47 protein-coding genes and 1 pseudogene (2 of these 48 cut by a window edge) are annotated in these 57,671 nt (G+C 63.9%); 15 read left to right on the plus strand and 33 right to left on the minus strand.

Annotation, left to right across the window (positions count from 1 at the left end):
- The 3 genes in view from glxR to gcl are tightly spaced (at most 45 nt apart) and all read right to left on the minus strand, a layout consistent with a single transcriptional unit that may run on beyond the window.
- Nucleotides 1-762, minus strand: partial view of a 2-hydroxy-3-oxopropionate reductase gene (gene glxR, locus ACIPHN_RS06495; RefSeq protein WP_400434402.1) — the 5' portion only. It extends 126 nt beyond the left edge of the window; only the first 762 of its 888 coding nucleotides appear in the window; its start codon is at nt 760-762; its stop codon lies beyond the left edge, outside the window.
- A gap of 45 nt (nt 763-807) precedes the next feature.
- Nucleotides 808-1,593, minus strand: coding sequence for a hydroxypyruvate isomerase (gene hyi, locus ACIPHN_RS06500; protein WP_400434405.1), 786 nt, complete (start codon nt 1,591-1,593; stop codon nt 808-810).
- A gap of 11 nt (nt 1,594-1,604) precedes the next feature.
- A complete protein-coding gene (gene gcl, locus ACIPHN_RS06505; RefSeq protein ID WP_400434408.1) occupies nt 1,605-3,380 on the minus strand; it encodes a glyoxylate carboligase in 1,776 nt (591 codons plus the stop codon).
- Between the two features lie 157 nt (nt 3,381-3,537).
- On the opposite strand from gcl, the gene ACIPHN_RS06510 reads away from it, so the two are divergent.
- The 6 genes from ACIPHN_RS06510 (at nt 3,538) to guaD (ending at nt 13,276) form a co-directional block, all read left to right on the plus strand.
- Nucleotides 3,538-4,455 (plus strand): LysR substrate-binding domain-containing protein, encoded by a 918-nt coding sequence (locus tag ACIPHN_RS06510; protein ID WP_400434411.1) that lies wholly within the window; start codon nt 3,538-3,540, stop codon nt 4,453-4,455.
- 699 nt (nt 4,456-5,154) lie between these two features.
- Complete coding sequence (locus ACIPHN_RS06515; protein WP_400434414.1) at nt 5,155-6,456, plus strand: NCS2 family permease; 1,302 nt, start codon at nt 5,155-5,157, stop codon at nt 6,454-6,456.
- Nucleotides 6,457-6,772: 316 nt separating this feature from the next.
- Nucleotides 6,773-8,257: a xanthine dehydrogenase small subunit gene (xdhA, locus tag ACIPHN_RS06520; protein WP_400434417.1), complete on the plus strand. Its 1,485-nt coding sequence runs from the start codon at nt 6,773-6,775 to the stop codon at nt 8,255-8,257.
- Between the two features lie 32 nt (nt 8,258-8,289).
- A complete protein-coding gene (xdhB, locus tag ACIPHN_RS06525) occupies nt 8,290-10,659 on the plus strand; it encodes a xanthine dehydrogenase molybdopterin binding subunit (RefSeq protein WP_400434420.1) in 2,370 nt (789 codons plus the stop codon).
- 30 nt (nt 10,660-10,689) lie between these two features.
- A complete protein-coding gene (xdhC, locus tag ACIPHN_RS06530; protein WP_400434423.1) occupies nt 10,690-11,778 on the plus strand; it encodes a xanthine dehydrogenase accessory protein XdhC in 1,089 nt (362 codons plus the stop codon).
- A 199-nt stretch (nt 11,779-11,977) separates the two neighbouring features.
- A complete protein-coding gene (gene guaD / locus ACIPHN_RS06535; protein ID WP_400434425.1) occupies nt 11,978-13,276 on the plus strand; it encodes a guanine deaminase in 1,299 nt (432 codons plus the stop codon).
- Nucleotides 13,277-13,417: 141 nt separating this feature from the next.
- On the opposite strand, the gene ACIPHN_RS06540 is transcribed toward guaD, so the two are convergent.
- Nucleotides 13,418-14,020, minus strand: coding sequence for a TetR/AcrR family transcriptional regulator C-terminal domain-containing protein (locus ACIPHN_RS06540; RefSeq protein WP_400434428.1), 603 nt, complete (start codon nt 14,018-14,020; stop codon nt 13,418-13,420).
- Between the two features lie 285 nt (nt 14,021-14,305).
- Here ACIPHN_RS06540 and ACIPHN_RS06545 point away from each other — a divergent pair, with 285 nt between their 5' ends.
- The 6 genes from ACIPHN_RS06545 (at nt 14,306) to ACIPHN_RS06570 (ending at nt 23,750) form a co-directional block, all read left to right on the plus strand.
- Complete coding sequence (locus ACIPHN_RS06545) at nt 14,306-15,808, plus strand: efflux transporter outer membrane subunit (protein WP_400434672.1); 1,503 nt, start codon at nt 14,306-14,308, stop codon at nt 15,806-15,808.
- A gap of 5 nt (nt 15,809-15,813) precedes the next feature.
- Nucleotides 15,814-17,052, plus strand: coding sequence for an HlyD family efflux transporter periplasmic adaptor subunit (locus ACIPHN_RS06550; protein WP_400434431.1), 1,239 nt, complete (start codon nt 15,814-15,816; stop codon nt 17,050-17,052).
- A 29-nt stretch (nt 17,053-17,081) separates the two neighbouring features.
- On the plus strand, nt 17,082-18,659 hold the full coding sequence (locus ACIPHN_RS06555; RefSeq protein ID WP_400434434.1) for a DHA2 family efflux MFS transporter permease subunit: 1,578 nt from the start codon (nt 17,082-17,084) through the stop codon (nt 18,657-18,659).
- A 153-nt stretch (nt 18,660-18,812) separates the two neighbouring features.
- A complete protein-coding gene (locus ACIPHN_RS06560; RefSeq protein WP_400434437.1) occupies nt 18,813-19,820 on the plus strand; it encodes an NAD(P)-dependent alcohol dehydrogenase in 1,008 nt (335 codons plus the stop codon).
- Nucleotides 19,821-20,057: 237 nt separating this feature from the next.
- On the plus strand, nt 20,058-22,763 hold the full coding sequence (mutS, locus tag ACIPHN_RS06565; protein WP_400434440.1) for a DNA mismatch repair protein MutS: 2,706 nt from the start codon (nt 20,058-20,060) through the stop codon (nt 22,761-22,763).
- A gap of 99 nt (nt 22,764-22,862) precedes the next feature.
- A complete protein-coding gene (locus tag ACIPHN_RS06570) occupies nt 22,863-23,750 on the plus strand; it encodes a hypothetical protein (protein ID WP_400434674.1) in 888 nt (295 codons plus the stop codon).
- A 78-nt stretch (nt 23,751-23,828) separates the two neighbouring features.
- Here the strand turns inward: ACIPHN_RS06570 and ACIPHN_RS06575 are convergent, their stop codons facing one another.
- On the minus strand, nt 23,829-24,368 hold the full coding sequence (locus tag ACIPHN_RS06575) for a peptidylprolyl isomerase (protein WP_400434442.1): 540 nt from the start codon (nt 24,366-24,368) through the stop codon (nt 23,829-23,831).
- A gap of 239 nt (nt 24,369-24,607) precedes the next feature.
- Here ACIPHN_RS06575 and ACIPHN_RS06580 point away from each other — a divergent pair, with 239 nt between their 5' ends.
- Together ACIPHN_RS06580 and ACIPHN_RS06585 are read left to right on the plus strand one after the other, a co-directional pair.
- Nucleotides 24,608-25,729: a JmjC domain-containing protein gene (locus ACIPHN_RS06580; protein WP_400434444.1), complete on the plus strand. Its 1,122-nt coding sequence runs from the start codon at nt 24,608-24,610 to the stop codon at nt 25,727-25,729.
- 327 nt (nt 25,730-26,056) lie between these two features.
- Complete coding sequence (locus tag ACIPHN_RS06585; protein ID WP_400434446.1) at nt 26,057-26,329, plus strand: hypothetical protein; 273 nt, start codon at nt 26,057-26,059, stop codon at nt 26,327-26,329.
- Nucleotides 26,330-26,640: 311 nt separating this feature from the next.
- Here ACIPHN_RS06585 and ACIPHN_RS06590 read toward each other — a convergent pair whose 3' ends face one another.
- From ACIPHN_RS06590 to ACIPHN_RS06635, 10 genes are all read right to left on the minus strand, one after another.
- A complete protein-coding gene (locus ACIPHN_RS06590; protein ID WP_400434448.1) occupies nt 26,641-27,426 on the minus strand; it encodes an MBL fold metallo-hydrolase in 786 nt (261 codons plus the stop codon).
- A gap of 18 nt (nt 27,427-27,444) precedes the next feature.
- Complete coding sequence (bamC, locus tag ACIPHN_RS06595) at nt 27,445-28,626, minus strand: outer membrane protein assembly factor BamC (protein WP_400434450.1); 1,182 nt, start codon at nt 28,624-28,626, stop codon at nt 27,445-27,447.
- A gap of 61 nt (nt 28,627-28,687) precedes the next feature.
- A complete protein-coding gene (gene dapA, locus ACIPHN_RS06600) occupies nt 28,688-29,566 on the minus strand; it encodes a 4-hydroxy-tetrahydrodipicolinate synthase (protein WP_400434452.1) in 879 nt (292 codons plus the stop codon).
- A gap of 158 nt (nt 29,567-29,724) precedes the next feature.
- A complete protein-coding gene (locus ACIPHN_RS06605) occupies nt 29,725-30,924 on the minus strand; it encodes a tryptophan--tRNA ligase (protein WP_400434454.1) in 1,200 nt (399 codons plus the stop codon).
- Between the two features lie 51 nt (nt 30,925-30,975).
- Nucleotides 30,976-31,638, minus strand: coding sequence for a site-2 protease family protein (locus ACIPHN_RS06610; protein ID WP_400434456.1), 663 nt, complete (start codon nt 31,636-31,638; stop codon nt 30,976-30,978).
- Nucleotides 31,639-31,717: 79 nt separating this feature from the next.
- Entirely contained in the window at nt 31,718-32,353 is a 636-nt protein-coding gene (locus ACIPHN_RS06615) for an L-threonylcarbamoyladenylate synthase (RefSeq protein WP_400434458.1), read from the minus strand.
- Between the two features lie 82 nt (nt 32,354-32,435).
- Entirely contained in the window at nt 32,436-33,311 is an 876-nt protein-coding gene (gene htpX, locus ACIPHN_RS06620) for a protease HtpX (protein WP_400434460.1), read from the minus strand.
- A 103-nt stretch (nt 33,312-33,414) separates the two neighbouring features.
- Nucleotides 33,415-34,257 (minus strand): 3',5'-nucleoside bisphosphate phosphatase, encoded by an 843-nt coding sequence (locus ACIPHN_RS06625; protein WP_400434462.1) that lies wholly within the window; start codon nt 34,255-34,257, stop codon nt 33,415-33,417.
- A 138-nt stretch (nt 34,258-34,395) separates the two neighbouring features.
- Nucleotides 34,396-35,298 carry an alpha/beta fold hydrolase gene (locus tag ACIPHN_RS06630; protein WP_400434464.1) on the minus strand — a complete coding sequence of 301 codons (903 nt, stop codon included), beginning with the start codon at nt 35,296-35,298 and terminating at the stop codon, nt 34,396-34,398.
- 139 nt (nt 35,299-35,437) lie between these two features.
- Nucleotides 35,438-36,460, minus strand: a complete 1,023-nt coding sequence (locus tag ACIPHN_RS06635) for a patatin-like phospholipase family protein (RefSeq protein WP_400434466.1) — start codon at nt 36,458-36,460, stop codon at nt 35,438-35,440.
- 216 nt (nt 36,461-36,676) lie between these two features.
- On the opposite strand from ACIPHN_RS06635, the gene ACIPHN_RS06640 reads away from it, so the two are divergent.
- The gene (locus tag ACIPHN_RS06640) at nt 36,677-37,273 is read left to right on the plus strand and encodes a TIGR00730 family Rossman fold protein (protein ID WP_198984465.1); all 597 of its coding nucleotides are present in this window, start codon (nt 36,677-36,679) and stop codon (nt 37,271-37,273) included.
- 87 nt (nt 37,274-37,360) lie between these two features.
- Here the strand turns inward: ACIPHN_RS06640 and ACIPHN_RS06645 are convergent, their stop codons facing one another.
- From ACIPHN_RS06645 to aroC, 18 genes and pseudogenes are all read right to left on the minus strand, one after another.
- Complete coding sequence (locus tag ACIPHN_RS06645) at nt 37,361-38,602, minus strand: cystathionine gamma-synthase family protein (protein WP_400434468.1); 1,242 nt, start codon at nt 38,600-38,602, stop codon at nt 37,361-37,363.
- Between the two features lie 155 nt (nt 38,603-38,757).
- Nucleotides 38,758-40,277: pseudogene (purF, locus tag ACIPHN_RS06650) on the minus strand (amidophosphoribosyltransferase).
- Nucleotides 40,278-40,358: 81 nt separating this feature from the next.
- The gene (locus tag ACIPHN_RS06655; protein WP_400434470.1) at nt 40,359-40,859 is read right to left on the minus strand and encodes a CvpA family protein; all 501 of its coding nucleotides are present in this window, start codon (nt 40,857-40,859) and stop codon (nt 40,359-40,361) included.
- A gap of 34 nt (nt 40,860-40,893) precedes the next feature.
- Entirely contained in the window at nt 40,894-41,856 is a 963-nt protein-coding gene (locus ACIPHN_RS06660) for an SPOR domain-containing protein (protein WP_400434472.1), read from the minus strand.
- Nucleotides 41,857-41,961: 105 nt separating this feature from the next.
- A complete protein-coding gene (folC, locus tag ACIPHN_RS06665; RefSeq protein ID WP_400434474.1) occupies nt 41,962-43,275 on the minus strand; it encodes a bifunctional tetrahydrofolate synthase/dihydrofolate synthase in 1,314 nt (437 codons plus the stop codon).
- Between the two features lie 116 nt (nt 43,276-43,391).
- The gene (gene accD, locus ACIPHN_RS06670; protein ID WP_400434476.1) at nt 43,392-44,261 is read right to left on the minus strand and encodes an acetyl-CoA carboxylase, carboxyltransferase subunit beta; all 870 of its coding nucleotides are present in this window, start codon (nt 44,259-44,261) and stop codon (nt 43,392-43,394) included.
- A gap of 186 nt (nt 44,262-44,447) precedes the next feature.
- Entirely contained in the window at nt 44,448-45,245 is a 798-nt protein-coding gene (gene trpA, locus ACIPHN_RS06675; protein WP_400434478.1) for a tryptophan synthase subunit alpha, read from the minus strand.
- A 75-nt stretch (nt 45,246-45,320) separates the two neighbouring features.
- A complete protein-coding gene (trpB, locus tag ACIPHN_RS06680; RefSeq protein ID WP_400434480.1) occupies nt 45,321-46,580 on the minus strand; it encodes a tryptophan synthase subunit beta in 1,260 nt (419 codons plus the stop codon).
- A 42-nt stretch (nt 46,581-46,622) separates the two neighbouring features.
- On the minus strand, nt 46,623-47,291 hold the full coding sequence (locus ACIPHN_RS06685) for a phosphoribosylanthranilate isomerase (protein WP_400434482.1): 669 nt from the start codon (nt 47,289-47,291) through the stop codon (nt 46,623-46,625).
- A gap of 28 nt (nt 47,292-47,319) precedes the next feature.
- The gene (locus ACIPHN_RS06690; RefSeq protein WP_400434484.1) at nt 47,320-48,222 is read right to left on the minus strand and encodes a tRNA pseudouridine synthase A; all 903 of its coding nucleotides are present in this window, start codon (nt 48,220-48,222) and stop codon (nt 47,320-47,322) included.
- Between the two features lie 148 nt (nt 48,223-48,370).
- Nucleotides 48,371-51,181, minus strand: a complete 2,811-nt coding sequence (locus ACIPHN_RS06695) for a FimV/HubP family polar landmark protein (protein WP_400434486.1) — start codon at nt 51,179-51,181, stop codon at nt 48,371-48,373.
- A gap of 460 nt (nt 51,182-51,641) precedes the next feature.
- On the minus strand, nt 51,642-52,754 hold the full coding sequence (gene asd / locus ACIPHN_RS06700; protein ID WP_400434488.1) for an aspartate-semialdehyde dehydrogenase: 1,113 nt from the start codon (nt 52,752-52,754) through the stop codon (nt 51,642-51,644).
- A 112-nt stretch (nt 52,755-52,866) separates the two neighbouring features.
- Nucleotides 52,867-53,937, minus strand: coding sequence for a 3-isopropylmalate dehydrogenase (gene leuB, locus ACIPHN_RS06705; protein ID WP_400434490.1), 1,071 nt, complete (start codon nt 53,935-53,937; stop codon nt 52,867-52,869).
- A gap of 92 nt (nt 53,938-54,029) precedes the next feature.
- Entirely contained in the window at nt 54,030-54,677 is a 648-nt protein-coding gene (gene leuD, locus ACIPHN_RS06710; RefSeq protein WP_400434492.1) for a 3-isopropylmalate dehydratase small subunit, read from the minus strand.
- 112 nt (nt 54,678-54,789) lie between these two features.
- Complete coding sequence (locus ACIPHN_RS06715; RefSeq protein WP_198981763.1) at nt 54,790-54,921, minus strand: entericidin A/B family lipoprotein; 132 nt, start codon at nt 54,919-54,921, stop codon at nt 54,790-54,792.
- A 36-nt stretch (nt 54,922-54,957) separates the two neighbouring features.
- Nucleotides 54,958-56,358 carry a 3-isopropylmalate dehydratase large subunit gene (gene leuC, locus ACIPHN_RS06720; protein WP_400434494.1) on the minus strand — a complete coding sequence of 467 codons (1,401 nt, stop codon included), beginning with the start codon at nt 56,356-56,358 and terminating at the stop codon, nt 54,958-54,960.
- A 231-nt stretch (nt 56,359-56,589) separates the two neighbouring features.
- Nucleotides 56,590-57,414 carry a M48 family metallopeptidase gene (locus ACIPHN_RS06725; RefSeq protein WP_400434496.1) on the minus strand — a complete coding sequence of 275 codons (825 nt, stop codon included), beginning with the start codon at nt 57,412-57,414 and terminating at the stop codon, nt 56,590-56,592.
- Nucleotides 57,415-57,592: 178 nt separating this feature from the next.
- Nucleotides 57,593-57,671 carry the end of a chorismate synthase gene (aroC, locus tag ACIPHN_RS06730; protein WP_400434498.1) on the minus strand. The gene runs 1,010 nt beyond the window's last position, so only the last 79 of its 1,089 coding nucleotides appear in the window; its start codon lies off the right edge, out of view; its stop codon occupies nt 57,593-57,595.

A 57,671-nucleotide genomic window follows, 5' to 3' on the forward strand; every position in this document is an offset into this window, starting at 1 on the left:
CAGGCTGATGCCCAGTGCCTTGGCGCCCTGCAGGGCCAGGTTCAGATCCTTCTGGTGCAGCTCGATGCGGAAGCCCGGATTGAAGGTGCGCTTGACCATGCGCTCACCATGCACCTCCAGGATGCGCGAGGCGGCAAAGCCGCCCATCAGTGCCTGACGCACCCGCGCCGGATCGGCACCGGCCTTGGAGGCAAACAGCAGCGCCTCGGCCACAGCCTGGATGTTCAGGGCCACGATGATCTGGTTGGCGACCTTGGTGGTCTGGCCATCGCCGTTGCCACCGACCAGGGTGATGTTCTTGCCCATCAACTCGAACAGCGGCTTGACGTCATTGAAGGCCGATTCCGAACCGCCCACCATGATGGTCAGCGAGGCCGCCTTGGCGCCCACTTCGCCGCCCGAGACCGGGGCATCCAGGTACTGGCAGCCCAGGGCATTGATCTTCTGCGCGAACTCCTTGGTGGCGATGGGCGAGATCGAGCTCATGTCCACCACGATCTTGCCGGCCGACAGGCCCTCGGCCACGCCCTTCTCGCCGAACAGCACCGCCTGCACGTGCGGCGTATCGGGCACCATCACGATGATGATGTCGGCGCGCTTGGCCACCTCGGTGCCGGAGGTGCACACCGTCGCGCCCCCTTCCAGCAGTGCCGCCGGCGGGTTCTTCTGGTCGTGCAGGTAGAGCTTGTGACCACCCTTTTGCAGGTTTTCCGCCATGGGCGCACCCATGATGCCCAGGCCGATGAATCCAACTTTTGCCATGCTGTGTCTCCTCAAGAAAATGAAAAATCCGTTGTCCGTCCAGGCTCAGGCCCGCAGGCCGTGCTGTTCGATCCAGCCCAGGCCGGCACTGGTGCCGGCCCGGGGCTTGTATTCGCAACCGATCCAGCCGGCGTAGCCAATGTCATCCAGGCAGCCGAACAGGTAGCGGTAGTTGATCTCGCCGGTACCGGGTTCACCCCGTCCCGGGTTGTCGGCCAGTTGCACGTGACCGATCAGCGAGAAGTTGGCCTTGACCGTATTGGCCAGCTCGCCCTCCATGCGCTGCATGTGATAGATGTCGTACTGGATGAAGAGATTGTCCGAGCCCGTGGCCAGGATCAGCTCCACCGCCTGGCGTGTGGTGTTGAGGAAGAAGCCCGGGATATCGAAGCTGTTGATCGGCTCGATCAACAGGCGGATGCCCTGCTCCTTGAGCTTGCCGGCGGCATACTTGAGATTGCCCACCAGTACCTCGCGGGCGGCTTCGCGCGAGACACCCGGCGGCAGGATGCCGACCAGGCAGTTCAGTTGCGGCACTTCCAGTGCCCTGGCATAGCGAATCGCCTCATCGACACCGGCGCGGAACTCGGCCACCCGGTCCGGATGGCAGGCAATGCCCCGCTCACCCGCCTCCCAGTTGCCAGCCGGCAGGTTGTGCAACACCAGTTGCAGGCGATGGGTGCGTAGCTGGTCGGCGATCTGCTCCGGCGTGAAGGCATACGGGAACAGGAATTCCACGCCCTTGAAACCGGCATCGGCCGCAGCCTTGAAGCGATCCAGGAAAGGCTGTTCGGTGAATAGCATGGTGAGATTGGCGGCAAGTTTGGTCATGGTGTCTCCTCTTAGTCCAGCAGGCTGATGGCGGTCGGCGCGTCGGCGGCGCTCTTGGCCAGTTCCTCGAATTCATTGATGGCATCGATCTCGGTGCCCATGGCGATGTTGGTAACGCGCTCCAGGATGATCTCCACCACCACCGGCACGCGGTACTCGGCCATCCAGCGCTGCGCCTGGGCCAGTGCATCCTGGATACCGTTGGGGTCGGTCACGCGGATGGCCTTGCAACCCAGCCCCTCGATGACGGCCACGTGGTCCACGCCATAGCCCTTGAGCTCGGGGGCATTGATGTTCTCGAAGGCCAGCTGCACGCAGTAATCCATCTCGAAGCCGCGCTGCGCCTGGCGGATCAGGCCCAGGTAGGAGTTGTTGACCAGCACATGCAGGTAAGGCAGGTTGAACTGCGCCCCCACGGCCAGCTCCTCGATCATGAACTGGAAGTCGTAGTCGCCCGAGATGGCCACCACCTTCTTATTCGGATCGGCCGCCACCACGCCCAGCGCGGCGGGGATGGTCCAGCCCAGCGGACCGGCCTGGCCGCAATTGATCCAGTGGCGGTCCTTGTAGACATGCAGGAATTGCGCGGCGGCGATCTGCGACAGGCCGATGGTGGCGACGTAGCAGGTATCGCGACCGAAGGCGCGGTTCATCTCCTCGTAGACACGCTGCGGCTTGACCGGCGTCTCATCGAAATGGGTACGGCGCTGCAGGGTCTTCTTGCGCTGCTGGCACTCGGCCAGCCAGGCCGAACGGTCCGGTAGGCGGCCCGCCGCCTTGAGCTCGCGCGCCACCTCGACGAACAGCTTCAGCGCCGCGCCGGCATCGCTGACGATGCCATAGTCGGGGCCGAAGACGCGGCCGATCTGGGTCGGCTCGATATCGACGTGGACGAACTTGCGGCCCTTGGTAAAGACATCGATGGAACCGGTATGGCGATTGGCCCAGCGGTTGCCCACACCGAGCACGAAGTCCGAGGCCAGCATCGTGGCATTGCCATAGCGATGGCTGGTCTGCAGGCCGACCATGCCGGCCATCTGCGGATGGTCATCGGGAATGGCACCCCAGGCCATGAGGGTGGGGATCACCGGCACCCCGGTCAGCTCGGCGAACTCCACCGCCAGCGCCGCCGCATCGGCATTGACCACGCCCCCGCCGATGGTCAGCAGCGGACGTTCGGAGGCGTTGAGCATCTCCATGGCCTTCTCGATCTGGGCGCGGGTCGCGGAGGGCCGATAGACCGGCAGCGGCGAGTAGGTATCGGGATCGAAATCGATCTCGGCCATCTGCACATCGAAAGGCAGGTCGATCAGCACCGGCCCCGGACGACCCGAGCGCATCAGGTGGAAAGCCTGCTGGAACACGCGCGGCACCAGCGCCGGCTCACGCACGGTGACGGCCCACTTGGTGACCGGCTTGGCGATGGACTCGATATCGACGGCCTGGAAATCCTCCTTGTAGAGGCGGGCACGCGGCGCCTGGCCGGTGATGCACAGGATAGGGATGGAATCGGCCTGGGCCGAATAGAGGCCGGTGATCATATCGGTCCCCGCCGGACCGGACGTGCCGATGCACACCCCGATATTGCCGGCCTTGGCGCGGGTATACCCCTCCGCCATGTGGGAAGCGCCCTCGACGTGACGCGCCAGGATATGCTGGATGCCGCCATGGCGCTTCATGGCCGAATAGAAGGGATTGATCGCCGCGCCCGGCACACCGAAGGCCTGCAGGCAGCCCTCCTTCTCCAATACCAGCACTGCCGCGTCGACTGCTCTCATCTTTGCCATGTTCGTTCTCCAGGATGTCCGTTGTGGTGGATGTTGATCTCTGATCTCTGGAGGCCATCCTAGTCATTACAAATCAGAATGATAAGTAGCAATAAAATCTGTTTATTACTTATCCAAAGTATGGAAATATAGAAAAAGTACTGAATTGGGGAGATTGATGGACAAACTCAAACAAATTGAAGCCTTTGTGACGGTCGTCGACAAAGGCAGCCTGGCCGCCGCCGCCCTGGAAGAGAACGTGACCCCGGTGATGATGGGACGCCGCATTGACGCGCTGGAAAAGCGGCTAGGCACCAAGCTGATGCACCGGACCACCCGGCACCTGACGCTGACCGAGCAAGGCAGCGTATTCCTGGACCACTGCCGCAAGTTGCTGGAGCAGATGGACGTGGCCGAGAAGAGCATTGCCGAAGGTCGCCACAAGGCCACCGGCCACCTGGTCGTCTCGACCCCGGCCGCGTACGGACGGCTGCATGTCGCCCCGCACGCCCCGGCCTTCCTGGCCGCGCATCCCGAGGTACAGATCTCCTTCAACCTGACCGACCGCGTGGTAGACCTGGTCCGGGAAGGCTACGACCTGGGCATCCGCATCGGCGGCGCCATCGAACCCAGCTTCGTCGCCGTACGCCTGGCCAGCAACCGCCGCGTGGTCTGCGCCGCCCCCGAATACCTGCACCGGCACGGCCTGCCCCGCACACTGGACGACCTGTCGCAGCACAACTGCCTGGCCTTCAACCTGCAGGGAGGCCAACAGCGCGGCTGGTACTTCCAGCAGAATGGCAAGCCGGTGATCGTCAAGGTACAAGGCAACCTGGACTGCAACGATGGTGAGTTGCTGCATCGCTGGGCCAGTGAAGGGCTGGGACTGGCCTGGCGCTCGACCTGGGAGATCCAGGCCCAGCTGGCCTCGGGAGAGCTGGTGACGGTACTGGACGACTACGCGCTACCGCACTACGACATCATGGCGGTGTACCCACAGCAGCGGCATTTGCCGGCAAAGACAAGGTTCTTCATCGACTACCTGAAGGAAGTCTATGCACAAGCCGACTACTGGAACCGCGAAAGAAAGCTGTAAAGAAAAAGAAAGACCCAAAGCCGAAGGCGAGTAAGAGACCCGGCAAAGCCGAAGGCGAGTAAGAGGAAGCGCGAGGCCGAAGGCGAGCCGGCCGCCTGTCCGCTTCTGCCCCGCCGCGTCGGTGCGTACCAAGACGGATCAGGAAAATAGTTTGAGCGAAGCGAATCTATTTTCCCCGTCTTGGTAGGCACCGACGCGGGGACCCTCCGAAGGAGGGCGGAGGCAGCAGCGGTCGCCTTCTTTTGCTTACTTTTCTTGGCGAGACAAGAAAAGTGAGCGGCTGCCGGGCCGCCCCCGGCGCTCCGCTGTGACCGGAGAGAGATCAGCATTAAGCCAGAGCGCACACAAGCACTCCGTGCAGACTCCCCGATCTCCCAAAAAACGCCTCAGAAAAGAAACGTTCCAGCAAAAGTGGCAAAATCTCGCACCTGAAAGAGATTCCATACAATCCCGCCAACAATGCACCGCAACAAAGCACCGATCCAATACTGAAACAACAGCAAAACCACCCGATATACCGCCTGGTTAATAATGGCTATGCCAACACCCATACATCCCCACCATGAAATTGAACGACATTACGAACGCTGCCAAAACAACGCCACCAGCAACGCCCATTTTTTGTCTGACCCAGCCCCAGGCTTGGTCGCAGGCAAGTTTTCCGGCGTATAAAAACGGACCAAACGGAGACAACCCACAATGAACGCCCTGAACCAATTCTTCCGACTGGAAGAGAACGGCACGACCGTCCGCACGGAACTGCTAGCCGGCCTGACCACCTTCCTGACGATGGCCTACATCATCTTCGTCAACCCCAGCATCCTGGGCGACGCCGGCATGCCCAAGGACTCGGTCTTCGTCGCCACCTGCGTCGCCGCCGCGGTCGGCACCCTGATCATGGGCCTGTACGCCAACTACCCGATTGGCCTGGCCCCCGGCATGGGCCTGAACGCCTACTTCGCCTACGCCGTCGTCAAGGGCATGGGCTTCCCCTGGCAGGCTGCGCTGGGCGCGGTGCTGATCTCGGGCTGCCTGTTCCTGGTGGTGAGCGTGCTGCGCATCCGCGAAGTGATCATCAAGAGCATCCCATCCTCGCTGCGCACGGCCATCCCGGCCGGCATCGGCCTGTTCCTGGCGATCATTTCCTTGAAGAGCGCCGGCATCGTCGCCGCCAACCCCGCCACCTTCGTGACCCTGGGTGACCTGCACCAGCCGGCCCCGGTGATGGCCATCATCGGCTTCCTGGTCATCGTCGCCCTGGACCGCCTGAAGGTACGCGGCGCCCTGCTGATCGGCATCCTGCTGGTCACGGTGCTGTCCTTCATCTTCGGCGGCAACCACTTCTCCGGCATCTTCGCCGCCCCGCCCTCGATTGCACCGACCTTCCTGCAACTGGACATCAAGGGCGCTATCTCCATGGGCCTGCTCAACGTGGTGCTGGTGTTCTTCCTGGTGGAACTGTTCGACGCCACCGGCACCCTGATGGGTGTGGCCACCCGCGCCGGCCTGATGAAGGAAGGCAAGATGGCACGCCTGAACAAGGCCCTGATGGCCGACAGCACCGCCATCGTCGCCGGCTCCCTGCTGGGCACCTCCTCCACCACGGCCTATATTGAAAGTGCCGCCGGCGTGCAGGCAGGCGGCCGCACTGGCCTCACCGCCGTGGCCATTGCCGTGCTGTTCCTGCTGTGCCTGTTCATCGCCCCGCTGGCCGGCGTGGTACCGGCCTACGCCACCGCCCCGGCGCTGTTCTTCGTGGCCTGCCTGATGCTGCGCGAACTGGTGCACATCAACTGGGACGACACCACCGAGTGCGTGCCGGCCGTGATCACCGCCCTGGTCATGCCCTTCACCTACTCGATCGCCAACGGTCTGGCGCTGGGCTTCATCAGCTATGCGGGCCTGAAGCTGCTGACCGGTCGCGTCAAGGACGTGTCGGTGGTAATCTGGATCATCGCCGCCATCTTCCTGTTCAAGCTGATGTACCTGGGCGGTGAATAAGCCGGCAAGGCAACAGCAGCAGTAGAAGTCACCGACCAGGCGGCCTGTCCACGAGGCCGCCTCGTCGGGATTGTGAAAAGAGGGAACCCGACAATCGTCTGCGACAATCATTTGCGGACAATCCGTTTCCTCTTTTGACAACCCCGGCACGTTTCTTGAATGCCTTTCTGGCCAAGGGAGACACCACAGGCGACCCGGCGCACCACGCGTGCGGCCCGCCTGAAAGCAGATCCAATAATAAGAAGCACGCCCCACGATACGCCCTGGAGCGCGCCATAAAGCAGACTGTTTTGTAGACAATCACCAGAGTAAAGCTATGTCAGAGACCAATCGCCCCATCCAGTTCTACTATCGCGGCCAGACCCACGAAGTAGCAGGCCAATCGAACACCCGCACCGTCTTGCAGCACCTGCGCGAAGACCTGCATTGCACCGGCACCAAGGAAGGCTGTGCCGAGGGCGATTGTGGTGCCTGCACCGTGGTCGTCGGCGAATTGCGCGGCGACCAGCTGGAATTGAAAACGGTCAATTCCTGCATCCAGTTCCTACCCACCCTGGACGGCCGGGCGCTGTTCACCGTGGAAGACCTGAAACAATCCGATGGCTGCCTGCATCCGGTGCAGCAGGCCATGGTCGAATGCCATGGCTCGCAGTGCGGCTTCTGCACGCCGGGCTTCGTGATGTCGCTGTGGGGTCTGTACCTCAAGCATGAGCGTGATGGCATCACGCCCAGCCAGCGCGAGATCGACGACACCCTCTCCGGCAACCTGTGCCGCTGCACCGGCTATCGTCCCATCGTGGAGGCGGCGCGCCGCATGGGTGAGCTGCCGGCCGTGGAGTTCGACCGCGAGCAGGTCAAGGCCGCCTTGCGCGCCATCGACCGCGACACCCCGCTGTCAGTCACGCATGCCGGCCAGACCTTCCACGCCCCGCGCACGCTGGCGCAACTGGCGCAGTTGCGCAATGACCTGCCCAAGGCACGCATCCTGGCTGGCTCCACCGATGTGGGCCTGTGGGTGACCAAGCAGATGCGCGAGCTGGGCGACATCATCTACCTCGGCCGCGTCGAGGAACTGCGCACGATGACGGTGCAGGACGGCAGCCTGGAAATCGGTGCCGGCGTCACGCTGGAACAGGCCTATGGCGAAGCCGCCCGTCACTATCCCGAAGAACTGTCGGAGCTGTGGCAGCGCTTCGCCTCCATGCCGGTGCGCAATGCCGGCACCCTGGGTGGCAATGTGGCCAATGGCTCGCCCATCGGCGACTCCATGCCCTGGCTGATCGCGCTGGGCACGCAGATCGTGCTGTACGGTGTCGATGGCCAGCGCGTCATGCCGCTGGAGGATTTCTACCTGGCCTACCAGAAGTCGGCGCTGCTGCCCAATGAAGTGGTGCAGGCGGTGCGCATCCCGCTGCCGCGCGCCGATGTGCGTTTCCGGGTCTACAAGCTCTCCAAGCGCTTCGACCAGGATATCTCGGCGGTGTGTGCCGCCTTCGCCCTGCGCATGGAGGGCGACACCATCGCCGAGGCCCGCATCGCCTTCGGTGGCATGGCGGCCACGCCCAAGCGCGCTGCCCAGGCCGAGGCCCTGCTGCAGGGTGGTGACTGGAGCGAGGCGCAGGTGCGTGTGGCCATGGCCGCGCTGGCGCAGGATTACGCGCCGCTGTCGGACATGCGCGCCAGCGCCGCCTATCGCCTGCGCACCGCGCAGAACCTGCTCTATCGCTACTGGCTGGAAACCCGCAGCGACGCCCCGCTGGCGCGCCAGGATGTGCGCGCCTTCGCGGTCAGCGCAGCCTGACAGCCCATCGACAGAATCCGCAGGAGATTGCAATGAACAAGCACACCGAACAATTCCTCTCCACCCTGGTGCAGCCGCCCAAGGACTGGGCTACCGTGGGCAAGCCGCATCCGCATGAATCGGCATTGCTGCACGTGACCGGCGAGGCCACCTATACCGACGACATCGTCGAACTGCAGGGCACGCTGCACGCCGCACTGGGCTTGTCGCAGAAGGCCCACGCATGCGTGCGCGGCATGGACCTGAGCCGGGTCAAGGCTGCGCCTGGGGTAGTCGCCGTCTTCACGGCCGCTGACATTCCCGGTGAGAATGAATGTGGCGCCATCATCCATGACGATCCGGTACTGGCCGATGGCCTGGTGCAGTATGTGGGCCAGCCGATGTTCGTGGTGGTGGCCGACAGCCACGACCACGCCCGCCGTGCCGCACGCCTGGCCGTGGTCGACTATGAAGAGCTGGCCCCCATCCTGACCCCGCGCGCCGCCCATGCGGCGCAATCCTATGTGCTGCCGCCGATGCACCTGAGCCGCGGCGAGCCGGCCGTCGCCCTGGCGCTGGCGCCGCACAAGCTGCGCGGCCAATTCGATGTGGGCGGGCAGGAGCAGTTCTACCTGGAAGGACAGATTTCCTACGCCATCCCCAAGGAAGGCCGTGGCATGCACGTCTATTGCTCGACCCAGCACCCCAGCGAGATGCAGCACCACATCGCCCACGTGCTCAACGTGGCCTCGCACGATGTGCTGGTGGAATGCCGTCGCATGGGTGGCGGCTTCGGCGGCAAGGAATCGCAGTCGGCCCTGTGGGCCTGCGCGGCAGCGGTGGCGGCGGCGCGTCTGCGGCGTCCGATCAAGCTGCGTGCCGACCGCGACGACGACATGATGGTCACCGGCAAGCGCCACTGCTTCGCCTATGACTACGAAATCGGCTACGACGACAGCGGCCGCATCCTGGCCGCGAAGATCGACATGATCTCGCGCGCCGGCTTCTCGGCCGACCTCTCGGGTCCGGTGGCCACGCGCGCGGTCTGCCACTTCGACAATGCCTACTATCTGTCGGACGTGGAAATCCACGCCATGTGCGGCAAGACCAACACCCAATCCAACACCGCCTTCCGTGGCTTTGGCGGACCGCAGGGTGCGCTGGCGATCGAATACATCATGGACGAGATCGCCCGCAACCTGGGCCGCGATGCGCTGGAGGTCCGTCGCAACAACTTCTACGGCCCCAGCGATGCCGAGGGACCGGACGCCCGCAACGTCACCCACTACGGCCAGAAGGTCGAGGACAATGTCATCCACGGCCTGGTCGACCAGCTCGAACGCACCAGCCGCTACCAGGAGCGCCGCCTGGCCGTGGCCGACTTCAATGCCGCCAATACGGTGCTCAAGAAGGGCCTGGCGCTGACACCGGTGAAGTTCGGCATTTCCTTCAACGTACCGCACCTGAACCAGGCCGGTTCGCTGGTACACGTCTATACCGATGGCTCGGTGCTGGTCAATCACGGTGGCACCGAGATGGGCCAGGGCTTGAACACCAAGGTGGCGCAGGTGGTGGCCCATGCGCTGGGCGTGCCGCTGGAGCAGGTGCGCTGCACCGCCACCGACACCAGCAAGGTCGCCAATACCTCGGCCACCGCGGCCTCCACCGGGAGCGACCTCAACGGCAAGGCCGCCCAGGACGCCGCCCTGCAGATCCGTGCGCGCCTGGCGCAGGTGGCGGCCAAGCGTTTCGGCGTGGCCGAGTCCGAGGTGCGCTTCGCCGATGGCTTGGTGATGGCGGGCGAGCAGTCGCTGCCCTTTGCCGAACTGGTGATGCAGGCTTACCTGCAACGGGTGCAATTGTGGTCCGACGGTTTCTATTCCACGCCCAAGGTGCACTGGGATGCCAAGCGCATGCATGGCCATCCCTTCTTCTACTACGCCTATGCGGCAGCGGTGTCGGAGGTGGTGATCGATACCCTCACCGGCGAATGGAAGCTGCTGCAGGCCGACCTGCTCTATGACGCCGGCGAAAGCCTCAATCCGGCGCTTGATGTGGGCCAGGTCGAGGGCGGCTTCATCCAGGGCATGGGCTGGCTGACGACCGAGGAACTGTGGTGGAACAAGGATGGCAAGCTGATGACGCATGCCCCCTCGACCTACAAGATCCCGGCCATCTCCGATTGCCCGCAGGCCTTCCGCACCGAGCTGTACCAGAACAGCAATGTGTCCGACACCATCCACCGCTCCAAGGCGGTGGGCGAGCCGCCGCTGCTGCTGCCGTTCTCGGTGTTCCTGGCCATTCGCGACGCGGTCTCGGCGGTGGGCGAACATCGCGTCAATCCGCCGCTGCGCGCCCCGGCCACCAGCGAGGCCATCCTCGATGCGGTCGAGGCTGTCCGTGCGGCCAGCCTGCCGCAGTAAGCCAGTCAGCCAGCGTAACGGAGAGCAATCATGACAACATGGCTTGCCGCATTGAGGAAGATGCAGGAAACCGCGACACCGGCCGTGCTGGTGACGGTGGCGCAGATCCAGGGGTCGACACCGCGCGAGCCCGGGGCGCGCATGCTCTATACCGCCGATGACCAGTTCGACACCATCGGCGGCGGCCACCTGGAATGGCGCGCGGCGCAGATCGCGCGCGCCATGCTCTCCGGTGAGGCCGGCGAGCTGCCGGGCCAGCGCCGGCTGGAGCGCATCGCACTGGGCCCCAGCCTGGGGCAGTGCTGCGGTGGCGTGGTCTTCCTCTGCTTCGAGCGCGTCGCCTGCGACGCCACCGGCATGACGACCTGGCAGGAGCTGGAACAATCATGGTCCAGTGGCAATGACCTCTGGCGGGCCTTGCCACTGGACCATACCGATCCGCTGCAGCTGATCGAAACCGATGGCGAAGCCTGCCAGCTTGACGGCCCCGATCACGGCCTGCCGGTGGAGACCCTGCGCAACACGCGCCAGACCCACCTGCTGCGCGACCGCCATGGTCGCCGCTGGCTGCTCGACCTGTGTCGGGCACACCAGCCGCAGGTGGTGCTGTTCGGCGCCGGCCATGTGGGTGCCGCCATCGTCAAGGTGCTGGCCAACCTGCCCTGCCGCGTACTGTGGGTGGATGAGCGCGAAGAGATGTTTCCCGCCGACCTGCCAGCACAGGTCAGCATCGAAGCCACCGATGTGCCCAATGCCGCGGTCGACATGGCCGAGCCCGGCGCGTATTATCTCGTGATGACCCACAGCCACGCCCTCGACCAGCAACTGACCGAGCGCATCCTCAAGCGCGAGGATGGCGCCTGGTTCGGCCTGATCGGCTCCTACACCAAGCGCAAGCAGTTCGAGCATCGCCTGGCCGAGCGTGGGTTCAATGCCGCGCAGCTGGAACGCATCACCTGCCCCATCGGCATCCCCGGCATCTATGGCAAGGAGCCATCGAGCATCGCCATCGCCGTGGTGGCGCAGCTGATGCAACTGTGGGAACTGCGCTTCACGCAGCCCAAACCCAAGGGAGTCACACCGTCCTTGGTCACACACGCGCTGGACGGCAGAGGCTGAAGGAACACCCTGCCGTCACCCCCTCCCGGGAATCCACTCTCCTCTCCTACGCTGCGGAGCAGCCTGGATTCCCGTCTCGATTCCACTTTCGCCCTTGATGGAAAGCACCGCCACGGCAGTGCCTTCCAGTATGATGACCATTGAATCGACGGCCTGCGCGCGCCCATGCGCGCCGGGCCGCACGCATTGAGGAAACGCCATGAGCACACCCCTGCAAGCCTACCGCGCCAGCCTGCTGTACTTCACCAACGACCCGGCCTTCGACGAACACGCCACGCAATGGCACAGTGATGGCCTCCTGCTGGTGGCCGACGGCAAGATCCAGGCCGCCGGCGACTACGCGCAACTGGCCGCCACCCTGCCGCCTGGCACCCCGGTCCAGGAACTGCCGGGCAAGATCATCTGCCCCGGCTTCATCGACACCCACATCCACTATCCGCAGACCGACATCATCGGCTCGCCCGCGCCGGGCCTTCTGCCCTGGCTGGACAATTACACCTTCCCGGCCGAGCGGCGCTTCCAGCAGCCGGAACATGCCGCCGAGGTGGCCGACTTCTTCCTGGCCGAACTGCTGCGCAATGGCACCACCAGCGCGGCCGTGTATTGCACCGTGCATCCGCAGTCGGTGGATGCCTTCTTCCAGGCCAGCCATGCGCGCAACCTGCGCATGATCGCCGGCAAGTGCCTGATGGACCGCAACGCTCCCGACTTCCTGCGTGACAGTGCCGAGCGCGGTGTGCGCGAGAGCGAGGAACTGATCGGCCGCTGGCACAACAAGGGACGCCAGCACTATGCGATCACGGTGCGCTTCGCGCCGACCTCCACACCCGAGCAGATGAAGCTGGCGGGCGAACTGGCGTCGCAATATCCGGACGCCTACATCCAGACCCACGTGGCCGAGAACACCGACGAAGTGGCCTGGGTCAAGGAGCTCTATCCCGATGCCCGCAGCTACCTGGACGTCTACGACGGCTATGGACTGATGCGCCAGCGCGCCCTGTATGCGCACTGCATCTGGCTGGACGACCAGGACCGCGCCCGCATGGCGGCTACGCAATCGGCCGCCACGATCTGCCCGACCTCCAACCTGTTCCTGGGCAGTGGCCTGTTCGACTTCGCCCGCGCCGATGCGGCACGGGTACCGCTGTCACTGGCCACCGATGTGGGGGGCGGCACCAGTTTCTCGATGCTGCAGACGATGAACGAGCTCTACAAGGTCGCCCGCATGGGCGGCACCTACCTGCCGGCGCAGCGCATGTTCTATCTGGCCACGCTGGGCGGGGCGCGCGCCTTGCAACTGGAAGGGAGCATCGGCAGCTTCACGCCCGGCTGCGACGCCGACTTCATCGTCCTCGATCCGCAGGCAACCCCACTGCTGGCACGTCGCAGCGCCACCACCGAGAGCCTGGAGGAGCAGTTGTTCGCACTGGCCATCCTGGGCGATGACCGGGCCATTGCGGCCACTTATTCGGCGGGGGTGAAGGTGCATCAACGCTGATCGGCCCCGGCACCCCGGGAAGCCATTGCAGGCCCGGCCTCGCCATCATGGCGAGGCCGGGCTTTTTGTTGGTCGATTCTTTTTTACTTATCCAGCATTCATGCAGGAACAGGAAGGGCCTGCCCGTCTGAATGAATCGCCTCAGCGCGGCTGGTAAAGGTAGATGAAGGCATCCACCGCGCGCTCGGCCGAGTCCTGCAGGGCCTGCGGGGAGATCTCGGTCACCACGTTGAGCATGCGCGCTTCCATCCACTCCGCCTCCACCAGAGAGCGGAACTGCAGGGCGGCGATCCAGGCGTCGCTGTCATGGAGCTTGCCCTCGTCCATCTTGACCTTGAGGAAGTCGGCGATCTTGGCCCAGCCGCGCTTGGGGCCGCGCTCGTAGAGCATGGGGCCCAGCTCGGACCTGCCGGCATAGTAGGACGCCAGGCGCTTGACCGCGATCACCTCGGGCCGGAAGATCACATCCAGGTAATGACGCGCCAGCCGCAGCAGGCCCGCGCGCAGGTCATCCTCGTTACGCAGGGCCATGAAGGCTTCCTCGAACTGGCAACCCACCTGCTTCATCATCACTTCGACAAAGATCTCTTCCTTCGAACTGAAGTAGTTGTACAGCGTGGCCTTGGAGCCCCCAATACGGGCCGAGATCTCGGCCATGGAGGCGCCTTCGAAGCCGATCTCGTTGAACACCTCGCCGGCGATGTCGATCATCGCCTGCCGGCGTTCCTCACTTTTCTTGCGCATGAATTTTCCTGTGGTGCGGGCCGCATTCGCGACCAATCCCGAATTATAGGCGGAGATATCACCCAAAGCCGCCGGTTTCACATCAATTCCCCGCAAAAAATCACTGTTGCGGCGTTGCCGCACAAAGACGAGTAATTTCTCGCAATGCGCCTTGACTATTCCAGAATCTCAATACTATACTGAACTGTACAGTTTTAAAACAAAGTATTCTTCATCCCTCTCTCCACGATCATGAACAGACATTCCTCTCCCGACCGCAGCGGCCCGACCCGGCCCGGCCTGCGCATGGAGCGGCGCCAACTGCCCCTGAGGCAAATGGCGACGGCTTCGGCGGCAGTGCTGGCGGCTGCGCTGATGGCCGGCTGCGCCTCCTTTACCGATCTCGGTGCGCGCGCCGAGCCCAAGTCCATCGATAGTTACCAGAGCGCCCAGACGCTGGCGGCCACCGGCGTGCAGACCGCCTGGCCGGCCGATCACTGGTGGCAGGTCTATGGCGACGACCAGCTGAATTCGCTCGTCGACGAAGCCCTCAAGAGCGCCCCCTCGATGGCGGTCGCCAAGGCGCGCCTGATGAAGGCCGAGGGCAGCGCCCAGCAGCAAGGTGCCGCACTGTATCCGGAAGTGAGCGCGAACGCCTCGCTGGATCACATGAAGCAGTCCTACAACAACGGCGTGCCGCCGGATTTCGTGCCCAAGGATTACAACAACGAAACCCGCGCCACGCTGGACTTCAGCTACGAGATCGACTTCTGGGGCAAGAACCGCGCCGCGCTGGCGTCGGCCACCTCGGAACTGGAAGCCAGCCGCGCCGATGCCGCCCAGGCGCGCATCACCCTGGCCACCTCGATCGCCTCGGCCTATGCCGAGCTGGCGCAACTGTATGCCCAGCGCGATACCAACGAGGCCGCCCTGAAGGTGCGCATGGAAACGCTGGATCTGTTCAGGCAGCGCTTCGCCAACGGCCTGGAAACCCGCGGTTCGGTCAAGCAGATGGAAGCCCGTAGCGCCATCGCCCAGGCCGATCTCAAGGCCACCGACGAATCCATCGGCCTGCAACGCAACAAGCTGGCCGCGCTGGCCGGTGCCGGTCCGGATCGCGGCCTGTTGCTGGTGCGTCCCAAGATCGACCTGTCCAAGCCCTTCGCCCTGCCGGCGCAACTGCCGGTGGAACTGCTGGGTCGCCGTCCCGACATCGTCGCCGCACGCCTGCGCGCCGAAGCAGCGGGCAAGCAGATCAAGGTGGCGCGCGCGGCCTTCTATCCGAATGTCAACCTGAAGGCCTACTTCGGCTTCCAGTCGCTGGGCATCGACATGCTCACGCGCAGCGGCTCCGACATCGGCAGCATCGGCCCGGCGATCTCCCTGCCCATCTTCAATGGCGGTCGCCTGCGCGGACAGTTCCGTTCGGCCAGCGCCAGTTATGACGAAGCCGTGGCCAACTACGACCAGGCCGTCACCCAGGCCCTGCAGGATGTGGCCGACGTGGGCGTGAGCGAAAAGGCCCTGTCGGGCCGCCTGGACAATGTCCAGGCCGCCGCCGACGCCGCCGAGGAAGCCTACCGCATCGTCAGCAACCGCTACAACGGCGGCCTGGCCAACTACCTCGACGTACTCAATGCCCAGGACACGCTCATCAGCAACCTGCGCCAACTCTCCGACCTGCGCTCGCGCATGTTCACCCTGGATGTCGCGCTGGTGCGCGCACTGGGTGGTGGCTACCGTGCCGCCGACAGCAGCAGCCAGGACAGCGCCTCCGCGCCCCACACCGACACGCAAGCAAAAGGTTAATCATCATGTCCCATAGCGATCCCCAAGCGACCCACACCATGGCCGACGACGCCAAGCAACGCAACGAAGCCGCCGCAGCGACCGCTGCCGCCAAGAAGCGCAAGAAGCTCTTTTCCATCTTCGGTGGCGTGGTCGCCATCGTCGGCATCGGCTACGGCGCCTACTGGTACCTGGTCGGCTCGCGCTACGTCGAGACCGACAATGCCTATACCGCCACCGAAGTGGCCACCGTCACCCCGGCCATCAACGGCATCGTGGCGGACGTGAAGGTGGTCGATACCCAGTCCGTCAAGAAGGGCGACGTGCTGGTGCGTATCGACGACGCCGATGCCCGCCTGGCCGTGGCGCAAGCCGCCGCCGACCTGGATCGTACCGAGCGCAAGGTCAAGGGCTTCTTCGCCAACGATGCCGGCCTGGCCGCGCAGGTGCTGGCCCGCGAAGCCGAACAGAAGCGCGCCGGCGCCCAGCTGCTGTCGGCCCAGGCCGACCTCAAGCGTGCCGAGATCGACCTGCAGCGCCGCGAGGCACTGGCCAAGTCGGGTTCGGTCTCGGGCGAGGAACTGAGCAATGCCCGTACCGCCCTGCTCAACGCCCAGGCCAGCCTGAAGGCCGCCGACGCCAATGAAGTGCAGTCGCGCGCCAACATCAAGGCCACCCTGGGTGCGCAAAAGGCCAGCACCGTCCTGACCGCCGACACCACCGTGGACGACAACCCCGAAGTGCTGCTGGCCCGCGCCAAGCTGGAACAGGCCAAGCTGGACCTGGAGCGCACCGTGTTGCGCGCGCCGGTCGATGGCGTGATCGCCCGCCGCCAGGTGCAAGTGGGCCAGCGCGTGCAGACCGGCGCCAGCCTGCTGTCGGTGGTGCCGCTGCAGGAGATGCACGTGGATGCCAACTTCAAGGAAGGCCAACTGACCCAGGTCAAGATCGGCCAGCCGGTCACCATGAAGGCCGACCTCTATGGCGGCTCGGTGGAATACCACGGCGTGGTCAGCGGCCTGTCCGGCGGTACCGGATCGGCCTTTGCCGTGATCCCGGCACAGAACGCCACCGGCAACTGGATCAAGGTGGTGCAGCGCCTGCCGGTGCGTATCTCGCTCGATCCCAAGGAACTGGCACAGCGTCCGCTGTCGGTGGGTCTGTCGATGGTGGTCGAGATCGATACCCGTGGCCCGATCCAGGCCGGCGACACGCCCCAGCAGAAGACCGCCCAGAACCGCGACGCCAAGGCTGCCGCGCTGTAAATCGGACCTGACACAAGAAGAGGTTTCCCATGTCATCCACTGTTAGCGCAGACGCCGGCGCACTGCCGGCGCCGGCCCCGACGCCCACGCAGGAACCAGGCACGCTCTCCGGCGGCCAGCTGCTGGGCGCCGGCATCCTGTTGGCTGCTGCCAACTTCATCGCCGTGCTCGACACCACGATCGCCAACGTGTCAGTCTCGCACATCGCCGGTGCGCTGGGCTCCTCCACCAGCCAGGGCACCTACGTCATCACCTCCTACGCGGTGGCCGAGGCGATCACCGTGCCGCTGACCGGCTGGCTCGCCAACCGCTTCGGCACGGTGCGCGTATTCATCCTCTCGATGGTGCTCTTCGGCCTCTTCTCGGCGCTGTGCGGCCTGGCCAATTCGCTGGGCATGCTGGTGTTCTTCCGCATCCTGCAAGGCCTGGCCGGCGGCCCGCTGATGCCGCTATCGCAAACGCTGTTGCTGCGCATCTTCCCCAAGGAAAAGGCGCCAGCGGCCATCGGCCTGTGGGCCATGACCACGCTGGTGGCGCCGATCGCAGGTCCGGTGCTGGGCGGCGTGCTGTGCGACCAGTACAGCTGGCCCTACATCTTCTGGATCAACGTGCCGGTGGCGCTGGTCTGCGGCTGGCTAGGCTGGCGCATGCTCAAGCGCTTCGAGAGCAAGACCACCAAGCTGCCGATCGACCGTGTCGGCCTGATCCTGATGATCGTCTGGGTTGCAGCGCTGCAATACATGCTCGACGAAGGCAAGGAAAAGGACTGGTTCGCCTCCACCGAAATCGTGGTGCTGGCCGTGGTCGCGGTGGTGTTCTTCATCGCCTTCCTGATCTGGGAGCTGACCGAGCGCAACCCGGTGGTCGATCTGCGGGTGTTCCGCCACCGCGGCTTCTCGGCCAGCGTGACCACCATCTGCCTGGCCTTCGGTGCCTTCTTCGGCTCGGTGGTGCTCACGCCGCTGTGGCTGCAGGGCTATATGGGTTATACCGCCACCTGGTCGGGCTGCGTCTCGGCGCTCACCGGCATCCTGGCGGTGATGACCGCGCCGATGGTGGCCAAGATGTCGGCCACGGTCGATGGCCGCAAGCTGGTCTGCATTGGTGTGGTGTGGCTGGGCCTGATGACCTTCGTGCGGGCCTTCAACACTACCGACATGACGATCTTCCAGATCGGCTGGCCGCTGTTCCTGCAGGGGATAGGCATGCCGCTGTTCTTCGTGCCGCTGACCGGCCTGGCCCTGGCCAGCGTGAATGAAGAGGAGACCGCCTCGGCGGCCGGCCTGATGAGCTTCTGCCGCACCATGTCGGGCGCCATCGCCACCTCCATCGTCAACACCAGCTGGGAAAACGACACCACCTACTTCCGCGCCGAACTGGCCGGCCTGGTGGACCGTGGCGGTGACGCCATCAACGCCATGGCCGCCACCGGCCTGACACCTGACCAGGCCACCGGTTCGCTGGTGCAGACGGTGCAGAACCAGGCCGTGATGCTGGCCACCAACCACATCTTCATGATGGCCGCGATCTCCTTCTCGCTGGCGGCCATGGCGGTGTGGCTGGCGCCCAAGCCGACCCGGGTGGCGGATACGTCTTCCGCGCATTAAAGCGCCTACCCCTCCCCCACAGTCCGTCCCCCCTGCGGACTGGGCAGGCGGCCACTTCGGTGGCCGCCTGTTTTTTTTGCCCGGCCACGGGCCTCTGCCGATTTTGCTAGACTGGCCCATCGCCATTCCAGCCCATCAGAGGAGACAGCCCGCATGAGAGCCCTGCAAGCCGACGCCTTTTCCATCGACAGCCTCCGGCTGGTCGACCTGCCCACGCCGCAGCCGCGCCGGGGCGACATCCTGGTCCGCGTCAAGGCGGCCAGCCTGAACTACCGTGACCTGGCCATCCTCTGCGGTGGCTACATGCCCTCCCTGCCGCTCCCCTATGTCCCCTGCTCGGACGCCTGTGGCGTGGTCGAGGCGGTGGGCGAGGACGTCACCCGCTTCAAACCCGGCGACCGGGTGATCCCGGTCTACCTGCAAGGCTGGCGCGACGGCGCGCTCACGCCCGAACAACGCAGCAGCGGTTCGCTGGGCGGCCCGCTGACGGGCGTGCTGCAGGACTATGTGGTGGTGCCGGCAGAAGATGCGGTGGCCGCCCCCGGCTATCTCAGCGATGCCCAGGCCAGCACCCTGCCCATTGCCGCCCTGACCGCCTGGTCCTGCCTGCAGCAGGGCGGCTTGCAGGCTGGCCAGACGGTGCTGGTGCAAGGCACTGGCGGGGTGGCCCTGTTTGCCGCCCAGTTCGCCCGCGCCGCGGGCGCCCGGGTGATCGGCCTGACCTCCTCCGACGCCAAGGCTGCACTCATGCACGACCTGGGTGTGGACCACGTCATCAACTACCGTCAGACACCCGCCTGGGGCCAGGCCGTGCGCGCCGCCACCGGCGGACGCGGCGTGGACATCGTGGTCGAGACCACCGGCAGCAGCCTGGGCGAATCCCTGACGGCGGTACGCTTCAATGGCTTCGTCGGCGTGATCGGATTTGTTGGCGGACAGGAAACATCCCTCAACATCCGCCAGCTGATCGGCCCGATGATACGCATGGAAGGCGTGGTGGTCGGCTCGCGCGCCAGGCTGGAGGCGATGATGCGGATGATGGCCCTGCACCAGATCAAGCCCCTGGTCGACGCCAGCTTCCCGCTGGAACGCGCGGCCGAGGGATTCATCCGGATGCAACGCGGCGAGCACTCAGGCAAGATCGTGGTTTGCTTCGACTGAACGCGAGGCCGTGCGCTTGGCTGCACCGGGCTATTGCGCGTACAATCCGGGCTCAAGCATGCGGACCACGGTCCGCATTTTTGATTTATGGCAGCCCGCCTGCCGGCCAGCTGCCTTCATCGCCGCCAGCCACGGCCCGGCTCCGCAACACGGACTCTGGACTCCGGTCCCCGGCATGCGCGGCACACGAATTCCCGAACTTGCAAGACGCGATCACCGCATCGCCATGAGTAGCCAATGACCAAAGACCTCGCCGCCCATACGCCGATGATGCAGCAGTACCTGCGCATCAAGGCCGACCACCCGAACACGCTGGTGTTCTATCGCATGGGCGATTTCTACGAACTGTTCTTCGACGACGCCGAAAAGGCCTCGCGCCTCATGGGCGTGACCCTGACCCAGCGCGGTTCCTCCAACGGCACGCCGATCAAGATGGCGGGCATCCCCTTCCACTCGGTGGAGCAATACCTGGCACGCCTGATCAAGCTGGGCGAATCGGTGGCCATCTGCGAACAGATCGGCGACCCGGCCACCAGCAAGGGCCCGGTGGAACGCAAGGTGGTGCGGGTGGTGACGCCCGGCACGCTGACCGATTCCGACCTGCTGCCGGAGAAATCCGAACGCTGCCTGCTGGCCATGCAACTGGTCCCCAGCAAGTCGCGCAAGCAGATGCAGGTGGGCCTGTCGTGGCTGTCCATGGCCAGCGGCGCCCTGAAGATGATGGAATTCACCGTCGAGGCCACGCTGCTGGAAGGCCGCGTCAAGCAGGAGCTGGAACGCATCTCGGCCGCCGAGATCCTGGTGGCCGATGGCCAGTTCGAGCAATGCGACCCGCTCCTGCCCAACCGGGCGGTGACGGTGCCGGACTGGCACTTCGACCAGCCCAGCGGCGAAAAGGCGCTGCTCGACCAGCTGGGCGTGGCCACCCTGCACGGCTTCGGTGCCGACGGCCTGGGGCCGGCCATCTGTGCCGCCGGCGCCCTGCTGCGCTACGCCCAATCGACCCAGGGACGCGGGCTGCAGCATGTGCGCACGCTCACCGTCGAATCCGAGAACGAATTCATCGGCCTGGATGCCGCCACCCGCCGCAATCTGGAACTGACCGAAACCATCCGCGCACAGGACGCCAATGCACTGGCGCCGACGCTCTTCTCCACGCTGGACCACTGCCGCACCGCCATGGGCTCGCGCCTGCTGCGCCACTGGCTGCACCATGCGTTGCGCGACCAGGAGGTCGCCCGCAGCCGCCACGCCGCCATCAATGCGCTGATGCGCACCGATGCCTGCGAGGGCCTGTCGGCCACGCTGGCGGCCGTCCCCGATATCGAACGCATCACCACCCGCATCGCCCTGCTGTCGGCGCGTCCGCGCGACCTGGCCGGTTTGCGCGCCGGCTTGCAGCAACTGGGTTCGCTGCGCGCGTATGTAGAAATGTGCGGGCGCGACGCCGATGCGCCGCTCTTGGGCCACCTGCATGAAGCGCTGGCCACACCGGTGGACTGCGTCGATCTGCTGGAACGCGCCATCATGCTGGAACCCGCTGCCATGGTGCGCGACGGCGGCGTGATCGCGCCCGGCTTCGATGCCGAGCTGGATGAACTGCGCGGCCTCTCCGAAAACGCCGGCAAGTACCTGCTGGACCTGGAAGCGCGCGAGCGCGAGCGTACCGGCATCGCCAACCTGCGTGTCGAATACAACAAGGTGCATGGCTTCTACATCGAAGTCACGCACGGCCAGACCGACAAGGTGCCGGAAGACTACCGCCGCCGCCAGACCCTGAAGAACGCCGAGCGCTACATCATTCCCGAGCTCAAGGCCTTCGAGGACAAGGCACTGTCGGCCCAGGAGCGTTCGCTCTCGCGCGAGAAATTCCTCTACGAGCAGATCCTCAACGACATGGGCGCGCACATCGTCACGCTGCAGGCCATCGCCCATGCGCTGGCCCAGCTCGATACCCTGGTGGCGCTGGCCGATCATGCCGTGCGCAACAACTGGTGCGCGCCGCAGCTGGTGGACGAGCCCAGCATCCAGATCGAACAGGGCCGCCACCCGGTGGTGGAAAACCAGATCGAGCGCTTCATTGCCAACGACTGCCAGCTGGCCGCCGAGCGCCGCCTGCTGCTGATCACCGGCCCCAACATGGGTGGTAAATCGACCTTCATGCGCCAGGTGGCGCTGATCACGCTGCTGGCCTACGTGGGCAGCTTCGTGCCGGCCACCAGTGCCACCATCGGCCCGATCGACCGCATCTTCACCCGTATCGGTGCGGCCGATGACCTGGCCGGTGGCCGCTCGACCTTCATGGTGGAGATGACCGAATCGGCCTCCATCCTCAACAACGCCACCGAGCAATCGCTGGTGCTGATGGACGAGGTCGGACGCGGCACCTCGACCTTCGACGGCCTGGCCCTGGCCTGGGCCATCGCCAAGCACCTGATCGACGTAACCCGCAGCTTCACGCTCTTTGCGACCCACTACTTCGAGCTGACGCAGCTGCCGGAGATCCACCCTAGCGCGGCCAACGTGCATCTGTCGGCGGTGGAGCACAAGGACAGCATCGTCTTCCTGCATGCGGTGCAGAATGGCCCCGCCTCGCAGAGCTATGGCTTGCAGGTGGCGCAGCTGGCCGGCGTGCCGGCGCCGGTGATCCGTGCCGCGCGCAAGCACTTGTCGGCGCTGGAGAGCCAGTCCATGCAGCCCACGCCGCAATTCGACCTGTTCAGCTCGCCGCAGTTTGTCGAGCCGGACGATGCGCCCGTTGAGTTGTCAGCCGGATTGTCTGCCGGGTCGTCCTCTGAACGCGCCCCGCAGATCGCGGTCGAACCCGATCCGCTGGCACAGGCCCTGCTGCAATCGCTGGACGACATCGATCCCGATGCGCTCACGCCGCGCCAGGCACTGGATGCGCTGTACCAGTTGAAGGCATTGAGCCGGGGCAAGTAAGCCGCCCCGCCCCCGCCCCGTCCCGCTGGCAAGAGAGAACGCATGACGACCCCACGCTTCCTGTTCCCTGCCCTGCTCGCCGGCATCGCCTCGGCGGTGATGTTCATGGCGACGCCGGCGGCGTGGGCGGCACCGCAGGACTTCGCCTTTGGTGTCATCGGGCACGCCACCGGCGCGACGCGGGGCGAGGATGCACTGCGCCAGGCCATTGCCGAGACCGATGCCGACAACCTCGCCTTCGTTGTGGTCAATGGCATCAAGTCCGCCTCCGAGGGCTGCGACGATGCGCTCTACAACCAGCGTCACGAGCTCCTGGCGCAAGCCCAGAATGGCGTGTTCATGTCGCTGGCCGGTAGCGACTGGATCACCTGCCGCGACCGCGAACAGCGCTCCGATGCCATCGAACGGCTGGCGCGCATGCGCGATATCTTCTATTCCGGTGAATTTTCATTGGGTGCCAGCCGCCTGCCGCTGCTGCGCCAGTCGCTCACGCCCAAGTTCCGCAGCTATGCCGAGAACACCCGCTGGGAGGTGGGCAACGTACTCTTCGCCACCGTGAACCTGCCGGCCGGGAACAACCACTTCCTGCTCGATGGCGGGCGCAACAATGAATTCGAGGACAGGCTCATCGCCAACCGCAACTGGCTGCAACACCTGTTCGCCTTCGCAGCCCTGAAGAAGAGCGCGGCCATCGTCTTCTTCTGCGATGGCAATCCCTTCGGACCGGCGCCCAAGCGTTCCTTCTTCCGCACCCAGCGCGACGGCTTCGCCGAGACCCGGCGCCTGTTCTCGGAGCTGGCCGCCAAGTTCCCCGGCCGGGTGCTGGTGGTGCATGGCCAGGCGGTCAAGCCCAAGGCGGCCTCGCACATCCTGTGGAGCGGCAACCTGGGCAATGTGGGCAGCGGCGAGCGCTGGCTCAAGATCGTGGTGGACGACCACCTGCCGCAATTGTTTGCGGTGGCCGATGCCGATGGCGAGCGACGCTGATGACACGACGCTGATCCTGCAAAGCAAAACGCCCGCAGATCTGCGGGCGTTTTGTCGTCTGCGTCAGTGCAACGCGGATCAGTTCAGCGGCTGGCTGCGGAAGTGATCGCCGGCATCGCCTTCATCTTCGTCGTGATGATGGTGATGGCCATGGGCGCCATGCACGTGGCCGTGGGCCACTTCTTCTTCCGAGGCGGCGCGCACTTCGCTCACGGCCAGTTCAAAGCGCAGCGCGATGCCGGCCAGGGGATGGTTGCCATCCAGCACGGCCTTGCCGTCGGCCACTTCGGTGACGGTGAAGATCACCGATTCCTCGCCCTCGTCGTCGGGCGAACCTTCGAACTGCATGCCCACTTCCAGCGGCTGCGGCAGGCGCTCGACCGGCTCGATCTTGACCAGTTCGGAATCGTATTCGCCGAAGGCATCTTCCGGCTCGACCTGGATGGTGACCTGGTAACCGGCTTCCTTGCCGTCCAGTGCTTCCTCGATCTTGGGCAGGGTGTTGTGGTAGCCGCCGTGCAGGTACACCATCGGCTCGCTGCTTTGCTCGATGAGGTTGTTCTGCGCGTCCGACAGTTTGTAGTTCACGGAAACAACCGTGTTCTTTGCGATCTTCATCGTAAGGGGTCCTTTGTATCGATAGATGGTGCGGGAGCGGCAGGTCAACTGCGCCGGTGGCGCGTCGGCGCCTGCCACCCGGGTGGGGCCCAAGAACCTTCCCCTTGCCATTCCCGCGCGGCAAGGACTCTTTTTTGACGGTTTCTCGACTGCGACATTATACCTGCATCAATACCTGCATCAAACTTGGACGCTGTCGCTATCTTTGCATCGCCGGCGGCACGCCTATAATGGCGGGCATGAACAAACTTGACCTGCTCGGCGGCCTCACGCCCGCCCAATTCCTGCGTGATTACTGGCACAAGAAACCCCTGCTCATCCGTGGCGCCATCCCCGGCTTCCAGGCGCCGTTGCCGCGCCAGGAACTGTTCGACCTGGCCCGCCGCGAGGACGTCGAGTCGCGCCTGATCACCCATCGCGACGATGGCTGGGACATGCAACACGGCCCCTTCAACAAGTTGCCCAGCCTCAAGCAGCAGGCCTGGACCCTGCTGGTGCAAGGCGTGAACCTGCACCATCCGCTCGCCGATGCGCTGCTGCGCCAGTTCCGCTTCGTGCCCGATGCACGCCTGGACGACCTGATGATCAGCTATGCCACCGATGGCGGCGGCGTCGGCCCGCACTTCGATTCCTATGACGTGTTCCTGCTGCAGGCCCATGGCCAGCGCCGCTGGCGCATCAGCGCGCAGGACAACCTGACGCTGGAAGAAGGCGTGCCGCTGAAGATCCTCAGCCACTTCCAGGCCGAGGAAGAATACATCCTGGAACCCGGCGACATGCTCTACCTGCCGCCGCACTACGCCCATGACGGCGTGGCCGTGGGTGAATGCATGACCTATTCGATCGGTTTCCGCGCGCCGGCCTTCCAGGAACTGGGCGAGTCCTTCCTCGAATTCATGATGGACACCATCGACCTGCCCGGTATTTATGCCGACCCCGACCTCAAGACCAGCGCCAAGCCTGCCGAATTGCAACTCGACATGGTCAAGCGCGTGCGCGACGAGCTCAACAAGATCCGCTTCACCGACGACGACATCACCATCTTCCTCGGGCAACACATGTCGGAGCCCAAACCCAGCGTCTTCTTCGAGCCGCCGGCCCAGGAACTCTCATTTGCTCGCTTTTTCCAGGGGGCCAAGAAACGTGGCCTGGCGCTGCATCGCAAGACGCGCATGCTGTATCGCGGCTCGCACGTGTTCATCAATGGCGAATCGTTCCAGGTGGGACGCCAGGACAAGGCCATCCTGGCTCGCCTGGCCGACCAGCGCACACTGGCAAAAACCGACTTCGACCAGGCCTCGGAAGACCTGCTGGAAGCCCTCCATCAATGGCATGAAAGTGGCTGGCTCGAATTTGTTTGAGAATGCTTCGAATTTAATGAAGAAGCATCTCGAAATTACTTTAAAAAAATCCGCAAACCTGCATGAACAAAGGCCTCTCGGAGGTATTGACTTAATTGTAAGAACTTACAAATTCTTACGAAAAAGTTCGATTGCGGTGTGATTTCGGAAAAAAATAGCTATAATGATGGGCTGGAAAGTTTTCGTTGTCCGGTGATGTTTCGGCAGCAAAAAAGAAGCAAGAACCGAAGCCCGACCGTGAGGTCTAGCCAACGGCGAAAGCCTCCTGTAGAGCGATAATTACCGGTAATTATTCATCGCACAATTTTTAATACTGAAGGAATATTCATGAAAAAGACTCTGTTGATCGCTTCGTTGTTGGCTATCGCCCTGGCTGCTTGCGGCAAGAAGGAAGAACCGGCTGCTGCTCCGGCACCTGCTGCTGAAGCTCCTGCTGCTGCTCCCGCTGCTGACGCAAAGCCGGCTGACGCCGCTCCTGCTGCTGATGCTGCCAAGCCTGCTGACGCTGCTGCTCCGGCCGCTGACGCTGCCAAGCCTGCTGACGCTGCTGCTCCGGCTGCTGACGCTGCCAAGCCGGCTGAAGCCGCTCCGGCCAAGTAATCTTCGGATTATTTTCAAAAAACCGGTCTTCGGACCGGTTTTTTTTCGTCTGCGATTTCCCGGCCTGCTGATCCAGCGACTGACGGCTTGCTGACACCCCTGCCAAGGCCTTGAATCAGGTCGCCACGCGCTCAACGCGCACCCGCCAGTACCCTACCCCTGACAATGGACTGACACGTCGCTACGCGTTCGCAAGAGCTGGCGGCACGATGGACGCAACTCCGGGATAACACTTAGGGGAAAAGAGAAACAAATTGTTTCTGACGCAGCGCAACCAAGGCTGACAGAGTGCTGACCGGCTCGCCTTTTCTTTACACGTCCAGCCAGCCGAAACCTTCGGCCTGACAGGCGATACCGATTCCCTCGAAGCTCGCACCCAGCACACTTTCGAGCGCAGCGCGCGCCAGCTCCGGCGTATTGTTCTGCTGACTGAGATGGGCACCGACGACGCGCTTGAGGCGACTGCGATCGAGCATCTGCAGGATCTCGGCGCTGGCATCGTTGGCCAGGTGGCCATAGTCGCCGCCGATGCGGCGCTTCAGGAAAGCGGGATAAGGTGAGCGCTCCAGCATCTCACGATCGTGATTGCACTCCAGCAGCAAGGCGTCGCAGGCGCCCAGCGCCTGCACCAGGTGTGCCGTGGGCTGGCCGGCATCGGTCAACACACCCAGGCGGCGATCACCATCGCCGGCCACATACTGGATGGGCTCGCGGGCATCGTGGGGAACGGTGTAGGGAGAGAGTTCGAGATCGCCGATGGCGAGCTTCTGGCCATCGGCACAGAAATGCACATCGACATCACTGGCCTGGTCGGCCACTGCCTGCCAGGTGCCGTAACTGAGCCAGACCGGGATGCGGTAACGCCGCGCAAACTTGAAGACGCCATTGACGTGGTCGGAGTGTTCGTGGGTGACCACGATGGCCGACACATCGGAGGGATCCAGTCCCAGGCGCAGGATGCGCTTTTCCGCTTCGCGCAAAGTAAAGCCGCAGTCCAGCATCACGGTGGTCCCCGAGGAGGGACGCTGTGCGCCGGCTGCGGCCGAGATCAGCAGCGCGTTGCCTTCGCTGCCGCTACCGAGGCTCGCGAACTTCATCTGAGCCCCGGTACTTTCTTACTTCAGTTGATCGTTGAGCAAGCCGAGGATCTTGTCGGAGATACCGTCGGTATCTGCACCGCCCTCGCCGTTCTGCACCACGATGTTGCTGCTGTCGCTACCGGCACCCTTGACCACGATGCGGTACTTGGTCGCCTTCTTGTCCTTGTCCTTGGAGCTGAAGATACGCGAGAAGAAGCCATCGTCCTTCTTGTCCTTGGCATCCTGGTTCTGGTCGACGTAGCGCACGTAGTAGATGCCCTGGTTGCGGTCACGGTCTTCCACGGTGAAGCCCACGCGATCCAGTGCCAGGCCGACACGACGCCATGCGCGGTCGAAGCCTTCATCCACTTGCACGCTGGCGCCGGCTGCAGTCTTCTGCAGGCGCGAACGGGCCTGCAGCGACGGCGCATTGGCCACGGCTGCCTTGGCCTTGGTTTCTTCGGCACCCAGGCGCACCATCAGGCGCGACAGGAATTCGGCTTCCAGACCCGGATCGGAAGGACGCGCGGTCCACACCGAGGTTTCCTTGGCAGAACCGGTCAGCACTTCCTCGGCGCCGCGATGGCTGATGAAGATCTCGGTGGTGCCGTTGGCGCCGCGTTCCAGACGGGTGCGGAACTTGTCGCGCTCGCCGGTCGAATAGAGCGAGTCGAAGACCTTGCCCAGGGTGTTGCGGATGAAGTCCTGCGGAATCTTGGCGCGGTTCTCGGCCCAGTCGGTTTCCATCACGCCGGTGTCGGGCGACTCGATGTTGATCAGGAAACCGCTGTCCTGCCAGAAGTCCTTGATCTGCGGCCACAGCGCCTCGGGCGTCTGCTTGACCACCAGCCAGCGTTGCGAACCATCGCGCTCGATGCGGATCTCGTCGCCCTTGGCGGTGGGTGCAACGGCAGTCACGTCGGTCGTCGGCTTGGTCTGCTGTTCCAGCTGGTAACCCGACGCAGTCGCCACGCCCTTGTTGGCCTCAGGGATGGCGTAACGATTGTCGCGCTGCAGCTGGGTCAGGTCGGGCGGCACTTCCAGGCGCGGGCCACGGGCCTTTTCTGCGCTCTTGTAATCGATACGGTCGCCTTCGAGCATGTTGCCGATGGACGAGCATCCTGCCAGTCCGGCCAGCGCCAGTGCGACGACGATGCTGCGTTGGGTAAGAGTGTACGCGGAGCGAACTACCGGACGAACGTTCTTGCTATTAGTCATATCGTTACTATTGAAAGCGGGATCGAATTTCAGGAGACCTGCGCCAAGGCGGCCAAGTCCGTTATTTTAATACACCCGACTCGCGCAAGGCCGCGCGCACGGTGTCGTGGTAGGCCGCCCCCAGCGGCGCCAGCGGCAGGCGCATGCCCGACGGGATCAGCCCCATTTCCAGCATGGCCCACTTCAGCGGCACCGGATTGGGTTCGACGAAGAGCTTGTTATGCAGCGGCAGCAGCTTGTTGTTCAGTTCGACGGCACGCGCGATGTTGCCGCCCATGGCTGCCACGCACAGCTCGTGCATGTCGCGCGGGGCCACGTTGGCGGTGACCGAGATATTGCCGGCGCCGCCGTACAGCATCAGGGCGATGGCGGTGGCGTCGTCACCCGAATAGACGGCGAAGCTCTTGGGGGCCAGGCGGATCAGGTCGGTACCACGGGCGATGTTGCCGGTGGCATCCTTGACGCCGACGATGCCCTTGACCTCTGCCAGACGCAGGATGGTCTCGTTGCTCATGTCGGCCACGGTACGACCGGGCACGTTGTACAGGATCACCGGAAGATCAACCGACTCGGCGATCTTCTTGAAGTGCAGGTACATGCCTTCCTGGGTCGGACGATTGTAGTACGGCACCACCTGCAGCGACGCGTCGGCGCCGACCTTCTTGGCGAACTCGGTCAGTTCGATCGCCTCGGCGGTGGAGTTGCCACCGGTGCCGGCGATGATGGGGATGCGCTTGGCCGTATGCTCGACTGCGACCTTGATCAGTTCGCAGTGTTCTTCCATCGAGACGGTGGGCGATTCGCCGGTGGTGCCGACGATGACGATGCTGTCGGTTCCCTCGGCGATATGCCAGTCGATCAGCTTGCGCAGGCCGTCGAAGTCGAGGCTGCCGTCCGGATGCATGGGAGTGACGATTGCAACAATGCTACCCTTGATCATGGTGTGCGTGCTTTAGGTGATGGTTCAAGATAAAGGAACGATTGTAGCGGATACCTGCCTCAACCGGTCAATTTGCCGTTCATACAGATGAAAGCGGACGTAAAAAAACGGTACCGGGACGGTGCCATCCGGCATGCCGCCCGCCTCCCCGTATCGCGTCAATACCCCAGCCCCATGGCTTCGCGCACGTCGCGCATGGTTTCCTGGGCCAGCTTGCGGGCCTTTTCGCAGCCATCGGCGACGATCGCGCGCACCAGCGAAGGATCATCCAGATAAGGCTGGGCCCGTTCCAGCATGGGTTGCTGTTCTTGCAAGATGGCATCGATCACCGGCTGCTTGCATTCCAGGCAACCGATACCGGCCGAACGGCAGCCCTTGGCGGCCCATTCCTTCACGTCCGGCGTCGAATACACCTGGTGGAATTGCCAGACCGGGCACTTCTCCGGATCGCCCGCGTCGCTGCGGCGCACGCGCTGCGGGTCGGTGGGCATAGTCTTGATCTTCTTGGTGACCGTTTCCTTGTCTTCGCGCAGGGCGATGGCATTGCCATAGCTCTTGGACATCTTGGCGCCATCCAGGCCGGGCAGGCGCGAAGCTTCGGTCAGCATGGCCTGCGGCTCGGTGAGGATCAGCTTGCGGCTGCCTTCCAGATAGCCGAACAGGCGCTCGCGATCGATCATCGACAGGTTCTGGGCATCGTCCAGCATGGCCTTGGCCTGCTCCAGGGCTTCGTCGTCGCCCTTCTCCTGGAATTGCGTGCGCAGCTCCAGGTACAGCTTGGCGCGCTTGCTGCCCAGCTTCTTGGTGGCCGCCAGCGCCTTTTCCTCGAAACCCTTTTCCTTGCCGTAGAGGTGGTTAAAGCGGCGCGCGATCTCGCGCATGATCTCGATGTGCGGCACCTGGTCTTCGCCCACCGGCACCTGGCTGGCGCGGTAGATCAGCACATCGGCGGCCTGCAGCAGCGGATAGCCGAGGAAACCGTAGGTCGCCAGGTCGCGATCGGAGAGCTTTTCCTGCTGATCCTTGTAGGTCGGTACGCGCTCCAGCCAGCCCAGCGGCGTGGCCATGGACAGCAGCAGGTGCAGCTCCGCATGCTCGGGCACGCGCGACTGGATGAACAGGGTCGATTGCGCGGGATCGACGCCCGCCGCCAGCCAGTCGATCACCATTTCCCAGGTGCTGGTCTCGATGACGGAGGGATCGTCGTAGTGAGTCGTCAGGGCATGCCAGTCGGCCACGAAGAACAGGCAGGGCAACTCGGATTGCAGCTTGACCCAGTTCTTCAGGGCCCCGTGGTAGTGGCCCAGGTGCAGCGCGCCCGTGGGGCGCATGCCGGAGACGACGCGGTCAGGATACATGGCGGTAGGCTTTTCTTGTGTGGGGTCGGGGTGTCACCGTGCGGTCTTTCTTCAATGGAACAGCAAGGTGATCGGAAAGGTAATCAGTTGCAGCAGCTGGCTGGCGATGTACATCACCGGCGCCATCCACCAGGTGTAGATCACCTTGAGCAGCACCAGCGCCATGACGATGAAGAAGCCATAGGGCTCGATCTGCGCAAATTTATACGCATATTTGTGCGGCAACAAGCTGATGAGAATACGGCCGCCGTCCAGCGGCGGGATCGGGAACAGGTTGAAGGCGAACATGACCAGATTGGTCAGCACACCCGCCTTGGCCATGAGCATGAAGAATTCTTCCTGGACACCGCCCAGGGCCAGGGCATAGATCGCCAGCGTCCACAGCAGGGCCATGAAGAAATTGGCGGCCGGACCGGCCAGCGACACCCAGGCCATGTCGCGCTTGGGCTTGCGCAGCTGGCCGAAATTGATCGGCACCGGCTTGGCATAGCCGAACAGGAAGGCGCCACCGGTGGCGAAGTACAGCAGGACGGGAATGAGGAGGGTGCCGAAGGGATCGATGTGCTTGATGGGGTTCAGGCTCATGCGGCCCATCGAATAGGCGGTGTTGTCGCCGAAAAACTTGGCTGCATAGGCATGGGCGGCCTCGTGCAGGGTGATGGCGAAGAGCACGGGCAGCGCGTAGACCGCGACAGTCTGGATGAGATCGTTCATGGGCGGGGATTTTATCAGAGGAGCAACATCGCCCCGGGGAATTCGCTCGCAGCCATCCTTTTCGACGGCGGCGAGCCGCTCAGGCAGCCTGCAAGCCGAAGATGCTGGCGTCTCCCCTGCCCTGGCGTACCAGTACCGGCTCGTCTTCGTCGGTCAGGTCGATGACGGTGGTCGGCTCCAGGCGACAGGCGCCGCTGTCGATGACCAGCTCGATCTGCTTTTCGAGGTGGTTGCGGATGTCCTCGGCATGGGTCAGGGGCAATTCCTCGTCCGGCAGGATCAGCGTGGTCCCCAGGAGTGGCTGGCCCAGCTCTTCCAGCAGCATGTGGGCGATACGGTTTTCCGGCACGCGCAGGCCGATGGTCTTTCGCGAGGGATGCGAGAGGCGGCGTGGCACTTCCTTGGTGGCTTCCAGGATGAAGGTATAGGCGCCGGGCGTGGCGGCCTTGAGCAGGCGGTACTGGCGGTTGTCGACCTTGGCATACTGGGCGATCTCGGAGAGGTCGCGGCACAGCAGGGTCAGATGGTGCTTCTCGTCCACGCCGCGGATGCGACGCACGCGCTCTACCGCCTCCTTGTTATCGAGCTGGCAGACCAGCGCATAGCAGGAGTCGGTGGGCAGGGCCACCAGGCCGCCCTTGTGGATGATCTGCGCGGCTTGCTTGATCAGGCGCAGTTGCGGGTTGTCGGGGTGGATCTCGAAAAACTGGCTCATGACATCGTTTCCAAAAATCAGATTCCTGAAAGCACAACGGCGGTGTTGCCACCGCCGCTGTTGTAGTTGTGGCCTTGCCGGCCTAGCGCTGGCCGCGCAGGGCGGCGATACGCTGTTCCAGCGGCGGGTGCGTGGAGAACAGCGCCATGAAGCCGGGCTTGTCGCTGATGCCCAGCGCCGCCATGCCCTGCGGCAGGCTTTCCGGCGTAAAACCGCCCAGGCGCGCCAGTGCATTGATCATCGGCTGCGGACCACCCAGCAGGCGGGCCGAACCGGCGTCGGCGCGGAACTCGCGATGGCGCGAGAACCAGGCCACGATCATCGAGGCACCGATGCCGAAGACGATCTGGCAGACCAGCACGGTCACGGTATAACCGATGCCCGGGCCGGAATCGTTACTGTTGCGGCGCAGGGCCGAATCGACGAAGAAACCGACCACGCGCGAGAGGAACACCACGAAGGTATTCACCACGCCCTGGATCAGCGTCATGGTCACCATGTCGCCATTGGCGATGTGCGCCACCTCGTGGCCCAGCACCGCCTCCACTTCATCCTGCGTCATGCCCTGCAGCAGGCCGGTGGAGACCGCCACCAGCGCCGAATCCTTGAAGGCGCCCGTGGCGAAGGCATTCGGATCGCCTTCATAGACGGCCACCTCGGGCATGCCGATGCCGGCACGCTGGGCCAGCTTGCCGACGGTCTGCAACAGCCAGGCCTCGGTACCGTTCATGGGCGTGTCGATCACGCGCGCGCCGGTAGACCACTTGGCCATGCTCTTGCTCATCAGCAAGGAGATAATCGATCCGGTGAAGCCGACCACCAGCGAAAACACCAGCAGCATCGGCAGGTTCAGGCCGGAGCGGGTCAGGAAGCGGTCTACGCCCAGCAGCGACAAGATGACGCTCATCACGACCAGCACGGCGATATTGGTCGCAATAAACAGCAAGATGCGTTTCATGGGGAAAACTCCTATCGGAAAAGTGGTTATTAGATAGGAATCCTGCCCCGGAAATCAAGGGTGGGCAGCTGTTTGCGGAGTGCTTCTCTTTTACCTCTGATCTTTACAGGCCCCAGTCATGCCACACCGGCTTGACCCCGGCCGGCAGCGGCGGCAGCGTACCCAGGTCGATACGGGACTCCCCTGGCCCGTGGAAGTCCGAACCCATCGAGCCCAGGAAGCCATAGCGGCGCGCCACCTGGGCGTATTCCTGATACTGCTCCGGGGTATGGCTGCCGGTATTGACCTCGATGGCTGCGCCACCGAGCTGCTTGAATTCATCGAACAAGGCGCCGAACTGGGTCTCGCTGTACTTGTAGCGGCCCGGGTGGGCGATCACCGCCACCCCGCCAGCGCTGCGGATCCACTGCACCGACTCGGCCAGCGTGGCCCAGCGGTGCGGTACGTAGCCCGGCTTGCCCTCGGTCAGGTACTTGGCGAAGACTTCCTTGGTGTCGCAGCAATGGCCGCATTCGACCATGTAGCGGGCAAAGTGGGTACGCGAGATGAGATCGGGATTGCCCACATGCTTCAACGCGCCCTCGTAGGCGCCACAGATACCGGACTTCTCCAGTTCCTCGGCGATCTCGCGGGCACGACGCTCGCGGCCGTTGCGGGTGGCCTCCAGGCCATCGACCAGGGTGCGATCGTTTTCATCGATGCGCAGGCCGACGATGTGGACCGTCTGGCCGGCCCAGGTCACCGAGATCTCGACCCCGCCCACATGCACCATCCCCAATGCGCGCGCGGCGTCACGCGCCCGTGCTACGCCACCCACCTCATCGTGGTCGGTCAGGGCCCAGACGCCCACGCCATTGGCCTTGGCGCGCGCGGCCACCTGCTCGGGCGGCAACAGGCCGTCAGAGACATTGGAGTGGCAATGCAGATCGAACTTGAGCTCAGACATAGACGATGACGATGCGCGGTGACTCGGGCCGGTCGCTTGTGGCTGCCGCCGATCAGGGGGTGCAGGATGGTTGTGAATGCTTCTATTTTACGCTGTTCGCCCCCACCCCGCACGTCGCGCCGGACTTCCGGCGCGACGTCAGGCCGGCAGTTGCAGGAAGGTCTCGATCAGGCGAGCCAGTTGCTCCGGCTGGTCATGGTGCAGCATGTGGCCGGCGTCGTCGATCATCTCCACCTGGGTGCGCGGGATGCAGGCGATGCGACGGTCGATCTCCTCGCGCTTGAGCGTGGCCGGGCCGAAGAAGCGCCAGATATCGCTATTGGTGGCCTCGATCCACAGCACCGGCGCGGTGATGCGGCTCCAGCACGCCATCATCTCGTCGACCCGGTACAGGATGGGGCTGACCTGCTTGTGCGCCGGATCGCCCAGGATCTGCCACAGGCCGCTCTCGTCCTGCTGCGACCAGTGTTGCGCCAGGAAGGCGGCGCGCTCGTCGGAGAGGCGCGCATTGTTCTTCTGCAGCCGGGCGGCGACTTCGTCCACGCTGTCGTAACCGCGCATGAGCGGGCGGTTCTTGATCTCGTCCATCCATTGCACGAAGCGCCCCGGCGCCTGCTCGGCCTTGGCCGGCGGCAGGCCCAGCCCTTCCAGGTTGACCAGGCGGCGGATGCGCTGCGGCCGCAAGCCGGCATACAGGGTCACGACATTGCCGCCCATGCTGTGGCCCAGCAGGTTGATGGCTTCATCACCGGCATAGTGGTCGAGGATGGCATCGAGGTCGGCCAGGTAGTCGGGGAACCAGTAGGCATCGCCATGGCCGCGCTCGGTCTGGCCAAAACCGCGCCAGTCGGGCGCGATCACGTGCCACTCCTGCTGGAGTGCATCCACCATGAACTGGAAGGACGCCGACATATCCATCCAGCCATGCATCATGAACAGCTTGGGCGCGGCCGGGTCGCCCCAGTGGCGGATGTGGTAGCGCAGGCCGCGCACCGGCAGGAATTCGGATCGGGATGGCTTGATGGCGATGTTCTGGCGCATATCGTTCTCTGTGTTCTCTTTATGCTCGTTGGCGTCTGTTGCGGTCTGGCTGCCCCGGGTGGATCGGGCAGCGATCAAGCAGCAGAGTATAGACAAAAGAGAACGATCGTGCGCGAAGCCCTTCTCATCGGGGCCGGCGTCACGACAGGAATCGCCCCAGATCGAAGGTCGAAGCATGCCCGATCTGGGCATAGTTCTGCTCCAGCCACTCGGAGGCGCGCTCGCGCCCCTGCTGGAACAGGCTGCCGATGAAACTGGCCTGGGTATTGAGCTTGGAGAGATTGGTCAACTGCTCCATGAGCTCGTTGGCATCGATCATGTGGACGTTGAGCTGGCGCAGCCGGCGCTCCAGCGAACCGAAGGCCAGCGTGGAATTCTCGGCCTCGCGCTTGGCCAGGGCCAGGGCACTCAGTTCGGTGAAGAAGGCCGAGCTGAAGCTGATCTCCGAGAGCCGCTGGCCGATGTCATGACTGGTCGTGGGGGTGCCGGCGCGCCGGCTGGGATGCAGCAGCACCACCATCACGTCACGCGCGGAACAGGCATGCAAGAGCGGGAAGATCGGCGGATTGGCCGTCAGGCCGCCATCCCAGTAGGCTTCGCCATCGATCTCGATGGGCCGGTGCAGCGAGGGCAGGCAGGCCGAGGCCAGCAGCACTTCCACCGACAGGTCGGCATTGCGGAAGATCTTCAGCGTGCCGGTACTGACCTGGGTGGCGGCGATGAAGAGCTTGAGCTCGCGCTGGCCACGCAGGCGCTCGAAATCGACCTGCTCCAGCAGGATGTCGCGCAGCGGGTTGATATCCAGCGGGTTCAACTGCGTCGGCGAAAAGAAGCGCGTCATCGCCAGCAAGGCCTGCATGCCCGGCGAGGGCGCAGGATTGGAGATGACTGCCGGCGCCGCATCGGTGTTGATGTAGTCCAGCGGCGCCCCGGTGGACAGGCTGGTCCAGAAACGCTCCAGCGCAGCACGGGCACCATCGCGCCCATCCTGCACGTAGCCCTGTGCCATCACGGCGGCATTCATGGCCCCGGCCGAGGCGCCGCTGATACCTTCCAGTCCCAGGCGACCATCTTCCAGCAGGCGATCCAGCACGCCCCAGGTGAAGGCGCCGTGCGAGCCACCGCCCTGCAGGGCGAGACTGACAATCTTGTTGGTTGACATGATGTCCTTTTCAGCGGTGCAATCAGCGCGGCCCGGACGGCCCGCCGGCGTGTCATGCTTGCGTCACCACATAAGCTTATGCTGCACTGCACGATCATGGTATAACAGGAGCACGGCTTGATAAAGTGGCTGCTTGCCGACGAGCCCGCATCAACGCCCGGCCATTGTAACGACGTAACGACGTAACGATGTAACGACGAACACTGCAGAGGACACATGAAATCGATTTGCGTATATTGCGGCTCTTCCCCCGGGGCGTCCCCGGCCTATGCCGAGGCCGCGCGCCAGCTGGCGCAGGAAATGGTGAAGAACAACATCGCCCTGGTCTATGGCGGCGGCAACGTCGGCCTCATGGGCATCATCGCCAGCGAGGTCATGCGACTGGGTGGCGAAGCCACCGGTGTCATCCCCAAGGCCCTGCTGGACAAGGAACTGGGCCACAACGGCCTGACCCGCCTGCACATCGTCAAGGACATGCATGAACGCAAGGCCATGATGGCCGAGCTCTCGGACGGTTTCGTGGCCATGCCCGGTGGCATGGGCACGCTGGAGGAATTGTTCGAGGTGCTGACCTGGGCCCAGCTGGGCTTCCACTACAAGCCCATCAGCCTGTACAACGTGGAAGGTTTCTACAACAACCTGATCGCCTTCGTCGACCATCTGGTCTCGCAGCGCTTCGTCAGCAGCGACCAGTCGGGACTGATGATGCATGAAGCCGATCCGGTGCGCCTGATCGAGCGCTTCAAGAGCTTCCAGCCGACTTACAAGACCAAATGGGCCGACCGCGAGGCGGTGGCCAACCTGGTGCCCTGAGTCCGCGCTTTCACTGGCTCACCTGTGACAACGCCCGTCCCTCTTGCGAGGTGACGGGCGTTGTCATTTCAGCCTAAGCAAGCCGTATCAGGCATCCAGCGCCTGGCGGAAGTCGGCCACCAGGTCATCGGTATCTTCCAGCCCCACCGAGACGCGGATGAGCGACTCGGCAATGCCCATGCTGGCACGACGCTCGGCCCCCATCTCGTAGAAGATGGTGTGCGCCACCGGGATCACCAGCGTGCGGGTGTCGCCCAGGTTGCTGGCCGGGATCGCCAGCTGCATACGATTGAGATAGTCGAAGCAATCGATGCCGTCCTTGAGTTCGAAGGAAAGCAGGCTGCCGAAGGAGCGGAACAATTCCTTGGACAAGGCGTGCTGGGGGTGCGATTCCAGCCCCGGGTAATACACGGCCGCCACGCGCTCATCGGCTTCCAGCATCTGCGCCACGGCCAGGGCGTTCTTGCATTCGCGCTCCTGGCGCAAGGCCATGGTCTCGGCACCGACGGCGATGTGATGCGCCGCTTCCGGCCCCAGCGAGGCACCGAAGTCGCGCAGCGCCTTGGCGCGGATCTGCGCCATGCCCCACTGCGGGGCCGGGTTCTTCTTGTAGTTGTCGGCGATGTGCGGATAGCGTGTCCAGTCGTATTCGCCAGTATCGGTCAGCGCGCCACCCAGCGCATTGCCGTGGCCGCCGATGGACTTGGTCAGCGAGTTCACGACCAGGCCTGCACCCACGGCCTTGGGGCGGAACAGGTAAGGCGAGGTCATGGTGTTGTCCACCACGTAGAGGATGCCGCGCTCGCGGCACAGGTCGCCGATGCGCTTGAGGTCCGCGACCTGGGTACGCGGATTGGCGATGGTCTCGACGAACACCAGGCGCGTCTCGGGCGTGATTGCCGCTTCGATGTTCTTCACATCGGTGGCATCCACCATGGAGACCTTGGCCCCCTGGGCATTGACGGTCATCCACAGGCTATTGGTATTGCCGAACAGGAAGGCCGAGGACACCACATGGTCGCCCTCGCGCAGCAGGCCCTGGACGATGGCGCCGATGGCGGCCATGCCGGTGGCGAAGCAGATGGTGGACTTGCCGTCTTCCATCTTGGTGATCTTGTCTTCCAGCGCCGACACGGTCGGGTTGCCCTGGCGACCATAGCGATAGCCCGGCTGCTTGCCCTGGAAGACTTCGGCCAGCTGGCGCGCGTCTTCATAGCCAAAGGTCACCGAGGTGTGGATGGGCTTGTGCAGCGAGCCATGTTCGATGCCCTTCTGGCGGTCGCTGTGGAGGATGGTGGTGGTAAAGCCGTAGGTCTTTTTATCGTTCATCGCGTCATCGGAAATACAGGGTGAGCGGCACAGGCAAGCGCAGGGCCAAAGACAAAATGATAAGCCAGTTTGCCTTTGGCTGCGCGCCAAAGAAAAACGCCGGCGCCGCAGAAGCGGCCACCGGCGTGCTGTTCAAGCCTCTGGAACAGCGCGGATCAATCCACGCGGGCCAGGTTCAGGTTCAGCTGCGAACGCACCGCATCTTCCAGTGCCGGCTTGGGATTCTTGCGGGCATATTCGATGCGGTCCAGGTATTCCTGGGTGATGTCGCCGGTGATGTAGTGACCATCGAAGCAGGATGCCTCGAAGTTGCGCAGGGCCGGATTGGAGTCGGCAATGGCGCGCTTCATCGCTTCGACGTCCTGGTAGACCAGGAAGTCGGCGGTGATCTCGCGGCACACTTCCTCTTCGCTGCGGCCGAAGGCGATCAGCTCGTCGCGGGTCGGCATGTCGATACCGTAGACGTTGGGGAACTTCACCGGCGGCGCAGCCGAAGCGAAGATCACGCTCTTGGCACCGGACTCGCGCGCCATCTGCACGATTTCGCGGCTGGTGGTGCCGCGCACGATGGAGTCATCCACCAGCAGCACGTTCTTGCCCTTGAATTCGCTGCCGATGGCATTGAGCTTCTGGCGCACCGACTTCTTGCGCAGCGCCTGGCCCGGCATGATGAAGGTGCGGCCGATGTAGCGGTTCTTGATGAAGCCTTCGCGGTACTCGATGCCCAGCTTCAGTGCCAGTTCCATGGCAGCCGGACGCGAGGAATCGGGGATCGGCATGACCACGTCGATCTCGCCATGCTTGAACTGCTTGCGGATCTTCTCGGCCAGGAACTCGCCCATCTTCAGGCGGGCACCGTAGACCGAGGCGCCGTCGATGATGGAGTCCGGACGGGCCAGGTAGACGTATTCGAAGGCGCAGGGGTTCAGCGACGGATTCTCGGCGCATTGCTGGTTGTACAGCTTGCCGTCGTTGTCGATGAAGATCGCTTCACCCGGGTTGACGTCGCGCAGGAAGCGGAAGCCCATGCCTTCCAGGGCCACCGATTCGCTGGCCATCATGTATTCGATGCCCTTGTCGCTCTCGTTGAAGCCCAGGCACATCGGACGGATGCCGTACGGATCGCGGAAGCCCAAGAGACCATAGCCGGCGATCTGCGCCACCACGGCGTAGGAGCCGCGCACGCGCTTGTGCACCATGGAGACGGCGTTGAAAAGCTCCGCCGGGTCCAGCGTGTAGCCGGTGGTGGCTTGAGGGGTCTCGTGGGCCGCACGTTCAACAGCACTTCGGTATCGGAATCGGTGTTGATGTGGCGGCGATCGTTCTTGAACATCTCGATCTTCAACTGTTCCGCATTGGTCAGGTTGCCGTTGTGCGCCAGGATGATGCCGAAGGGAGCATTGACGTAGAACGGCTGAGCCTCTTCTTCCGAGGAAGAGCTGCCGGCGGTCGGGTAACGCACCTGGCCGATGCCGGTATTGCCGGGCAGCGAACGCATGTTGCGGGTACGGAACACGTCGCGCACCAGGCCATTGGCCTTGTGCATCGAGAAGCCGTTGCTGTGGTTGGTTGCAATGCCCGCTGCATCCTGGCCGCGGTGCTGCAGCAGCAGCAGCGCGTCATACAGCATCTGGTTGACGGGGCTATGAGAGACGATACCGACGATGCCACACATGGTGGACTCCTAACGAAAAACGAAAACGAAAATGAACACTACCGCCACCGCCGCCAACCTGCCCCGCCACGGGGCCTGGCATCAGACAGGGGTGGAAAAACTCACATGCTCGGCCAGCTTGCCCGGCAAATACGGCATCACGGTCTCGGCCGCCTGCTCAACCCAGGGGCTGAACCTGGCTTCCTTCCAGAAGGGCTGCTGCGGAATCGACGTCGTACCGCACAACAGCGCCACCGCGACCACCAGCAGGACGCCACGCGCCACGCCGAAAATGCTGCCCAGTCCACGATCGACCAGCGTCAGGCCGCTGGCCTTGATCAATTCGCTCAAGGTCCTGGCCACCAGCGCCATCAACAGGCGCGTACCGATGAACAGGGCAATGAAGGCCACGATAAGACGGGTCAGCTCGCCCGGGATCATCTCCGGCAGCATCGTCGCCAGCGCCTCACCGTAGGTATTGGCGACGATCAGCGCCACCACCCACCCCGCCAGCGACAAGACCTCGCGTACCAAGCCGCGCAGGGTGCCGATAATCACGGAACATCCCAGGATCAGCAGCACCAGGTAGTCAAATATCGTCACGATGCCAACAATATGCGGCTATCTGTAGCCAAATTCAAGCAGGAACAACAGTGGCATTCAGGCCCAGCTTCTTGATTCGCCCGCCCATGCGCTCTGCTTCCTCGCGGCTGGCGAAGGGACCGACGCGGATGCGCGTGCGGTCGCCGGCCTGGGTAGCGATCTTTTGCGTAAAGGAGTGAATGCCAGCAGCGCTGAGCTTGTTGCGTAATTCGTTGACCTTGTCCTGGGTCGCCAGGGCAGCCACCTGGATGACAAACTTGCCACCGGCGGCGGCCGGCTTCTTCTCGGCGGGCTTGCCTTCCAGGATCGCCATGGCGCGGGCAGAGTCGTCGCTGGCAGCGGGCGCAGCCGGCGTTGCAGGCGCGGCCTTGGGCTTGGCGGCTTCCTTCTTCGGCTCTTCCTTGTGTTCGGCGACGGCGGGTTTCTTCTCTTCGACCTTGGGAGCGGGCTTTTCAGCCGGCTTCTCGACCACCTTGGGCGGCGCCACGGCGGCCACCGGCGGCGGCGCCGGCTGGGCAGCGGCTGCCGGGCTGGCGCTGGCAGGCTCGGGCGCGATGCTGGCCGGTTCGACGATCTCTTCCTTCTGGTCCAGGGTCGACGCTGCCGAGGCCTGCTTGGGGTCGGTCGCGGCCGGCTGGGCCGCAGCCGAAGCCGGCTGGTCCTTGGACGGGATCTGGATGGCGATATCCTCGTTGAGCGGCTTGGGCTCGGAATCCAGGATCATCGGCAGTACGATCACCACGGCCAGCGCCAGCGCCACCGCACCGATGAGGCGACGACGGGCGCGTTTCTTCTCTGGCAACAGCGGATCGGCGCCAGCATCCTTGCCCGCCTTGCCACGGCCACCTGCGGCGCGGCCGGAGGTGTTGGCGGCGGCGCTGCTACGGCTGCTGCGGCTGCGTATGACGGAGGATTGCTCTTCGGAACGCGAACGGAAAGCGCCTTGGTCTGAAGCAGAGTCCTGCTTGTTTTTACGGAAAAGCGAGAACAAGCCCATGCGGAGTCGTCTTGAATTGATCTGAATGTCTTGAAAAACTGCCTGGCAAATCAGGTCCTGGCACCGCCGGGCGCTAGGCCTCCGGCTCCGGAATCGGGTTCGGAATCAGTGCAGACCGGGGCGGCGCGCCTGCATGACGCCAGCTACGGTGAGGAAAGATCCGAAAACCACAATTCTATCATTCTCCCCTGCTCTGCTCAGTGCATTTGCGTAGGCGGCGGCCGGCGTTTCGAAGGTCTCGATGCTGCGAGCCGCGTCCCGCCTGAATTCCGGCTCGACGCCGGCACCCAGCAGGACTTCCTTGAGCTGTTGCGCGCTGGCCGCGCGCGGCAGCGGCAGGTCGGTCAGGCACCAATGGTCGATCTTGTCCTTGAGGTGGCCGATGACGCCTTCAATATCCTTGTCCAGCATCGAGCCGAATACCGCATAGGTAAAGGGATGGAAGCCCATGTTGTCGAGGTTCTGGGCCAGCGTGGCGGCCGCATGGGGGTTGTGCGCCACGTCCAGGATCACCAGCGGTTGGCCCGGCAGGACCTGGAAGCGGCCTGGCAGCTCCACCGTGGCCAGGCCCGTGCGCACTTCCTGGGCGCCCACCGGCAGCACTTCGCGCAGGGCCTCCAGGGCGGCCAGGGCGGCCGAGGCGTTCAACAGCTGGTTGGCGCCGCGCAGGCTGGGATAGGCCAGCGAATTGCGGCGCATGCCGCGTCCGCCATAGGCCCACTGCTGCTTGTCGCCCTGATAGTTGAAGTCGCGCCCCATGAGCCACAGGTCGGCGCCGATCTTCTCGGCATGCTCGATCAGGGACTTGGGGGGCATGGGGTCGCCGCACACGGCCACCTTGCCGGGACGGAAGATGCCGGCCTTCTCGAAGCCGATCTCTTCACGTGTCTCGCCCAGGTATTCGGTATGGTCGATATCGATGCTGGTGACGATGGACACATCCGCATCGACCACGTTGACCGCATCCAGGCGCCCGCCCAGGCCGACTTCCAGGATCACCACGTCCAGCTTGGCATCGGCCAGCAGCTTCATGATGGCCAGGGTGGTGAACTCAAAGTAGGTCAGGGAGATATCGCCGCGCTGCGCTTCCACCGCCTCGAAAGCCGCTACCAGCTGGGCGTCGCTGGCCATGTCGCCGGACAGGCGAGCCCGCTCGTTGAAGTGCAGGAAATGCGGCTTGATGTACAGGCCCACACGATAGCCGGCGCGCAGCAGGATGGATTCCAGCATGGAGCAGGTCGAGCCCTTGCCGTTGGTGCCAGCCACCATGATGACAGGGCAGTCGAACTGCAGATCGAGCTTTTGCTTGACCTGCAGGACGCGGTCCAGCCCCATGTCGATCTGCTTGAAATGTCGCTGTTCCAGCAGGGCCAGCCATTCGTTGAGGGTGGCGGGGGTCGGGGAGGCTTGGGAAGTCATGGCGCGTCTCGGTCGGTAGTGCAACAGCTCGAAAAACGGAAAGCGGAAGTGAACGGCGAAAAAACAAGGCCCGGATTTGCATTCCTGCAAATCCGGGCCTGAAGTATAGCCGCTTATCAGGAAACCGTTTCGGCTGCCTGGTTTTGCAACAGGGCCAGCAGACGGGCGATTTCCTCGCGCATCTTGCGGCGGTCGACGATCATGTCGATGGCGCCCTTGGTGACCAGGAATTCGGCACGCTGGAAGCCTTCCGGCAGTTTCTCGCGCACCGTGTTCTCGATCACGCGCGGGCCGGCGAAGCCGATCAGCGCCTTCGGTTCGGCCATCACCACGTCGCCCATGAAGGCGAAGGAGGCCGACACACCACCCATGGTCGGGTCGGTCAGCACGCTGATGAAGGGCAGCTTCTTTTCCGACAGCTTGGTCAGCATGGCGGTGGTCTTGGCCATCTGCATCAGCGACAGCAGGCCTTCCTGCATGCGGGCGCCGCCGGTGGCGGTGATGCAGATGAAGGGAACCTTCTGTTCCAGCGCAGCCTGGGCGCCGCGCGCGAAGCGCTCACCCACCACCGAGCCCATGGAACCGCCCATGAATTCAAATTCGAAGCAGGCCACCACGACCGGCAGGGTCATGATCGCGCCACCCAGGACCACCATGGCATCGGTTTCGCCGGTGGATTCCATGGCGTCCTTGAGACGATCCGGGTACTTCTTGCTGTCCTTGAACTTCAGGGTGTCGACCGGCAGGGCTTCCTGGCCGATCTCATAGCGACCGCCTTCGTCGAGCAGAGCATCGAGACGAGCGCGGGCGCGGATGCGCATGTGGTGGCTACACTTGGGGCAGACGTGGAGGTTGGACTCCAGGTCGGTACGATACAGCACGGCCTCGCAGGAGGGGCACTTGACCCACAAACCTTCCGGGATGGCTTTGCGGCTGGTGGAGCCGCGTTGAATCTGGGGTGGCAGCAACTTCTCGAGCCAGCTCATAGATACCTCATAGATTTTTCCGGTGGCGCATTGTACCAGAGCCCGCCAGCGACGCACGTAAAGCGAGCTCAAGCTTTCCAGTCGGCAAGAAAAACCCGCCGAAAGCTTGTTTCTTATCAAAAAAGAAAAACCTCCGGCACGCTTCAGTGCCGGAGGTTTTTCTCATTGCGCGCCCTCTAGCTGGCCTCAGGCATCCAGCGCCTGGCGGATACCGGTCACGAAGGTCTGCACGGCCTCGCAGGCCCGCTCGCGGGGAGTGTTTTCCAGTTCGGAGATGATGCGGCTGCCGATCACCACGGCGTCAGCCACGCTACCCACGGTACGGGCGGTCGCGCCATCGCGGATACCGAAGCCCACGGCGATGGGCAGCTTGACGTGCTGGCGGATGGCGGCGATACGCTCGGCCACTTCGGCCGTATCGATATGCCCTGCCCCGGTCACGCCCTTGAGCGAGACGTAGTAGCAGAAGCCGCTGCTGACCGCCGCCACCTGGCGGATGCGCTCCTCGGTGGAGGTCGGCGCCAGCAGGAAGATGGGATCCATGCCCCGCGCCTGCATCTTGCTGGCGAATTCCTCGCACTCCTCGGGCGGGTAGTCGACCACGATGGTGCCATCCACACCGGCGTCGCTGGCCGCCTCGATGAAGGCATCCACGCCGAAGCGCTCGATCGGGTTGGCATAGCCCATCAGCACCACCGGGGTGTGGCTGTTGGTCTTGCGGAATTCGCGCACGTAGCCGAGCACGTCACGGGTGCTGATGTTGAACTTGAGGGCGCGCTCGCAGGCGCGCTGGATCACCGGGCCTTCGGCCATGGGGTCGGAGAAAGGCACGCCGAGCTCAAGGATGTCGACGCCACCGGCCACCAGGGCATGCAGCAGCGGCACGGTCAGCTCGGGAGCCGGATCGCCGGCGGTGATGAAGGTGATCAGGGCCTTGCGCTTTTGCTCGGCCAGTTGGGAAAAGGTCGTCTGGATTCTGGACATGATAAGAGGATGTTGTTGTCATCAAACCAGCCGGCCGGCCTCGCAAGGCCCGCCGGCACGTATCAGCAGCCGGGCTCAGCCCTGGCGCTGCTGCACGGTATGCATGTCCTTGTCCCCGCGGCCGGACAGGTTGACCAGCACGATCTGGTCCTTGGGCAAGGTCGCCGCCAGCTTGGCGCCGTGGGCCAGCGCATGGCTGGACTCCAGGGCGGGAATGATGCCTTCGATGCGGCAGCAGGTATTGAAGGCTTCCAGTGCCTCGTCATCGGTGATGCAGGCATAGGTGGCGCGACCGCTATCCTTCAGCCAAGCATGCTCGGGGCCCACGCCTGGATAATCCAGGCCGGCCGAGACCGAGTGGGTCTCGATGATCTGGCCGTTCTCATCCTGCAGCAGGTAGGTGCGGTTACCGTGCAGCACGCCCGGCGAACCCAGGGTCAGCGAGGCCGAATGGCGGCCGCTGTCCAGGCCGTCGCCGGCCGCTTCCACGCCCACCAGCTTGACGTCGGGGTAGTCGATATAGGGATAGAAGATGCCCATGGCATTGGAACCGCCGCCCACGGCCGCCACCACGTAGTCGGGCTGGCGCGAGGCGATCTCGGGCATCTGCTGGATGCACTCGTTGCCGATCACCGACTGGAAATCGCGCACCATCATCGGATACGGATGTGGGCCGGCCACGGTACCGATGATGTAGAAGGTCGATTCGACATTGGTGACCCAGTCGCGCATGGCTTCGTTGAGCGCATCCTTGAGCGTCTTGGAGCCGGACTCCACCGGCACCACCTTGGCGCCCAGCAGGTTCATGCGGTAGACGTTCTGCAACTGACGCTTCACGTCTTCGCTACCCATGTAGACGATGCATTCCATGCCGAAGCGCGCACAGATGGTGGCAGTGGCCACGCCATGCTGGCCGGCGCCGGTCTCGGCGATGATGCGCTTCTTGCCCATGCGCTTGGCCAGCAAGGCCTGGCCGATCACGTTGTTGATCTTGTGGGCGCCGGTGTGATTCAGGTCTTCGCGCTTGAAGTAGATCTGCGCGCCACCGGCCAGCTCGGACCAGCGCTTGGCGTGATACACCGGGCTGGGGCGGCCGACGAAATGCTTCAGTTCGGTATGGAACTCGGCCAGGAACTGCTCGTCGTGCTGGTAGCGGTCGTAGGCGTCGCGCAGTTCGTTCAGGGCCAGGGTCAGCGTCTCGGAGACGAAGCTGCCACCGTAGGGGCCGAAATGACCACGCGAATCCGGCAGGTTGTAGTGCGCCGTCTGGTGCAGGGCGGCGACGGGAATGGCTTGACGCTCGGCGACATTGCCGAGGGGACTCAGTTCTTTCATGATGATCCTCTGAAACTCGTTCTATACGGAAGTCGGTACGTGCTACGCGGAGGTAGCATCCGCCAGGCGGACGGCGCTGATGAAGGCCTCGACCTTGGCGGCATCCTTGATGCCCTTGGCGGCTTCGACACCACTGCTGATATCGACCGCGTAGGGGCGAACGCCGGCCACCGCCTCAGTGACGTTGTGTACGCTCAAGCCACCACTCAAAACGGCCCGAGGCGCGAGTTCTTTTGGAATGAGAGACCAATCGAAAACCTTTCCGCTACCGCCATACTCCTCGACCAGGGTGTCGAGCAGCAACCCGGTGAAGAACGGGCTGGCAGAGCGATATGCCTGGTCGTATTCTAACAAATCGGCGGGCTTCGTCGAGCTTCCGATGCGCGCTGCGCGCAGGAAGGGGCGAACCACGGCCGCGGCGATAGCGGCGCATTGCTCGGGCGTCTCGTCGCCGTGGAACTGCAGCACCGTCAGCGGCACCCGGGCCAGCACCTCCCTCACCTCCTCCAGCGTGGGGTTCACGAACAGGCCCACCAGGCTGACGAACGGCGGCAGCACCCGGCTGAGCTCGGCGGCGCGCTGCGGCGTGACGTAGCGCGGGCTCTTGGGATAGAACACCAGGCCGATGGCGTCAGTGCCGGCGGCTACGGCCGCGCCGATGTCTTCTTCACGGGTCAGGCCGCAGATCTTGATGCGGGTGCGATGGGTCATGAGCTTGCAGGTCTCCGGGGAAAATGGCTTACAGCCAGGGCCAGGAACGGTTTTCCTGTGGCAGCGCCCAGGCATCGGGATAGTCTACCCGCGCCAGGTACAGTCCGTCGGGCATGAAGGTGGGCGCCGCACGGCTGCGGTCGCGCTGGGCCAGCACCTCGGCGATCCATTCCGGCCCCTGCTTGCCATTGCCCACCACGATGAGCGAACCGACGATGTTGCGCACCATGTGATGCAGGAAGGCATTGGCCTTGAGCGTGAAGACGATCATGTCACCATGACGGCGTACCGAGATGCTCTCCATCTTGCGCACAGGCGACTTGGCCTGGCACTCCACGGCCCGGAAACTGGTGAAATCGTGCTCGCCGATCAGATGCTGGGCGGCACGATGCATGCGGTCGGCATCCAGCGGGCGGAAGGTCCAACCGGCCTTGCCGGCCAGCAGTGGCGAGCGCACCGCATGGTTGTAGAGCACGTAGTGATAGGTGCGGGCAATGGCCGAGAAACGGGCATGGAAACCGAACCTGGCCAGGTTGTCGGCGCCGGCACGGTCGCTGCCATGCAGTTCGACGGCCTGGCTGGCCGCATTGGCGACAGCGGCATCGTCCACGTAGGGCAGTTCGCAGGCCCAGCGCACGGCGATGGTCGGCGGCAGGAAGGCATTGGTGCCGCGCACCCAGGAGAAGGTATCGCGGGCAATCGGGGTATCGAAATGCACCAGCTGCTCCAGCGCATGCACGCCGGCATCGGTGCGGCCGGCACAGGTGGTGGCAATGGCCTGGGTGCTGAAACGCCGCAGGGCGGCTTCGAGCTGGTCCTGTACGGTCTGGCGGTGCGGCTGGGTCTGCCAGCCTTGCCAGCAGGCGCCGTCATACTGCACGCCGAGCACCACGCGGCGCAGGCCTTCGGCTTGTGGATTGGTATCTGTCATGGGATGTCGCTGGCTCCCCGCCGCGCTGGGTCGGAGGGAAAACCGGTACGCTGAAAACAAACGGGCAGCTCATGCGAGCTGCCCGCGAGATGAAGCTATTGTAATGTAATGGAATCGCTTGCCGGGTCGAACCGCCTGCCCTGCCTGCTCAGCTCAGCGCGGCCATCATTTCCTTGGCGCGGGCCACCTGGGCATCGTTGCCGCCACGCATCACCTCTTCCAGCAATTCGCGTGCACCTTCCTTGTCGCCGATTTCCTCGTAGGCGGCGGCCAGGTCGAGCTTGGTCGTCATCTCGGCTTCGAAGGCAGACTCTTCGTCCTCTTCCAGCAGATTGGTCGCCGACGGCGTCGAAGCGTCGTCCGGCAGGCTCAGGTCGAGGTCGGCCAGGCTCAGGGCCGGCTCGTCATCCAGGCTGTCCAGCAGCATCGCAGCCGAACTGGCCGCCGTCGAGGCAGCCGGCAGGATGGGCTCGCTGGCGTCAGGCTTGGCGCCATTGTCCAGGTCCAGGTCGAAATCGATATCCTTGCCGAAATCGACCGCGGCGCTGGCAGGCGGCGTAGCCGGCTGCTGGATCTCGGCGCCCTTGAAGTCGCTCAGGTCGAACTCCATCGCGGGTTCTTCCTCGGCCACCGGGGCGGGCTCGGGTTCGGCCGGCACGCCACCATACAGCGGGTTGGTCGGGTCGATTTCCAGACCCAGCGCAGCCGTCTTGACCCAGGTCTCGTTGAGACCGCCGCTGAGTTCGTACAGGTTCTGGGCCACCTTGTTGAAACTGGCCACGTCACCGCGCTTGGCATAGATCTCTGCCAGCTTGGCATGCAGCGCCTGGCGCTCCGGCTGTGTCTGCAGCGCGAGCTTGAGGACATCCTCGGCCTGCTCGTCGCGACCGTAGGCGATGTACATGTCGGCTTCGGTAATCGGATCGACCGGGGCCTCTTCGGCCGGGGCTTCCACGGCAGCGGCCACCACCGGCTCTGCCGGGGCTTCAGCCACGGCAGCTTCGGCAACGGGTGCGGGTTCCGGTTCGGCGACTGCCGCTACCGGCGCGGGGGCAGCAGCAGATGCAGCAGGTGCAGGTGCGGGGGCAGGCTCAGGCTCGCTGGCCGGCTCGGCCGCTGGTTGATCGGATTTCTTCTTGCGGCGGCGCATGGCCAGCACGCCACCGCCGGCGGCCAGCAAGGCGACGATCACGCCTGCACCGGCCAGCACGTAGGGATTGTCCTTGATCTTGTCGACGAAGCTGCCACCGGCCTTGTCTGCCGGCTTGGCGGCGGGCTTGGCCATCGGAGCAGCCGGTGCGGCCACGGGTGCCGGCGCCGGTGCGGCCGGCGCAGCGGGTGCGGCCTCGGCCGGCTTGTCCTCGGCCTTGGCCTCGGCAGTTGCAGCCGGCTTGTCGTCCGGCTTGGCCGCCTGGGCCGCCTTGGCGGCATCGGCTTCCTTCTGCTGCTGGGCGGTCAGGTCGGAGATGGTCTTGTTCTTCAGTTCCAGCAGCTTCTGGAGATTGTCGACGTTCTTTTCCAGATCCTTGACGCGGTCGTTGGCATCGGCCAGCGCGCGTTCGGCCGCAGCCTTGTCTTCGGCCACGGCGCCGGCATTGCCGGTCTTGCCACGGCCCTTGTTGGCGCGCGACAGTTCCAGGCGATCGCGCGCTTCCTGGGCGCCGGAACGCTCCTCGACGCGGGTCGTGATCTTGCCACCACCGCTCTGGCGGCTGGCACCTGGCTTGGCGGCCGGTGCGTTGGCGACCTGTCCGGCCAGCTTGTTGCGGTAGGCGTTGAAATCCTGCGCCTGGGCCACGACCATGCCATGGGCTTCGGTCTTGTCCACTGCCGCCGCGCTGGGCTGGTCGGGAATGGCCAGGATCTTGCCGGCGCGCAGGCGGTTGATGTTGTTGCCCATGAAAGCGTCCGGATTGGCGCGATACAGGGCGATGAGCATCTGGTCCAGCGACACGTTGGTCTGCGGGTTGCGGGTGGCGATACCAGCCAGCGTATCGCCCTGCTTGACGCGATAGTCACCGGCCTTGCCACCGGCGGCGGCAGGAGCAGTTGCCATGCCCGGCTTGCCCGCGGCCATCGCTGCGGCAGGCGGAGCGGCTTCCGGACTGGCCGACGCCGGTGTATTGTCGGGCGCGGACTGCTGGCGACGGATCAACTCCTCGGCCAGCGCCGACGGCGCCTGACGCTGGACGATATTGGTGGCCGGCTCTTCACCGCTGACCGGGATCGGCGCACGGGCTGGCGCCGGGGCTGCCGCCTGTGCAGGCGCGGCCTCGGCCGTCGGCGCTGCCGCTGGTGCCGGCATTGGTGCCGGCATTGGTGCCGGCGTTGGTGCCGGTGCCTGGGCTGTTGCGGGTGCCGGGGTTGGCATCGGTGCCGGAGCTGCCGGGGCAGCCGCCACCGGCGCCTCCGGATCCGCCATGGCGGCCACTGGTGCAGCGGCGGCAGGTGCGGCGGCGGCATCGGTCTTGGCCGCCGGAGCGGTCGAGGTGCTTGGCGTCAGCGGCGCCACCTGGGCGTTGCGCGGCGCCTTGCTATCGGCCGGATCGAGCAGGAAGGTGTATTCGCGTACCAGGCGCGCGCCCCCGGCCTCCAGTTCAAGCAGCAGGTCGACGAAAGGGTCGCTGACCGGCTGCGCGGAACTGATGCGGATGAAATGACGCCCCTGGCGCTGCTCCACCACAAAGGAGAGCGAACTCAGGATAGGGTTGAAGTCGACATTGGCGCGACTGAAGGCCTCAGCCGACGCCAGCTTGGCCGAGAGCTTGCCCGCCTCGTCGGCGCTCACCGCGGTGACTTCGATCTCGGCGCGCAGCGGCTGGCCCAGCGAGGACAGCACGGTAAGCTTGCCCAGGCTGGCAGCCTGCGCGCCCAGCGGCACGGTCAGTGCCAGCGCGATGGCGACGCTCAGGGTCTTGATCTGGGACAGGGGCTGCTTCTTGTTCGTATTCAGAGGCATGTTTTAATTGGCTGAGAGAAACGTTCCGCTTGAAACCCGTCACGCTCTTGTTCAAATCAGTGGAAGCCGTGAATGGGACATGTGCTGCCCGGCCCGCAACACCGGCCGACGCAACTCCAGCCGGGGCCGTGTTCCGCGATACCTGCTGTCGCGGCCTCCGGGACAGGAGCGCCAATCCATTTCATCAAATCCAGCAGCCACCCGGCACCACCGCACGCGGCTGGTCCGTATGTTGACTTTCATGAAATGAATGGGCTTTTCAAATTATCATCAAGAACTTACACCCGCAAGTGTACTTAAGTTCTCAACATGAGAAAAACCCGCCAGCCCCCACACGAGTGGAAGCTGGCGGGCTATTGTTGCAGACTGACAACGGGATAGGCAAGTCCTATTCGCAAGTCCTATTCGTATTCTGCCAGTCTTGCGATGTTGCCGGCCGGACAATATCCAGCCACCGGCATCACTCCAGGTTACCCAGGATGATGCGCAGCATGCGGCGCAGCGGTTCAGCAGCACCCCACAGCAACTGGTCGCCGATGACGAAGGCCGAGATGTATTCCGGACCCTGGTTCAGCTTGCGCACGCGGCCCACGCCGATTTCCAGGCCGCCGGTGATGGCCGCCGGGGTCAGTTCCTTGACCGTGACGGCGCGGTCATTGGGCACCCACTTCACCCACTGGTTGCCGGCACGGATGATGGACTCGATCTCGGCCAGGGGCAGGTCGCGCTTCAACTTGATGGTCAGCGCCAGGCTGTGGCAACGCATCGCACCGATACGCACGCACAGGCCGTCGACCGGGATGATGGTTTCGTTGCCGAGGATCTTGTTGACTTCGGCCTGGCCCTTCCACTCTTCCTTGGACTGGCCGTTTTCCAGCTGGGCGTCGATCCAGGGGATCAGACCGCCTGCCAGCGGCGCGCCGAAGAATTCGGTCGGCACGTCTTCGCGGATGGTCTTGGCAACCTTGCGGTCGATGTCCAGGATGGCGGAGGACGGCGTGGCCAGCTCATCGGCCACGGCGGCGTTGATGACGCCCATGCCCTTCAACAGTTCGCGCATGTGGTTGGCGCCGCCACCGGAGGCTGCCTGGTAGGTCATGGAGCTGACCCACTCGACCAGGCCTTCCTTGAACAGGCCACCCACGCCCATCAGCAGGATGGAGTTGGTGCAATTGCCGCCGATGTAGTTCTTCACGCCCTTGGCCAGCGCGTCCTTGATGACGTTGTTGTTGACCGGATCCAGCACGATCACGGCGTCATCCTTCATGCGCAGCGAGGAGGCGGCGTCGATCCAGTAACCGTCCCAGCCAGCCGCACGCAGCTTGGGGAAGATCTCGTTGGTGTAGTCGCCACCCTGCGCGGTAATGATGATGTCGCATTTCTTGAGCTCATCAATGCTATTGGCGTCTTTCAGCGTCGTTTCCTTTTTGGCAAACGACGGCGCTTTGCCGCCCGCATTCGAAGTCGAGAAAAATACCGGTTCGATGTGATCGAAATCACCTTCGTCCTGCATGCGTTGCATCAGGACCGAACCCACCATTCCACGCCAGCCAACTAAACCAACCAGTTTCATCATCTTTCCCTATTTAGAATTTCCATGGTGAACAAATCAGATTGAACACATTGTGTGCCGGAACATCCGGCCTGCAACCGTCCCGCACCGACCGGTGCGGGGCGAATTGTCCTTAGCCGAGCGCCTTGACCACGGCCTCGCCCATCTGCTGGGTATTGACCTTGGTGCAGCCCTCTTCGTAAATATCGGCGGTGCGCAAGCCTTGCGCAAGCACTTTCTTCACGGCGTTCTCGATGCGGTCGGCCTGTTCGGCACGGTTCAAGGAGAAACGCAACATCATCGCCGCCGACAGGATGGTCGCCAGCGGATTGGCGATACCCTTGCCTGCGATGTCCGGTGCCGAGCCGTGCGAGGGCTCGTACAGGCCCTTGTTGTTGGCATCCAGCGAGGCCGAGGGCAGCATGCCGATCGAACCGGTCAGCATGGCGGCGGCGTCGGAGAGGATGTCGCCGAACATGTTGCCGGTGACGATGACGTCGAAGTTCTTCGGCGCCTTCACCAGCTGCATCGCGGCATTGTCCACGTACATGTGCGACAGCTCGACGTCCGGGTATTCCTTGCCCACTTCGGTGACGATGTCTTTCCAGAACTGGAAGGTTTCCAGCACGTTGGCCTTGTCGACGCTGCACAGGCGCTTGCCGCGCTTGGCCGCAGCCTGGAAGGCAACGTGGGCGATGCGGCGGATTTCCGGTTCCGAATAGCGCATGGTATCAAAACCTTCGCGGGCGCCCTTGAATGGGCCGTCCGGCGCTTCGCGCATGCCGCGCGGCTGACCGAAATAGATGTCGCCGTTCAGTTCGCGCACGATCAGGATGTCCAGGTTGGCCACCAGCTCAGGCTTCAGGGACGAAGCACCGGTCAGTTCCGGATAGCAGATCGCGGGACGGAAGTTGGCGAACAGCTGCAGGTGCTTGCGCAGGCCCAGGATGGCTTGCTCGGGGCGCAGGGCGCGCTCCAGCTTGTCGTACTTCCAGTCGCCGACGGCGCCGAAGAGGATGGCGTCGGCTTCCTTGGCCAGCTTCAGGGTGCCGTCCGGCAGCGGGTGGCCGTGGGCTTCATAGCCGGCGCCGCCGACCGGGGCCGATTCCATCTCGAACTTCTCATCCAGCGCATTGAGCACGCGCACGGCTTCATCGACGATCTCGGGACCGATGCCGTCGCCCGGCAGGATAGCAATCTTCATGGCAGTCTCTTTCTCAGTTGTTCAGCGTATTCGGGTTATCAATGACAAGGGCGGTCATCTGACCGCCCTCGCTGTTGTGTCCATCGATCCTGTCAGATCGTGTTGCTCAGCCAGGGCTGTTCGTGCAGGTGTTTCTCTTCGTAGGCACGAATGGTGTCGGCTTTGCGTAGGGTCAGGCCAATATCGTCGAAACCGTTGAGCAGGCAGTACTTGCGGAACTCGCTGATGTCGAAGGGATAGGCCTGGCTGCCGTTGGTGGTGCTGACGACCTGCTTTTCCAGGTCGATGACCAGGCGGTAACCCGGGAAGGCCTTGACCTCATTGAACAGGTGATCGACCTGTTGCTCGGTCAGGACGATGGGCAGCAGACCGTTCTTGTAGCAGTTGTTGAAGAAGATGTCGGCGAAGCTGGGCGCGATCACGGCGCGGAAGCCGAACTGGTCCAGCGCCCACGGCGCGTGTTCACGCGAGGAGCCACAGCCGAAGTTCTTGCGCGACAGCAGGATCGATGCGCCCTGATAGCGCTCCTGGTTGAGCACGAAGTCCGGGTTCAGCGGGCGCTTGGAGTTGTCCATGCCCGGCTCGCCATGATCCAGGTAACGCCATTCGTCGAACAGGTTGGGGCCGAAGCCGCTGCGCTTGATCGACTTCAGGAACTGCTTCGGGATGATCGCATCGGTATCGACGTTGGCGCGATCCAGCGGCGCCACCAGACCTTCATGCACGATAAATTTATTCATGGTCCTGACCTTGGGTCGGCGGGGCCATGTTGCTACCCCGCGCTTCCTGATTCCTGTTCAAAAACTGTCGTTGCGACCCAACGGCCGCAACCACTTGCACTCTCTATCCGGCTTACTTCTTGCTGGCGTCCTGCATCTTCTCGCCGACCTTCTGCACATCCTTGCCGAAGCCATCAACGGTGTTGCAACCGGCCAGAGCACCCAGGGTGACGGCCAGCAGAATCAGAGCGGAGATTTTTTTCATGTTTGTACCTCTCGAAAAGATTTCACAAGCCGACGCTTACAGCGAGCGCACATCCACGAAGTGACCGGCGATACCGGCCGCTGCCGCCATGGCCGGGCTCACCAGGTGGGTACGGCCACCGGCGCCCTGGCGACCCTCGAAGTTGCGGTTCGAGGTCGAGGCACAGCGCTCACCCGGTTCCAGGCGGTCGGCGTTCATGGCCAGGCACATGGAGCAACCCGGCTCACGCCATTCGAAGCCGGCGTCGCGGAAGATCTTGTCCAGGCCTTCACGCTCGGCCTGTTCCTTGACCAGGCCGGAACCCGGCACCACCATCGCCAGCTTGACGTTGGAGGCGCGGAACTTGCCGCGCACCACCTTGGCGGCTTCGCGCAGGTCTTCGATGCGCGAGTTGGTGCAGGAACCGATGAAGACCTTGTCGATGCGGATATCCTCGATCGGGGTATTGGGCTTCAGGGCCATGTAGGCCAGCGCCTTTTCCATGCCGTCGCGCTTGGTCGGGTCCTTTTCCTTGTCGGGATCGGGCACGCGGGCGTCGACTGCCACCACCATCTCGGGCGAGGTGCCCCAGGTGACTTGCGGCTTGATCTCGGCGGCGTTGAGGGTCACGACCATGTCGAACTTGGCGCCCTGGTCGGAATGCAGCGTGCGCCAGTAGCTCACGGCACGTTCCCAATGCGGGCCGGCGGGCGAGTACGGACGGCCCTTGAGGTAGTTCAGCGTGGTGTCGTCGAAGGCCACCATGCCGGCGCGGGCGCCGGCTTCGATGGCCATGTTGCAGACCGTCATGCGGCCTTCCATGGTCAGCGAACGCATGGTGGAGCCGGCGAATTCGATGGCGTAGCCGGTACCGCCGGCCGTGCCGATCTTGCCGATGACGGCCAGCACGATGTCCTTGGCGGTGACGCCGGCCGGCAGTGCGCCGTCGACCTGCACCAGCATGGACTTGGACTTGCGCGCCAAGAGCGTCTGGGTGGCCAGCACGTGCTCCACTTCGGAGGTGCCGATACCATGGGCCAGCGCGGCGAAGGCGCCGTGGGTGGAGGTGTGCGAGTCGCCACAGACCACCGTCATGCCCGGCAGCGTGGCGCCCTGTTCGGGGCCGATCACGTGCACGATGCCCTGACGCTTGTCGTTCATGCCGAAGTAGGTCAGGCTGAATTCTTTTGCGTTGCCGTCGAGCGTCTCGACCTGCAGGCGCGAGATCGGGTCGGCGATGCCGTGGGCGCGGTCGGTGGTGGGGACGTTGTGGTCGGCCACCATCAGGTTGGCCGAATTGCGCCAGGGTTGACGACCGGCTAGCTTGAGGCCTTCGAAGGCTTGCGGGCTGGTCACCTCATGGAGCAGATGGCGGTCGATATACAGGATGGCGGTGCCGTCATCTTCCGTATGAACGACGTGCGACTCCCAAAGTTTGTCGTAAAGCGTCTTGAGCATGTTGCGGTCCTGCGTAGCAGTGTGGGAACTGGTCGTGGAAAATAGCATTTGATTATGCCATAAAGCGACAGGTCTTACCCTCTTGCCGTGTTTTCCACCGCATCGCAACAACAGACAGAAATGCTGCAAAGCAGCAGAAAAAGAGCAAAAGCTGCGGTAGATGTGAAAAATCCGGCATATCCCCGGAATGACGGGGACAGGCCGGATCGCTTGCGTCACTCAAGCAGGCGCCTAGCGCTTCTTGCGGGTCTGCTGATATAGCGGATCGACGCGTTGAGCGTAGTCGCTCAGGTCGGCGATGCGCTCGCTGCTGGAGGGGTGGGTGGACATGAACTTCATCGGTTCCTCGCCACCCAGGCTGGCCATCTTCTGCCACAGCGTCACGGCGGCCTTGGGATCGTAGCCGCCGCGCGCAGCCAGTTCCACGCCGATGCGATCGGCCTCGGTCTCGTTGGCGCGCGAATTGGGCAAGCCCATCACGCCCATGTAAGCGTACTGGGCGCCTTGCTTGCCGAGATCGCCCAGCCCCAGCAGGGCCGCGCCGATCGAGATGGCCGAGTTGGCCACCATCTGCTGCGAGGCGCGCTCACGGGCATGCTCGCGCAGCGCATGAGCGATCTCGTGGCCCATCACGGCGGCCAGTTCATCGTCGGTGATCTTGAGCTTGTCGATCAGGCCGGTATAGACCGCGATCTTGCCACCGGGCATGCACCAGGCATTGGTCTCGTCGGAGGTGAGCACATTGACTTCCCACTTCCAGTTCAGCGCATCGGGGCGAAACACGCCAGTCTGCGGGATCAGGCGATTGGCGATGGCACGCACCCGCTGGGCCTGCGCCGCATTGCGGTTGAGCAGCCCCTTGCCCTTGGCCTCGCCCAGCACCTGGCCGTATTCCTTGCTGGCCGAGGCTTCCATATCGGCCGACGACACCAGCATCTGCTGCTTGCGATCGATCCCCACCATGCCGCCTTGTGTGGTCTGTACCGTCTCGCACGCCACCAGGCCGGCCAGCGCCATGGCCAGCATGCTGTTCTTGATGATTGGTTTGAGCTTCATTCCCGCCTCCATTGAATAATTGATCTTGATATCGGATCCTGCTGCCGGGCGGTCTTGCGCCACCCTGGCGAGCCGTGAGCCGTTCGACCGGGCTCGCGGCCAAATGTTTCATCCAAGAAAAAACCGGCGATCGCTTGCGCGATGGCCGGTTGGTTTCCGGGATCCCGCCGCCAGCCGTTCAGCGCAGCTGCGGGGTATCGACCTTGACGTCGCCGCACTGGGCACGATGGCGCAGGGCATGGTCCATCAGCACCAGC

Source organism: Herbaspirillum sp. NPDC087042 (assembly GCF_044745245.1).
Taxonomy (GTDB): domain Bacteria; phylum Pseudomonadota; class Gammaproteobacteria; order Burkholderiales; family Burkholderiaceae_D; genus Herbaspirillum.

Excerpts from the sequence above, each read along its gene's own strand:
- hyi (WP_400434405.1), bottom strand. The coding sequence starts at position 1,593 with ATGACCAAACTTGCCGCCAATCTCACCATGCTATTCACCGAACAGCCT.
- gcl (WP_400434408.1), bottom strand. The coding sequence starts at position 3,380 with ATGGCAAAGATGAGAGCAGTCGACGCGGCAGTGCTGGTATTGGAGAAG.
- ACIPHN_RS06510 (WP_400434411.1), top strand. The coding sequence starts at position 3,538 with ATGGACAAACTCAAACAAATTGAAGCCTTTGTGACGGTCGTCGACAAA.
- ACIPHN_RS06515 (WP_400434414.1), top strand. The coding sequence starts at position 5,155 with ATGAACGCCCTGAACCAATTCTTCCGACTGGAAGAGAACGGCACGACC.
- xdhA (WP_400434417.1), top strand. The coding sequence starts at position 6,773 with ATGTCAGAGACCAATCGCCCCATCCAGTTCTACTATCGCGGCCAGACC.
- xdhB (WP_400434420.1), top strand. The coding sequence starts at position 8,290 with ATGAACAAGCACACCGAACAATTCCTCTCCACCCTGGTGCAGCCGCCC.
- xdhC (WP_400434423.1), top strand. The coding sequence starts at position 10,690 with ATGACAACATGGCTTGCCGCATTGAGGAAGATGCAGGAAACCGCGACA.
- guaD (WP_400434425.1), top strand. The coding sequence starts at position 11,978 with ATGAGCACACCCCTGCAAGCCTACCGCGCCAGCCTGCTGTACTTCACC.
- ACIPHN_RS06540 (WP_400434428.1), bottom strand. The coding sequence starts at position 14,020 with ATGCGCAAGAAAAGTGAGGAACGCCGGCAGGCGATGATCGACATCGCC.
- ACIPHN_RS06545 (WP_400434672.1), top strand. The coding sequence starts at position 14,306 with ATGGAGCGGCGCCAACTGCCCCTGAGGCAAATGGCGACGGCTTCGGCG.
- ACIPHN_RS06550 (WP_400434431.1), top strand. The coding sequence starts at position 15,814 with ATGTCCCATAGCGATCCCCAAGCGACCCACACCATGGCCGACGACGCC.
- ACIPHN_RS06555 (WP_400434434.1), top strand. The coding sequence starts at position 17,082 with ATGTCATCCACTGTTAGCGCAGACGCCGGCGCACTGCCGGCGCCGGCC.
- ACIPHN_RS06560 (WP_400434437.1), top strand. The coding sequence starts at position 18,813 with ATGAGAGCCCTGCAAGCCGACGCCTTTTCCATCGACAGCCTCCGGCTG.
- mutS (WP_400434440.1), top strand. The coding sequence starts at position 20,058 with ATGACCAAAGACCTCGCCGCCCATACGCCGATGATGCAGCAGTACCTG.
- ACIPHN_RS06570 (WP_400434674.1), top strand. The coding sequence starts at position 22,863 with ATGTTCATGGCGACGCCGGCGGCGTGGGCGGCACCGCAGGACTTCGCC.
- ACIPHN_RS06575 (WP_400434442.1), bottom strand. The coding sequence starts at position 24,368 with ATGAAGATCGCAAAGAACACGGTTGTTTCCGTGAACTACAAACTGTCG.
- ACIPHN_RS06580 (WP_400434444.1), top strand. The coding sequence starts at position 24,608 with ATGAACAAACTTGACCTGCTCGGCGGCCTCACGCCCGCCCAATTCCTG.
- ACIPHN_RS06585 (WP_400434446.1), top strand. The coding sequence starts at position 26,057 with ATGAAAAAGACTCTGTTGATCGCTTCGTTGTTGGCTATCGCCCTGGCT.
- ACIPHN_RS06590 (WP_400434448.1), bottom strand. The coding sequence starts at position 27,426 with ATGAAGTTCGCGAGCCTCGGTAGCGGCAGCGAAGGCAACGCGCTGCTG.
- bamC (WP_400434450.1), bottom strand. The coding sequence starts at position 28,626 with ATGACTAATAGCAAGAACGTTCGTCCGGTAGTTCGCTCCGCGTACACT.
- dapA (WP_400434452.1), bottom strand. The coding sequence starts at position 29,566 with ATGATCAAGGGTAGCATTGTTGCAATCGTCACTCCCATGCATCCGGAC.
- ACIPHN_RS06605 (WP_400434454.1), bottom strand. The coding sequence starts at position 30,924 with ATGTATCCTGACCGCGTCGTCTCCGGCATGCGCCCCACGGGCGCGCTG.
- ACIPHN_RS06610 (WP_400434456.1), bottom strand. The coding sequence starts at position 31,638 with ATGAACGATCTCATCCAGACTGTCGCGGTCTACGCGCTGCCCGTGCTC.
- ACIPHN_RS06615 (WP_400434458.1), bottom strand. The coding sequence starts at position 32,353 with ATGAGCCAGTTTTTCGAGATCCACCCCGACAACCCGCAACTGCGCCTG.
- htpX (WP_400434460.1), bottom strand. The coding sequence starts at position 33,311 with ATGAAACGCATCTTGCTGTTTATTGCGACCAATATCGCCGTGCTGGTC.
- ACIPHN_RS06625 (WP_400434462.1), bottom strand. The coding sequence starts at position 34,257 with ATGTCTGAGCTCAAGTTCGATCTGCATTGCCACTCCAATGTCTCTGAC.
- ACIPHN_RS06630 (WP_400434464.1), bottom strand. The coding sequence starts at position 35,298 with ATGCGCCAGAACATCGCCATCAAGCCATCCCGATCCGAATTCCTGCCG.
- ACIPHN_RS06635 (WP_400434466.1), bottom strand. The coding sequence starts at position 36,460 with ATGTCAACCAACAAGATTGTCAGTCTCGCCCTGCAGGGCGGTGGCTCG.
- ACIPHN_RS06640 (WP_198984465.1), top strand. The coding sequence starts at position 36,677 with ATGAAATCGATTTGCGTATATTGCGGCTCTTCCCCCGGGGCGTCCCCG.
- ACIPHN_RS06645 (WP_400434468.1), bottom strand. The coding sequence starts at position 38,602 with ATGAACGATAAAAAGACCTACGGCTTTACCACCACCATCCTCCACAGC.
- ACIPHN_RS06660 (WP_400434472.1), bottom strand. The coding sequence starts at position 41,856 with ATGGGCTTGTTCTCGCTTTTCCGTAAAAACAAGCAGGACTCTGCTTCA.
- folC (WP_400434474.1), bottom strand. The coding sequence starts at position 43,275 with ATGACTTCCCAAGCCTCCCCGACCCCCGCCACCCTCAACGAATGGCTG.
- accD (WP_400434476.1), bottom strand. The coding sequence starts at position 44,261 with ATGAGCTGGCTCGAGAAGTTGCTGCCACCCCAGATTCAACGCGGCTCC.
- trpA (WP_400434478.1), bottom strand. The coding sequence starts at position 45,245 with ATGTCCAGAATCCAGACGACCTTTTCCCAACTGGCCGAGCAAAAGCGC.
- trpB (WP_400434480.1), bottom strand. The coding sequence starts at position 46,580 with ATGAAAGAACTGAGTCCCCTCGGCAATGTCGCCGAGCGTCAAGCCATT.
- ACIPHN_RS06685 (WP_400434482.1), bottom strand. The coding sequence starts at position 47,291 with ATGACCCATCGCACCCGCATCAAGATCTGCGGCCTGACCCGTGAAGAA.
- ACIPHN_RS06690 (WP_400434484.1), bottom strand. The coding sequence starts at position 48,222 with ATGACAGATACCAATCCACAAGCCGAAGGCCTGCGCCGCGTGGTGCTC.
- ACIPHN_RS06695 (WP_400434486.1), bottom strand. The coding sequence starts at position 51,181 with ATGCCTCTGAATACGAACAAGAAGCAGCCCCTGTCCCAGATCAAGACC.
- asd (WP_400434488.1), bottom strand. The coding sequence starts at position 52,754 with ATGAAACTGGTTGGTTTAGTTGGCTGGCGTGGAATGGTGGGTTCGGTC.
- leuB (WP_400434490.1), bottom strand. The coding sequence starts at position 53,937 with ATGAAGATTGCTATCCTGCCGGGCGACGGCATCGGTCCCGAGATCGTC.
- leuD (WP_400434492.1), bottom strand. The coding sequence starts at position 54,677 with ATGAATAAATTTATCGTGCATGAAGGTCTGGTGGCGCCGCTGGATCGC.
- ACIPHN_RS06715 (WP_198981763.1), bottom strand. The coding sequence starts at position 54,921 with ATGAAAAAAATCTCCGCTCTGATTCTGCTGGCCGTCACCCTGGGTGCT.
- leuC (WP_400434494.1), bottom strand. The coding sequence starts at position 56,358 with ATGCTCAAGACGCTTTACGACAAACTTTGGGAGTCGCACGTCGTTCAT.
- ACIPHN_RS06725 (WP_400434496.1), bottom strand. The coding sequence starts at position 57,414 with ATGAAGCTCAAACCAATCATCAAGAACAGCATGCTGGCCATGGCGCTG.